General features: G+C 60.0%; 47 protein-coding genes. 24 read left to right on the top strand and 23 right to left on the bottom strand.

Annotated elements, in window-relative coordinates; translation table 11 throughout:
• Positions 1-243 precede the first annotated feature (243 nt).
• Complete coding sequence (locus ASE52_RS10890; RefSeq protein WP_057226077.1) at positions 244-1,122, bottom strand: MBL fold metallo-hydrolase; 879 nt, start codon at positions 1,120-1,122, stop codon at positions 244-246.
• A 111-nt stretch (positions 1,123-1,233) separates the two neighbouring features.
• Here ASE52_RS10890 and ASE52_RS10885 point away from each other — a divergent pair, with 111 nt between their 5' ends.
• The 7 genes from ASE52_RS10885 to ASE52_RS10855 all read left to right on the top strand — a co-directional run bounded on the left by ASE52_RS10885 (position 1,234) and on the right by ASE52_RS10855 (position 6,979).
• Positions 1,234-1,575 (top strand): metalloregulator ArsR/SmtB family transcription factor, encoded by a 342-nt coding sequence (locus ASE52_RS10885; RefSeq protein ID WP_010466601.1) that lies wholly within the window; start codon positions 1,234-1,236, stop codon positions 1,573-1,575.
• Complete coding sequence (locus ASE52_RS10880; protein ID WP_057226075.1) at positions 1,565-1,996, top strand: YeeE/YedE family protein; 432 nt, start codon at positions 1,565-1,567, stop codon at positions 1,994-1,996. Before ASE52_RS10885 ends, ASE52_RS10880 begins: the two co-directional genes overlap by 11 nt.
• 18 nt (positions 1,997-2,014) lie before the next feature.
• Entirely contained in the window at positions 2,015-2,461 is a 447-nt protein-coding gene (locus ASE52_RS10875) for a YeeE/YedE family protein (protein WP_057226073.1), read from the top strand.
• A 15-nt stretch (positions 2,462-2,476) separates the two neighbouring features.
• A complete protein-coding gene (locus tag ASE52_RS10870) occupies positions 2,477-3,130 on the top strand; it encodes a DUF599 domain-containing protein (RefSeq protein WP_057226070.1) in 654 nt (217 codons plus the stop codon).
• A gap of 494 nt (positions 3,131-3,624) precedes the next feature.
• On the top strand, positions 3,625-5,685 hold the full coding sequence (fusA, locus tag ASE52_RS10865) for an elongation factor G (RefSeq protein WP_057226068.1): 2,061 nt from the start codon (positions 3,625-3,627) through the stop codon (positions 5,683-5,685).
• Between the two features lie 203 nt (positions 5,686-5,888).
• Positions 5,889-6,467, top strand: a complete 579-nt coding sequence (locus ASE52_RS25645) for a hypothetical protein (protein ID WP_140426214.1) — start codon at positions 5,889-5,891, stop codon at positions 6,465-6,467.
• Positions 6,468-6,616: 149 nt separating this feature from the next.
• Positions 6,617-6,979, top strand: coding sequence for a hypothetical protein (locus ASE52_RS10855; RefSeq protein WP_140426213.1), 363 nt, complete (start codon positions 6,617-6,619; stop codon positions 6,977-6,979).
• A gap of 116 nt (positions 6,980-7,095) precedes the next feature.
• Here the strand turns inward: ASE52_RS10855 and ASE52_RS10850 are convergent, their stop codons facing one another.
• Positions 7,096-7,602, bottom strand: coding sequence for a hypothetical protein (locus tag ASE52_RS10850; protein WP_241776978.1), 507 nt, complete (start codon positions 7,600-7,602; stop codon positions 7,096-7,098).
• Between the two features lie 420 nt (positions 7,603-8,022).
• Here ASE52_RS10850 and ASE52_RS10845 point away from each other — a divergent pair, with 420 nt between their 5' ends.
• From ASE52_RS10845 to ASE52_RS10835, 3 genes are read left to right on the top strand one after another with little or no spacing between them, the layout of a single operon-like run.
• The gene (locus ASE52_RS10845) at positions 8,023-9,120 is read left to right on the top strand and encodes an alkene reductase (protein WP_057226060.1); all 1,098 of its coding nucleotides are present in this window, start codon (positions 8,023-8,025) and stop codon (positions 9,118-9,120) included.
• A complete protein-coding gene (locus tag ASE52_RS10840; RefSeq protein ID WP_057226058.1) occupies positions 9,117-9,713 on the top strand; it encodes a TetR/AcrR family transcriptional regulator in 597 nt (198 codons plus the stop codon). The genes ASE52_RS10845 and ASE52_RS10840 overlap by 4 nt, the downstream gene beginning before the upstream one ends.
• Before the next feature lie 46 nt (positions 9,714-9,759).
• Entirely contained in the window at positions 9,760-10,047 is a 288-nt protein-coding gene (locus tag ASE52_RS10835; protein WP_057226057.1) for a hypothetical protein, read from the top strand.
• Between the two features lie 281 nt (positions 10,048-10,328).
• On the opposite strand, the gene ASE52_RS10830 is transcribed toward ASE52_RS10835, so the two are convergent.
• Positions 10,329-10,961: a TetR/AcrR family transcriptional regulator gene (locus ASE52_RS10830; protein WP_057226056.1), complete on the bottom strand. Its 633-nt coding sequence runs from the start codon at positions 10,959-10,961 to the stop codon at positions 10,329-10,331.
• Positions 10,962-11,107: 146 nt separating this feature from the next.
• Here ASE52_RS10830 and ASE52_RS10825 point away from each other — a divergent pair, with 146 nt between their 5' ends.
• Together ASE52_RS10825 and ASE52_RS10820 are read left to right on the top strand one after the other, a co-directional pair.
• The gene (locus ASE52_RS10825; RefSeq protein WP_057226054.1) at positions 11,108-12,157 is read left to right on the top strand and encodes an SDR family oxidoreductase; all 1,050 of its coding nucleotides are present in this window, start codon (positions 11,108-11,110) and stop codon (positions 12,155-12,157) included.
• Between the two features lie 67 nt (positions 12,158-12,224).
• Positions 12,225-13,493, top strand: a complete 1,269-nt coding sequence (locus ASE52_RS10820; protein ID WP_029413333.1) for an alpha/beta hydrolase — start codon at positions 12,225-12,227, stop codon at positions 13,491-13,493.
• A 268-nt stretch (positions 13,494-13,761) separates the two neighbouring features.
• Here the strand turns inward: ASE52_RS10820 and ASE52_RS10815 are convergent, their stop codons facing one another.
• Together ASE52_RS10815 and ASE52_RS10810 are read right to left on the bottom strand one after the other, a co-directional pair.
• Entirely contained in the window at positions 13,762-15,324 is a 1,563-nt protein-coding gene (locus tag ASE52_RS10815; RefSeq protein ID WP_241776977.1) for a serine hydrolase, read from the bottom strand.
• A gap of 446 nt (positions 15,325-15,770) precedes the next feature.
• Positions 15,771-16,691 (bottom strand): LysR family transcriptional regulator, encoded by a 921-nt coding sequence (locus ASE52_RS10810; protein ID WP_057226052.1) that lies wholly within the window; start codon positions 16,689-16,691, stop codon positions 15,771-15,773.
• 101 nt (positions 16,692-16,792) lie between these two features.
• Between ASE52_RS10810 and ASE52_RS10805 the strand changes: the two genes are divergently transcribed.
• The 4 genes from ASE52_RS10805 to ASE52_RS10790 all read left to right on the top strand — a co-directional run bounded on the left by ASE52_RS10805 (position 16,793) and on the right by ASE52_RS10790 (position 20,040).
• Positions 16,793-17,119, top strand: a complete 327-nt coding sequence (locus ASE52_RS10805; RefSeq protein WP_057226050.1) for a nuclear transport factor 2 family protein — start codon at positions 16,793-16,795, stop codon at positions 17,117-17,119.
• Positions 17,116-17,898 (top strand): SDR family oxidoreductase, encoded by a 783-nt coding sequence (locus ASE52_RS10800; RefSeq protein WP_057226048.1) that lies wholly within the window; start codon positions 17,116-17,118, stop codon positions 17,896-17,898. The genes ASE52_RS10805 and ASE52_RS10800 overlap by 4 nt, the downstream gene beginning before the upstream one ends.
• Before the next feature lie 321 nt (positions 17,899-18,219).
• Complete coding sequence (locus tag ASE52_RS10795) at positions 18,220-18,969, top strand: SDR family oxidoreductase (protein ID WP_057226046.1); 750 nt, start codon at positions 18,220-18,222, stop codon at positions 18,967-18,969.
• A 162-nt stretch (positions 18,970-19,131) separates the two neighbouring features.
• A complete protein-coding gene (locus ASE52_RS10790) occupies positions 19,132-20,040 on the top strand; it encodes an AraC family transcriptional regulator (RefSeq protein ID WP_057226044.1) in 909 nt (302 codons plus the stop codon).
• Between the two features lie 478 nt (positions 20,041-20,518).
• On the opposite strand, the gene ASE52_RS25060 is transcribed toward ASE52_RS10790, so the two are convergent.
• From ASE52_RS25060 to ASE52_RS10770, 4 genes are all read right to left on the bottom strand, one after another.
• A complete protein-coding gene (locus tag ASE52_RS25060) occupies positions 20,519-20,917 on the bottom strand; it encodes a hypothetical protein (protein WP_140426212.1) in 399 nt (132 codons plus the stop codon).
• A 266-nt stretch (positions 20,918-21,183) separates the two neighbouring features.
• Entirely contained in the window at positions 21,184-22,527 is a 1,344-nt protein-coding gene (locus ASE52_RS10780) for an amidohydrolase family protein (protein ID WP_057226039.1), read from the bottom strand.
• Positions 22,528-22,592: 65 nt separating this feature from the next.
• Positions 22,593-23,375, bottom strand: coding sequence for an alpha/beta fold hydrolase (locus ASE52_RS10775; protein ID WP_057226037.1), 783 nt, complete (start codon positions 23,373-23,375; stop codon positions 22,593-22,595).
• Between the two features lie 10 nt (positions 23,376-23,385).
• Positions 23,386-24,255, bottom strand: coding sequence for a fumarylacetoacetate hydrolase family protein (locus ASE52_RS10770; RefSeq protein WP_057226035.1), 870 nt, complete (start codon positions 24,253-24,255; stop codon positions 23,386-23,388).
• Between the two features lie 221 nt (positions 24,256-24,476).
• Here ASE52_RS10770 and ASE52_RS10765 point away from each other — a divergent pair, with 221 nt between their 5' ends.
• Positions 24,477-25,334 carry an AraC family transcriptional regulator gene (locus tag ASE52_RS10765; RefSeq protein ID WP_057226033.1) on the top strand — a complete coding sequence of 286 codons (858 nt, stop codon included), beginning with the start codon at positions 24,477-24,479 and terminating at the stop codon, positions 25,332-25,334.
• A gap of 734 nt (positions 25,335-26,068) precedes the next feature.
• Here ASE52_RS10765 and ASE52_RS10760 read toward each other — a convergent pair.
• The 3 genes from ASE52_RS10760 to ASE52_RS10750 are packed head-to-tail and all read right to left on the bottom strand — an operon-like array spanning position 26,069 to position 28,711.
• The gene (locus tag ASE52_RS10760; protein WP_057226031.1) at positions 26,069-27,265 is read right to left on the bottom strand and encodes a M20 aminoacylase family protein; all 1,197 of its coding nucleotides are present in this window, start codon (positions 27,263-27,265) and stop codon (positions 26,069-26,071) included.
• A 7-nt stretch (positions 27,266-27,272) separates the two neighbouring features.
• Positions 27,273-28,250: a tripartite tricarboxylate transporter substrate binding protein gene (locus ASE52_RS10755; protein ID WP_140426211.1), complete on the bottom strand. Its 978-nt coding sequence runs from the start codon at positions 28,248-28,250 to the stop codon at positions 27,273-27,275.
• A gap of 29 nt (positions 28,251-28,279) precedes the next feature.
• Positions 28,280-28,711 carry a DUF3237 domain-containing protein gene (locus ASE52_RS10750; RefSeq protein ID WP_198928098.1) on the bottom strand — a complete coding sequence of 144 codons (432 nt, stop codon included), beginning with the start codon at positions 28,709-28,711 and terminating at the stop codon, positions 28,280-28,282.
• A 188-nt stretch (positions 28,712-28,899) separates the two neighbouring features.
• On the opposite strand from ASE52_RS10750, the gene ASE52_RS10745 reads away from it, so the two are divergent.
• Positions 28,900-29,847: a LysR family transcriptional regulator gene (locus ASE52_RS10745; RefSeq protein ID WP_057226025.1), complete on the top strand. Its 948-nt coding sequence runs from the start codon at positions 28,900-28,902 to the stop codon at positions 29,845-29,847.
• A 142-nt stretch (positions 29,848-29,989) separates the two neighbouring features.
• On the opposite strand, the gene ASE52_RS10740 is transcribed toward ASE52_RS10745, so the two are convergent.
• A complete protein-coding gene (locus tag ASE52_RS10740; RefSeq protein WP_057227163.1) occupies positions 29,990-30,913 on the bottom strand; it encodes a LysR family transcriptional regulator in 924 nt (307 codons plus the stop codon).
• A 118-nt stretch (positions 30,914-31,031) separates the two neighbouring features.
• On the opposite strand from ASE52_RS10740, the gene ASE52_RS10735 reads away from it, so the two are divergent.
• Positions 31,032-31,901, top strand: a complete 870-nt coding sequence (locus ASE52_RS10735; protein ID WP_057226024.1) for a DMT family transporter — start codon at positions 31,032-31,034, stop codon at positions 31,899-31,901.
• Positions 31,902-32,052: 151 nt separating this feature from the next.
• Here the strand turns inward: ASE52_RS10735 and ASE52_RS10730 are convergent, their stop codons facing one another.
• Complete coding sequence (locus ASE52_RS10730; protein ID WP_057226022.1) at positions 32,053-32,946, bottom strand: LysR family transcriptional regulator; 894 nt, start codon at positions 32,944-32,946, stop codon at positions 32,053-32,055.
• 173 nt (positions 32,947-33,119) lie between these two features.
• Here ASE52_RS10730 and ASE52_RS10725 point away from each other — a divergent pair, with 173 nt between their 5' ends.
• Genes ASE52_RS10725 through ggt form a run of 4 tightly spaced genes read left to right on the top strand, consistent with a single transcriptional unit; the run spans position 33,120 to position 37,564 of the window.
• The gene (locus ASE52_RS10725; RefSeq protein ID WP_347230960.1) at positions 33,120-34,247 is read left to right on the top strand and encodes a pyridoxal phosphate-dependent aminotransferase; all 1,128 of its coding nucleotides are present in this window, start codon (positions 33,120-33,122) and stop codon (positions 34,245-34,247) included.
• A 17-nt stretch (positions 34,248-34,264) separates the two neighbouring features.
• Positions 34,265-35,050: an SDR family oxidoreductase gene (locus ASE52_RS10720; RefSeq protein ID WP_057226018.1), complete on the top strand. Its 786-nt coding sequence runs from the start codon at positions 34,265-34,267 to the stop codon at positions 35,048-35,050.
• Positions 35,051-35,096: 46 nt separating this feature from the next.
• Complete coding sequence (locus tag ASE52_RS10715) at positions 35,097-35,810, top strand: ribonuclease activity regulator RraA (protein WP_057226016.1); 714 nt, start codon at positions 35,097-35,099, stop codon at positions 35,808-35,810.
• A 29-nt stretch (positions 35,811-35,839) separates the two neighbouring features.
• Positions 35,840-37,564, top strand: coding sequence for a gamma-glutamyltransferase (gene ggt, locus ASE52_RS10710; protein ID WP_057226014.1), 1,725 nt, complete (start codon positions 35,840-35,842; stop codon positions 37,562-37,564).
• Between the two features lie 115 nt (positions 37,565-37,679).
• Here the strand turns inward: ggt and ASE52_RS10705 are convergent, their stop codons facing one another.
• From ASE52_RS10705 to ASE52_RS10675, 7 genes are all read right to left on the bottom strand, one after another.
• The gene (locus tag ASE52_RS10705) at positions 37,680-38,267 is read right to left on the bottom strand and encodes a flavin reductase family protein (RefSeq protein ID WP_057226012.1); all 588 of its coding nucleotides are present in this window, start codon (positions 38,265-38,267) and stop codon (positions 37,680-37,682) included.
• Between the two features lie 27 nt (positions 38,268-38,294).
• Positions 38,295-38,936 carry an NAD(P)H-binding protein gene (locus ASE52_RS10700; RefSeq protein WP_057226010.1) on the bottom strand — a complete coding sequence of 214 codons (642 nt, stop codon included), beginning with the start codon at positions 38,934-38,936 and terminating at the stop codon, positions 38,295-38,297.
• A gap of 12 nt (positions 38,937-38,948) precedes the next feature.
• Positions 38,949-39,608, bottom strand: a complete 660-nt coding sequence (locus tag ASE52_RS10695) for an NAD(P)-binding oxidoreductase (protein ID WP_057227161.1) — start codon at positions 39,606-39,608, stop codon at positions 38,949-38,951.
• A gap of 192 nt (positions 39,609-39,800) precedes the next feature.
• Complete coding sequence (locus tag ASE52_RS10690; RefSeq protein WP_057226008.1) at positions 39,801-40,478, bottom strand: TVP38/TMEM64 family protein; 678 nt, start codon at positions 40,476-40,478, stop codon at positions 39,801-39,803.
• A 113-nt stretch (positions 40,479-40,591) separates the two neighbouring features.
• Complete coding sequence (locus tag ASE52_RS10685; protein WP_057226007.1) at positions 40,592-41,611, bottom strand: alpha/beta hydrolase; 1,020 nt, start codon at positions 41,609-41,611, stop codon at positions 40,592-40,594.
• A gap of 477 nt (positions 41,612-42,088) precedes the next feature.
• Complete coding sequence (locus ASE52_RS10680) at positions 42,089-42,472, bottom strand: nuclear transport factor 2 family protein (RefSeq protein ID WP_057227158.1); 384 nt, start codon at positions 42,470-42,472, stop codon at positions 42,089-42,091.
• A gap of 195 nt (positions 42,473-42,667) precedes the next feature.
• Positions 42,668-43,771, bottom strand: coding sequence for an alkene reductase (locus ASE52_RS10675; protein ID WP_057227156.1), 1,104 nt, complete (start codon positions 43,769-43,771; stop codon positions 42,668-42,670).
• Positions 43,772-43,874: 103 nt separating this feature from the next.
• Here ASE52_RS10675 and ASE52_RS10670 point away from each other — a divergent pair, with 103 nt between their 5' ends.
• The gene (locus tag ASE52_RS10670) at positions 43,875-44,837 is read left to right on the top strand and encodes a LysR family transcriptional regulator (RefSeq protein ID WP_082606835.1); all 963 of its coding nucleotides are present in this window, start codon (positions 43,875-43,877) and stop codon (positions 44,835-44,837) included.
• A gap of 453 nt (positions 44,838-45,290) precedes the next feature.
• On the opposite strand, the gene ASE52_RS10665 is transcribed toward ASE52_RS10670, so the two are convergent.
• Positions 45,291-46,202 (bottom strand): amino acid ABC transporter substrate-binding protein, encoded by a 912-nt coding sequence (locus ASE52_RS10665; RefSeq protein WP_057226005.1) that lies wholly within the window; start codon positions 46,200-46,202, stop codon positions 45,291-45,293.
• 10 nt (positions 46,203-46,212) lie between these two features.
• Positions 46,213-46,641: a VOC family protein gene (locus tag ASE52_RS10660; RefSeq protein WP_057226003.1), complete on the bottom strand. Its 429-nt coding sequence runs from the start codon at positions 46,639-46,641 to the stop codon at positions 46,213-46,215.
• Positions 46,642-47,071 lie beyond the last annotated feature (430 nt).

Below are 47,071 nucleotides of genomic sequence, written 5' to 3'. Positions count from 1 at the left end.
TCCCATGGTGGCGGCACTTCGCGGGTGCTGCTGCCATGGGGAGTGTTTTTATCCCGCGCTGAAACCAAGCAAACTGGGCTCCCGTTGGGAGCCTTTTTTGTTGCTGCGTCCATGTCTCTGCAAGCAGCTGTCTATCCCTGCGGGTTTTGCGCATTCGACGCAGGGCTCGAGGTCGTGCGCGGTTTTCATGGTCAGAACTCTCCGTGTGGGCGTGCAATATGCAGAGCTTGGGGGGACGGACGGTCACAGCGCATTGAGCGGTATGCGCAGGTAGGCCACGCCGTTGTCATCCTTGGGCGGCAGGTCACCAGCGCGAATGTTGACCTGCACGGAAGGCAGGATCAGCGCCGGCATCTCCAGCGTGGCGTCGCGGCGGGTGCGCATGGCGACGAAGTCGTCTTCGCCCACGCCGTCATGCACGTGAATGTTGCTTGCGCGCTGCGCGGCCACCGTGGTTTGCCAGGCGGGCTCGCGGCCGCCGGGCGGGTAGTCGTGGCACATGAACAGTCGAGTGGCAGGCGGCAGGGCCAACAGCCCGCGGATGGACTGGTACAGCGTGTGCGCGTTACCGCCCGGGAAGTCGCAGCGCGCCGTGCCCACGTCGGGCATGAACAGAGTGTCGCCCACGAACACGGCGTCGCCCACCTGGTAGGCCATGCAAGCCGGTGTATGGCCCGGCACCGCCAGGGCCTGAGCCTGCAGGCTGCCAATGCGAAACGCCTCACCATCGGCGAACAGGTGGTCGAACTGTGCGCCGTCGGCATGAAAACCCGACTCCAGATGGAAAATGCCCTTGAACACCTTTTGCACCTGGGTGATGGCCGCGCCTATGGCAATCTGCCCGCCCAGCACTTCTCGCAGGTGGTGCGCGGCCGTGAGGTGGTCGGCATGGGCATGGGTTTCCAGAATCCACTGCACGCTGAGCTGCTGCGTGCGTACAAAGTCGACCACCTTGTCGGCCGATACCGTGCGTATGCGACCGGCCTTGGGGTCGTAGTCCAGCACCGGGTCCACGATGGCGCAGTGCCCACCCGGGTGGTCGAAGACCACATAGGTCACCGTCCAGGTGGCGGGGTCGAAGAAGGCTTGAACCTCAGGTTGCGGTTTGTCTGGCTGTTGCATGGGAATGTGTGTCCTCGCAATTCAATTAAGATATTTATAGTTTATTGACATATAGTTTGTTAGTCAATAAACTATCGACCAACACCCCACCCCGCAACCTATGGAGTCCTCATGCAGGCCCAAATCACTACCACCATGGACCTGGAAAGCCTGCGCCTCTCGGCAGATAGCGCTTGCCGGCTGATGAAGGCGCTGTCCAACCCTGACCGACTCTTGCTGCTGTGCCAGCTCACGGAGGGAGAAAAGCGCGTAGGAGAGTTGGAGGCGCTGGTGGGCATCGCCCAGCCAACGCTGTCGCAGCAACTGGGCGTACTGCGCGACGAGGGGCTCGTGACCACCCGCCGCGAAGGCAAGAACATCCATTACCAGATCGCCAGCCCCCAGGCACTGGCCGTCATGCAGACCCTTTTTGAACAATTCTGTGCCCCCAAAGAGGCTTTCCATGCAGATTGACTGGAACCACTTCACCCCCTGGACGGCCCTGGTGGGAGGCCTGATTCTGGGCTTGGCCACTGCCGCCTTCGTGCTGCTGCATGGCCGTATCCTGGGCATCAGCGGCATCCTGGGCGGCCTGCTGCCCCCGCGCGGCAATGACACTGCGTGGCGGATGGCCTTCGCGCTGGGCTTGCTGGCTGCGCCTTTGCTCTACCGGCTGACGGTGGGTATGACGGAGGTGCGCATCGACGCCAGCTGGGGCATGGTGGTGCTGGCCGGGCTGCTGGTGGGCGTGGGCACGCGCTATGGCTCGGGCTGCACCAGCGGCCACGGGGTGTGCGGCCTATCGCGCCTGTCGCCGCGCTCTCTGGTGGCAACGCTGGCCTTCATGGGCGCGGGCTTTGCCACGGTGTATGCCATTCGCCACCTGCTGGCCTGATCGCAAGAGGACTGACCCATGAAGCTCCAACGCATTTCTGAATTCGGCATCGGCCTGGTCTTTGGCCTGGGTCTCATCATCTCGGGCATGACCGACCCGGGCAAGGTGCTCGGCTTTCTAGATCTGGCCGGCCAGTGGGACCCCTCGCTCGCCTTTGTGATGGGTGGCGCCATTCTGGTGGGCGTGGTCGCCTTCGCCGTGGCCCGCAAGCGCAGCACCAGCGTGTTCGGCGGCCCCATGCAACTGCCCACCGCGCGCCACATCGACCGGCGCCTGGTGCTGGGCAGCCTGCTGTTCGGTGCCGGCTGGGGCATCGCGGGCTTTTGTCCCGGGCCAGCCGTCGTGTCGTTGGGCACAGGCGAGCCCAAGGCCGTGGTGTTCGTGCTGGCCATGCTGGCGGGCATGGGCGCCTTTGAATGGCTGGAGATGCGCAAGGCGGCCCGCAACACATCCCACACGGCTTGAGCGAGCGTCAACGCCATGACCACCAACCCCTGGCTTGCCGCCATCTTCACCCTGGGCATGGTTGCGGCGTATGAAGGCTGGCTGGCCGCGGTACAGCGGCGGGCCCCCGGGCGGCTGGCGCACACCACCCACGCCTCGCTGCGCGAGGACTGGTTTGCGGCCATTTCGGCACAGCCCGGCTCCGAAATCCTGGCCGTGCAGACGCTGCGCAACTCGCTGATGTCGGCCACCATGACGGCATCCACCGCTGTGTTGGGACTCATGGGCGCACTGTCGCTCACTGCCCCCGCGCTGCACGCCACGCTCGGCGAGGGCGCCACTGGCACTGCCGCGTGGCCGCATTTCACGCCCCGGCTGGCGATGGAGCTGATGCTGCTGTGCCTGCTGTTCGCGTCGCTCGTTGCCTCGGTGATGGCCGTGCGCTACTACCACCACGCTGGCTTCATCGGTGGCATGCCTGTGGGCGCCCCCCAGCGCCAGCGCTGGGCCGCCGCCGGCAGCGCCTATGTGCGCAAGGCCGGGCTGCTCTACAGCTGGGGCCTTCGGCAGCTGATACTGCTGGTGCCCGTGGTGACCTTTGTGCTGCACCCCCTGGCCGGCGTGGCGGGGGCACTGGCAGTGGTGATAGCGCTCACCCAGTTTGATCGATACAGGATCGAAAACGAGTAGCTCAATCCGGCGGCGGTTTCCCGCAACCGCTGGGGCTGTCCAACTTCTGGGGGTCAGTTCAAACCCGGCGGTTCAGCAATCAACCTTGAACGGGCGCCAGAATTCCAGGCGGCAACTTTGCAGCGATTACCACCGGTGGTGTGCGCTCCGTCAATTCACGGTGACGACCGCAATGCAGTCGTTAAAAGCCCTCGACAAATATCGAGCGCGATGACCGGTCGCTGGCAATGACATGCAGAGTAGACGGTGACAGTGGTCATGACGGGCTCAGAGCGTTGTTGTTGAGACATCTTGAGCGTGAGCCCAAGTCTCTGCACGCTGGCAACAAGGGGAGGTTAACGCGGCACGCATGCCGGTCAGGTACTGGAAATCGGCGGCGCAATCAACTTGCATCAGCGCGGTCAATCCCGTACGCTGCCCCGACGTCCACACGCAACGCCCGAGCCCATGCGGGCCGCCGGGTCGGCCTTCCGGACGTACAAAGGAGTCCAACCATGCCAAGCCGATCGAACGGCCTCGCGGCCGAAATGAAAGCCGTGCGAACGTTGGCGCTCGTGGGCGCCGCGGCCGCCGGCAAGACTTCGCTGGCCGAGGCCTTGCTGTACAAGGCGGGCGCCATCGGCGCGTGCGGCAGCATCGAGCGCGGCAGCACCGTCAGCGACCACGACCCGCTCGAGCGCCGCATGCTGCATTCGCTCAATGCCTCGGTGATGCATCTCACGCATGCCGCCACGCGCATCCACCTCATCGACACGCCCGGCGGCCTCGACTTCCTCGGCCAAAGCCTGCCTGCGCTGGAGGCGGTCGAAACGGTGGCGGTGGTCATCAATGCCGCCACCGGCATCGAGCCGATGGCGGTGCGCATGATGGAATACGCAGCCTCGCGCCGCCTCGCCCGCATGATCATCGTCAACAAGATCGACGCGCAGGGCGTCTCGCTGGCGGGCCTGCTGGCCGACATCCAGGCGACCTTCGGCCGCGAATGCCTGCCGCTGAACCTGCCCGACGGGGTCGGCAGACAGGTGATCGACTGCTTCTTCAACCGCTTCGGGCGCTCCGACTTCGGTCCTGTCGAAGCGGCGCACCGCGCGCTGGTGGAACAGGTGGTCGAGGTCGACGCGGCCTTCGTCGATCGCTACCTCGAGGAGGGCGATGTGGATCCGGCCGAGCTGCACGCGCCGCTCGAGCAGGCGCTGCGTGAAGGCCACTTGATCCCGGTCTGTTTCGCCTCGTCGCGCAGCGGCGCCGGCGTGGCCGAGTTGCTGGACGTGATCGTCAAGCTCCTGCCCGACCCGACCGAAGCCAACCCGCCGAGCTTCATCGTTGGCGAGGGCGCAGAGGCCATGCCCATGAAGGCCAAGCCTGACCCGACGCTGCACGTGCTGGCGCATGTGTTCAAGATCACGATAGACCCCTTTGTCGGCAAGATGGGCATCTTCCGCGTGCACCAGGGCACGGTCACGCGCGACAGCCAGCTCTACATCGGCGACGGCCGCAAGCCCTTCAAGGTGGGGCACCTGTTCATGCTCCAGGGCAAGGACCATGTCGAGGTGTCGCACGCGGCGCCGGGCGACATCGTGGCGGTGGCCAAGGTCGAGGAGATCCATTTCGATGCCGTGTTGCACGATGCAGCGCAAGACAGCCATCTGCATCTTGCACCGCTGCCGTTCCCGGTGCCGGTGTACGGCCTGGCCGTGGAGCCCAAGCGGCATGGCGACGAGCAGCGCGCCGGGGAGATTTTGGGCAAGCTCGTAGCCGAAGACCCATGCCTGCGCATCGAGCATGTGGCCGCGACCAACGAGACAGTGCTCTACGGGCTTGGCGAGCTGCACCTGCGAATCGTGCTCGAACGCCTGCGCGAGGTTTACCGCTTCGAGGTCCAGACGCGGCCACCGCGCATCGCCTACCGCGAGACTGTGACCGCGCCGGCCGAGGGCCACTACCGCCACAAGAAGCAGAGCGGCGGTGCCGGCCAGTTCGCCGAAGTCTTCCTGCGCATCGAGCCGCTCGCGCGCGGCGCGGGCTTCGAGTTCTCCGACGAAGTCAGGGGCGGCACGATCCCGGGCCAGTTCATCCCCGCCGTCGAAAAAGGCGTGCGCGAGGTGCTGGCGTGCGGCGCGATCGCCGGCTACCCAGTGGTCGATGTGCGCGTCGTGGTGTACGACGGCAAGCACCACAGCGTGGACAGCAAGGACATCGCCTTCGCGACCGCCGGCCGCAATGCCTTCATGGCGGCGATTCGCGAGGCCCGGCCGGCTGTGCTCGAGCCGATTGTCCAGATCGAGATCGCCGTGCCCGAGCATTCCGTGGGCGACGTCACGAGCGACCTATCGTTGCGGCGCGGCCTGGTCACCAGCACATCGGGCCTGGGGGCCGGCACTGTGGCCATCGGCGGTCGGGTGCCAGAGGCCGAGCTGGCCGACTACCAGTCGCGACTCAATGCGATGACCAGCGGCCAGGGCCGTTACACCATCGCGTTGTCGCACTACGAGGCCGTGCCGCCGGCCGTCCAACAGACGCTGATGGGGCAGTACCGGGTCCGCGAAGACGACTAGGAAAAGCGCAGCGCCAATGCTCAGCTTGCACGCGCGCGGCCGAGCAATCGACTTGGGCATACCGTGAGGTCAAAATGCTCCCTCGCCCGGCGATTGCGATCACCCTAATTCTTGTGGCAAATGTCCGATATGCAGCGATTTTCGTCATCCAGGCTTGGCCATCGAACGCGTACTATCGGCCAAGAGCGGACCTTCAAACCACGATGCCAATTCGCGACAACGACCACCTAAACGAACTGCGCGCGTCAATGGACATTGATGCGCTGCGACACGATTTAGCCGTTGCGGCCGAAGCGGCTCGTGCAGGGAGATCAAACGAAGAGGTCAGTGATGAAGAGTTGCGTGTAGCGTTTGAGCGTGTGAGCCCTGATATAGAGCGGCGCTATGGCGTCGATGTTTGGGACGCCATGGTGGTCGCACAACCAGTCCCCGAAACTAGTACTGATGCGGTAAATCAAAGCCAGCACGACCAGGAATGGCAAGCTTTGTATGACGCGCTTGGAGCCGTTCTCATTCAGTTTGGCAAGGAAGACGCTTACGGTAATGGTGACTATTGGATAGTCGACGACAGTTATGGGACCCCCTGCCACAATGTGTGCATCTCTCGGCTTGGGTTCGTTACCCCACATCTAATTTCTGCGATTCAGCGGGCACTGCAAGCCACACCGCACTGGAAAGTGCTTCTGCAGATTGATGAGACGCTGGATGGAGTCCCTGGCTCATCATCAGGTCTGACAGTTCACCACGATACCGTTGAGCCGCATCCTCGCTTGCGCGCCTGATCGTAGGCCAAGATCAGACCATCCTGACTAGCCCAAGACTCTCGATGACACGGCCACTCTCACCAGACCGCGAGCGCGAATTCCAAGAGTTGCTGGCGTTCGTATCTTTCTATATGACCCATGTCTCAGGCGTGACCCCAACCCCAACCTTGAGCATTGAAACCGTGTGTGCGGGCATCATCGAGCAGCACGGCAAGTCAAAGGCACTGGAGGGGCTTCGGCAAGCGGCGAACGACGTCATCGAGGAGCTGAGCGGCAAACGAGCGGCCGGCGTCGCAGCCCTTGACGAGGCTCTTCACGCTTCCGGATTGATAACTGCGTCAGAGGTCCGGCGTCGATACGCTTCATCGTACAAGCGCATCACTAAACGAGGGACCATCCGAAACGACACCGAGTACTACCTCATCAACGGTATCGTCGTTGACCTTGCGAGCGCCATTTCTGACGAGGAGCGCGCGACTCTCCAACGGCTCTTAGACAGATACGAGGTCGCAGCGAGGGGAAAACCGTAGTGGGTTCGCCCGGATGACGATTCTGCTTTGGCCCGCTGCTACGACGGCTTAGGGCCCAAAGCCGAAGTAGGCCTGATCGACCTGAATGCCGGAAAGCGGTCGAATGAAGAGACTGGTCAAGGTGAGACTGAGACGCCGTCCTCGTAGCGAAACCAGTAAGCTTGTTTATTGAAGTCAATGACTTCGATGAACTTGGAATGAAGGACGAAGCCTTCTGAAAAAATGTCGGATCCTGACTGGCGCCAGAGAATTTCTCCGACCTCTGACAGCCGGGCAATTTCCAGTTCCCCATGCGAAATGAGGGCGGTGTTGTCCTCGTCAAAGTAGATGCCGAAGCAAGTCGCCAAGTCCACCTTAACCGACCAAATTAACTTGGCAGATTCGAGACTCAAGCACGCAACGCTGTCTCCCACAGCCAAATACAAGAGTCCGTCCTTGAAGACAGCCGAGTGCTGATGTACTCCGCTTGCGCCACCACCGTTGGAAATCACTGCGACTGGCTCATCATCCAGCAAGACGCCATGAACCGAACTGGGCTGCGACCCACCCGCGAGCTGCACCTCAAGCGGGTAACACCGGACGTTGTCAGTCGAGCCGAAGGAATAAGTCGGTTCGTTGACCACGTGAATGATGCCTGCTGGACTAGATAGATGCATCGTTGAAAGAGTCTAATTCTTGTGCGATCTAGGGTAGTTGTCGGATGCGTCGCATGACGTGCCTGAAAGCGGTCGTTCGTGACGGACCGCTCCTGGCCGATAGTACTCATTCGAGGCGGACACTGTATGTCCGCAACCAGCCTGAAGCTGCCACGCTGGAGGTCGGTTTTGCAGCGGTTGCGGACCATTGATGGCGGCGTGCATATTTCTGCTTTACCCCAGTAACCAGACGATCACACGAGCACCCAACTAGAGAGCCACAGCTCCCCAAGAAGATCTGGATGGCTACTAGCTTGAACTGATCGAGCATCCAAGATGCGTGTTGACATGATTAGGTCATTTGTCCTACGATATTAGGACAAACGACCTAAACCTTTGGAGTCTTGCATGCATGAGCTTTTTGCCCCCTTCATGCTGAGCGACATGTTGCTCGGCAACCGGATCGTCATGGCGCCGATGACGCGCAACCGCGCTGCACCAGAGGGCGTACCGTCCCCTCTCATGTCGATCCACTACGGACAGCGTGGAGATGCCGGGCTTGTGATCTCGGAATCTGCTCCCGTGTCGGCTCAGGGGGTTGGATATCCTGGAACGCCCGGGATCTACACGGAGGAACAGGCGCTGGGATGGCGGAAGGTCACTGACGCGGTCCATGCCAAAGGTGGGCACATCTTTGCCCAGCTACAGCACTGCGGTCGTATCTCACACCCCCGTCTTCAGGTGAACGAGGAACTGCCCGTGGCCCCTTCAGCGATCAAGCCCGAAGGTCTGGCAGTCACCTATGTTGGGATGCAGCCGTTCGTGACGCCAAGAAAGCTGACCACTGCGGATATCCTCCAGGTGGTGGACCAATTCAAGAAGGCCGCCGCAGTGGCAAAAGCTGCAGGCTTCGACGGAGTCGAGATCCACGCCGCGAATGGGTACCTGATTGATCAGTTTCTGCGAGACGGAAGCAATCAACGGGGCGACCGGTATGGAGGATCACCCGCAGGGCGGTTGACGTTTCTGCTGGAGATCGCGGCTGCCGTCAGCGAGATCTGGCCGAAGGGACGTATCGGTGTGCGATTCAGTCCAGAAAACTGCTTCAACGACATGCGCGACAGCGACCCGGCAGCGCATTTTGGGTACTACGCCCAAGAGCTTTCCAAACTGCACCTGGGATATCTTCATGTGCTGGAGGGGGATATGTCGGCCATGGCTACCGCCATGGACTATCGAGAACTGCGGCGCCGCTTTGGCGGTACCTACATCGCCAACAACGGTTACGACAGAGCCCGAGCCATGGCAGCTATCGAGCAAGGCACTGCCGACTTGATCGCCTTCGGCAAGCCCTTCATTGCCAATCCGGACTTGGTCACACGACTGCGTCGAGATCTTCCTCTCGCGCCTTCCCATCCGGCCACGTTCTATGGGGGAGACGAGCGCGGATACACGGACTATCCATCGGCCGCTGAGCAGTCGCTTTCAACAATGGCGGCAGCATGAAGTCCGCAGCGCCTAAACCCAGCACGCGGCAGGAGATCGTCGAGAAAGCCGATCTCCTGTTCTATCAACGCGGCTTTGAGAACACTTCGTTCGCGGACATTGCTGATGCAGTGGGTATCTCACGCGGCAACTTCTACTACCACTTCAAAACCAAGGACGACATCCTCAAGGAAGTCATCGCTCACAGAGCGGCCAAGACGCAGGGGATGCTGGAGGCCTGGGCGCTCAAGGGGCGCACGCCTATCGAGAGGCTGAAATGCTTTGCTCAGATGCTGATCGACAACCGCAAAGACATTCAGCGCTTCGGTTGCCCAGTAGGAACGCTGTGCGCCGAACTGGCAAAGCTCGAACATCCCTCACAAGGCGAGGCGGGAATGATCTTTGGCCAGTTCCGACGTTGGCTGGCGCAGCAGTTTGTAGAGCTGGGTCGCATCAAGGATGCCGATGTTCTGGCCATGCACCTGTTGGCGCGAAGCCAAGGCATTGCAGCTTTGGCAAATGCCTTCCATGACGAGGCTTTCATTCACCATGAGGTCAAGCAGATCGAAGCCTGGGTGCTGGATGCAGCGGGTCCAGGCGCACCGCAAAAGTAGACGCGGATTCCAACTCTGAAATCGCTATCAATAGGAGAGAGTTCTCATGCACATTGTCTTGCTCAAATTCGGACCCAATCGTTCGCAAGCCCCGCAGTGGATGGCCGGGCACAAGGAGTGGATTGAAAAGGGGATCAGCGATGGGGTGTTCCTGCTCGCAGGCTCTCTGGAGAATGCGCAAGGCGGTGCGCTCCTGGCAGTCAAGCTCAGCAAGGCCGAGGTGACCGCTCGGGTTGAAGAAGACCCTTTTGTGAAGCACCACGTTGTGGAGCCAGAGATCATCAGCATTGCGCCGTCGCGAATGACCATGGGTTTGGCTGAGCTCGTGGGGTGAGGGGCCATTGGCTCGCATCCCTGATAACCAGGCTGTAGAGGGCTACTCACTGCCCGGTGGCGCAAGATCGGAGAATGAGCAGAACATCGTGGTGGACGGCGAAGGCTGACTGCTATTGATGACAGCAGTCGTTCAGCGATGTACATGTGGACGACGGCTCTCGCCAGCTGGCCTCGCTTCGCGATCTGCTTAGCCGCTTCGATCTTGAATTCTTCGGGATACGGTTGCTTTGTCATGGAACCCCCTATTGGGCTAGGGCTTGAGGCTCGAAAGTGTCTAGCTCAGCCGGGCGATTCACTATTCGCACTTGCTATCAAGCCACGCAGGAACACCATGATCATGCGTCCGGACGGATGCAGGCGATCGGTGGTCCTTTGCAGTGCCAGCCCATGTGAAAGCGCCATGAAAGCAGCGGCCAGTTCATCCAGTGCTGCTGGAGGAGCACGCCCGATCTTTTCGAACAACAGGCCAATCACGCCGCCGATCTCGGACCGGTGTTTGTCCCACACCTTCTGGTACTCCGCAGCGAACGTCGGGCTGCGATTGGCATGCAACTGCAGTTCGATGGAAAGCATGCACCAGTCGGCATCTTGATTGAGCGTGGAAGCCCAGGCGTCCAATTCGGCCAACATCTGATCGGGCTGTTGCGAGTCCTTGCCCATGACCGTGGAAAGCTGCATTGCTTCCGCTTCCATGTGCCGTCGCAGCAACTCCAGCAGGACGTCTTCCTTGCTCGAGAAATTTGAATAAAAAGCGCCTTGGGAGTAGCCCGCCTTGTCCGCAATGTCGCGGATCGACGCGCCCCCATACCCGTTCGACACGAACAATTGCTGCGCAGTGTCGATCAGGCGCTCGCGCGTCTGCGCCCGACTTTCCTCGCGGGTCAGGCGCCTTCTTGCTGTCGTGGGGCTCATGCCATAAACATATCACATGAACTTTGGATATCGACTGCAGGGGCGTGCTTCTGGACACAAGTTGCGCTCCATTTCAGATATCACTTGATATTTCAAAGTGTCAAATGTACATTCAAAGCTCACTTGATCTTTGAATTTCAATCGATATGGAAAAAACCTACACTCCAAGGTCAGCGTTTGTTACTGGCGCCACCGGCCTTCTCGGCAACAACCTTGTGCGCGAGCTGGTTGCACGTGGTGTCTGCGTCAAAGCCCTCGTCCGCTCGAAGGCCAAAGGCCTGCAACAGTTTGCGGGGGTGAAAGGCGTTGAGCTGGTGCTGGGCGACATGGCGGATGTAACCGCGTTCTCCCGGGCACTGTACGGATGCGATGTGGTGTTTCACACCGCCGCTTTCTTTCGAGACAACTTCAAGGGAGGCAGTCACTGGGATGAACTCAAACGCATCAATGTGGACGGCACGCAGCAGCTCATCGCGCAGGCCTATGCCGCGGGTATACGGAGCTTCGTTCAGACCTCATCCATCGCGGTACTGAATGGCGAGCCGGGGATGCCCATCGACGAGACCTGTCTGCGTGACCTGGCAGATGCCGAGGACGACTACTACCGCAGCAAGATACTGGCCGATCAAGTCGTGTCTGCCTTTCTTTCTGCGCACCCGGACATGCACGCGAGCTTTGTCTTGCCAGGGTGGATGTGGGGGCCCGCCGATATCGGCCCCACCTCGTCAGGGCAATTTGTCAACGATGTGGTGCTTGGAAAATTGCCTGGATTGCTGCCGGGGAGTTTTTCCGTTGTCGATGCCCGCGATGTAGCGGGGGCTCAGATTGCGGCTGCGGAGCGAGGGCAACGTGGCGAGCGCTATTTGGCTGCTGGGCGCCACATGACGATGCAGGAGTTGGTGCCTTTGATGGGGAAGATCGCAGGCATCAAGACGCCGACACGCAACTTGCCCTTCCCGCTCCTGTATCTCCTTGCGACCGTGCAGGAGTTCTACGCGAGGATCAGCGGCAAACCCATCTTGCTCAGCCTGGCGACGGTGAGGCTGATGCGCAAGGAGGCTGGGCGCAGTCATTTCAACCACACGAAGAGCGAGCAGAACCTTCAACTGAAATTTCGCCCGATCGAGCAAACCGTTGCCGATACGGTCGCTTGGTATCGCAGCAATGGCTGGCTGCCCAGTGTGTCGCCCCAATAGCGCCCCGTAGATCACTTCATTGCCCGAGTGACGGACGTGAGCCGCCAAACCCATCAAAGGAAAAACCGTGACTAACAAATTGATCTTGAAACTTTTGACGGCCCTTGGCGCCGTCCTTCTTGCTGTGGCAGCGCCGAGCGAATCCGCAGCGCAGGGCATCTCCCCGGTCAGGACAGCGGACAGCATGGCCGATTTCTGCAGGAAAGGACAGGCCGAGTACCCAGGAGGAATCGCTCGCATGCATCCCTCGTTCAAGTTCAACATCTGTTGGTGGCTTGAGGATGCCGGCATCAAAGCAAGCACATTCGATGAAGTCGTCGGAGCGCTGCCGGAGCATGCGGGACCGTTGCAGTCGGCCTGGCAAGCCACTTTCAGCAAGCCCGCCCAGGTGCACCTGGAGCAAGCGCACGTGGCCGAGGTGCGGGGCGACCGTGAGACCGCATCGGCCGAATACAAGAAGGCCGCTTTCTATCTGCGGATGAACCGACTGCCCAAGCAGGTCCCCATTGCGGACATACAGGCGACCGAAAAAGCCCATGCGGTTCTGGGAAAACCACTCCAACGGATCAAATTCAGGGCTGGTGAAAAAGAATTCGTTGGCTATTTTCGAGCACCGCCCGCACGGAACAGCAGCAATGAGAAGCCACCGGTACTGGTCATTCTCGGTGGTCTCGACAACCTGAAGACGGAGATGATCCGGCACAGCGACTACTTCGTGGGTCGTGGGTTCGCAACCCTCGTTGTGGAAAATCCAGACACCGGGGAAAACCAGTTGGGATTCCGTCCAGAGTCCTCTGCGATGCTCGACACCGTTGCGGACTACATCCAGACCCGCAGCGACCTGGACGCGAGCCGGGTGGCGATTTACGGTTGGAGCATGGGGGGTTATTTGGGAACGCTTGGTGGATTGAGGAACGACTTTTACAAAGCGATTGTCAACATAGGCGGCCCCAGCGATTCGAGCTTCGGACAAGCGCATTGCAAGACAGCGCCTGCATGGATCGTCGCGCCCTACACCGTATTTGCCAATATGAATCCGCAGACGACGCCTCGCCAGGCAATGTGCGAGTACTACGAAGCATTCCAACTCTCACGCCAACTGAAGATGCCAACCGCAGTTCAGTTGCGCAAACCGATTCTCATGGTGAACGGTGCCCGCGAAGATCTCGTCTCCAAAGACGAACCTGCATCGCTGACCGCTCTTGGCTTCAATGTGACGCAACTGGTCTTTGGGGAAGATGGCCATACGGCGGAGTCGAACATGCAGGAGCACTTCGAGTTCACCGCGAACTGGCTCATGCGGCAGTTGAAAATCGCCAACGGACCTGACCTCTGACAACGAATCGGCTCACCTTACCCCCTTGTAACAAATTTTCCACATGCGTAACGTTGATCGTGCGGCAGGGGGCGTCTAACGACCGGTGTTGGCGGTTGCTGCCGTTCAGACGCTGGACCGTGAATGACTTAGATCAGTCTGAAGCCCGCCACGCTGGAAGTCTGTCCTGCAGCGATAGCGGTCATCCAGGTAAAAGTGTGCGAATGACTCCAACTGACCGCCGATTCGGGGCGGAGCATCTCGCTAAAGCGCACGCCAAGTTAACCCGCTACCGCGTGCGTGGCAGCCCCTCCATGAGCAGCGTCAATGCGCGCTGCAGCCCCGCGGCCGCCATGGGCGAGCCCTTGTCGAAGCCCATCCGCACCACGACAAGGTCGTGCGAAGGGACGATGATCACGAATTGCCCGCCCGCGCCAAGCATGTAGTACGCGGAGGTGGGCAAGGCAGGGAAGGCGCCGGTGCCGTTGATCCAGAAGAAGCCGCCGTAGATGGGGCGCTTGTCGGCGGCCCAGGCGGGGGCCACGGTGCTCACGAAGCTGACAAACCCCGCGGGCAGGATGCGCTCGCCGTTCCACACACCATCCTGCAGATATAGGTTGCCCAGGCGTGCCCAATCGCGTGCGGCCATGAACTCGTAGCCCTGGGTGAGGAAATTACCGTACGGATCGGTCTCCATCACCATGGAGCGGATACCGATCTTGTCGAACAGATTGCGCTGAGGGAAAGAGAAATAGTCCTCGCCGCGCTTTTCTACTGCCAGGCGCACCAGGTAGCTCGCCAACACGGGGTCTGTGTTGCGGTAGCGGCCGACCGTGTTTGGAGGCCACTGCTGCGGTCGCGTGGCGGCGTAGTTGAATGAGTTGACGCGCCCGGTGTATAGGTAAGTGTGGTCGGGGTAGGTGCCGGCGGGGTCAAAGTCCGGGTCGTCCGGCGCCTTGATGCGCAGCCCGCTGGACATGTTCAGGATGTCGGCAATGCGGATCTGCTGGCGCGGGTCACCTGCGGTCTGCCACTCTGGAATGGGGGCGGGCTGCTCGAGCTTGTATTCGCCCTGCTGCATGAGCACGCCCATGAGTGTTCCCACCACGCTCTTGCCCATGGACCACGACTCAAGCGGGGTCGTGCGCGTGATACCGGGCATGTAGCGCTCGCCGATGATCCGGCCCTTGTAGGTGGCCACAAAGGCCGTGGTGTATGCATCTGGCACAGAAAAGGCGGCATCCACCGCCAGGGCCGCCCGGCCGGTGTCGTAGCCCGAGGGCGGCGTACTGGGCAGAACATCGCCCATGGGCCAAGCCTGGCTGGCCGCATCGGGCAACGCGCTGCCCACAACCTTGGGGGTGAAAAACACGCCACTTTGCCCCGTCGGCAGCGCCACACAGCCTTGCGATCCGACATGGCGCGCAACCATGGTCGCCCCGCCCGGGATGGTGACTCGCACCTCTTTGAGTTCACGGTCCACCACCGGCTTGCCCAGGCGCTTTCGCTGTTCGTAAGGACCGGTGAAGTAACCCACGCTTTCGGCTGCCACATCCAGGTCCAGCCCGGTGATGAACACGGCCGAGCACATGGTCTTGGCATAGCCAGCCGCATGGTGTTCAAGCACATCCCCCGGGGGTGGCACATAGGGGGTGTTTAGCTCCAGCGCCCTGGCACGGGCAATGAGCGCCTCGCGCGACGGGAGCTGCGCGCCCGTGCCGCCACCGTTGTTGCCATTGCCTGTGTCGCTACCACCACCCCCGCCACACGAGGACAAAACACATAGTGCCAGCACGGCTACCGCTGTTTTCAACGAGAGGGGAGCCGGGGGCACAAAAGGCATGCTTTTCATGAGCGATGGTTCCTTATGTCGCGAGCGCGAAGTGACGGTTCACATGGAAAGGCACGGTGAATGACTCTACCAGTTGGACAAACTGATCACAAAAGCCAGCTGTTCTGAGCGAACCGATTTTGCGGAACTGCGGCTTGCGGTGCGGTCGGGCGGGCAATGCAAGGCGGGTCGGAAGCGCCGGTAATAGTTGCCATTCACTTGCTGGTATCGCAGGTCCGCTGCCAGCCTTGAGCCGAGATGCGCACACGGAGGATGGATGTGCAGCGATTGCTGTCGGTCGCGAGCCTGTCGCGGAGCGCCGAGGTATGACAGGATACTGGGCGGTCATCATGCCCCACATGAGGACCCGAACTCAACCGATGACTTGCATCGATATCGCTGGCCGACGTCGATGCGCAATCAACATTGGCCTACCGTAAGTGCGCCTCCCCAGGCTGCGTCGAAAACTACCCGGCGTTGCGGCCTGTTTTCACATCCTTGTCCAGCAGACAGTTGATAAATGCGCCCAGGAGTGCTGGTCGATGCCGTCTGTTGGGGTAGTAGAGAAACAGCCCCGGGCGTGAAATTGACCAATCTGCCAGGATCTGGACCAACCTGCCCTGGGCCAAGTGCTCAGCCACACCATCTCGTTCGAAGTGATAAGCAATGCCGAGCCCGTTCAGCGCAGCAGCAATGCCAACGTCAGCGTGATTGGTGACGACCGGCCCATCCACCGCGACCTCAAGTTTTTGGCCCTTCTTCTCGAACTCCCAGCGGTACTGCCTGCCGTCCATCTGGAGCCGCCAGTTGATGCATGCGTGGCTGTGCAAATCGGCGGGTGTCTTGGGGACCCCTCGCTCAGCAAGATAGCCTGGAGAAGCCACTGCAACCATATTCAGGTCTGGGCTGAGACGCACGGCAATCATGTCCTTCTCAAGCCGTCCACCCACGCGGATGCCCGCGTCGAAGCGGCCCACAACGATATCGGCCAGAGCATCGTCGACCACGATGTCGAGCAGCACGTCAGGGTAGGCTTGGTGGAAGCGTGAAAGCCTGGGCGCAATGATGGTTCTCGCTGCGATCCCCAGCGTGTTGATGCGAAGCGTGCCTGTGGTCTGTCCTGCGGCTTCACTGGCTTCAGCGACTGCAGCATCCATTTCCCGAAACAGCGGGGCTATGCGCCCATAAAGCAGTTCGCCACTTGCAGAGGGCGCCACGCTTCGTGTCGTTCGATTCAGAAGGCGTGTGCCGATCCGGCCCTCGAGCTGTCGAATGGTCTGGCTGAGCGCAGACGGCGAAAGACCCAGATGTTCTGCCGCGCGGGCAAAGCTCTTGCGTTCGACCACGGCAGCAAAAGCTTTTAGCTCAGCAAATTCGAACCCGCGCATTATGTATTCCTTTCTACATAGCTCATTTGAATTCTAGGTGATTCACTTATCTCACTGCGACGCACATCCTTAGGCTTCATTCAACACATGGAGCCACCAGCATGCATCCCTCGACTCTTCCTGAACCCATTGCCGCGTACTTCGCGGCCGAACACAACCCTGAGTCCTTGGCGCGATGCTTCACACCGCAAGCGGTCATGAAGGACGACGGCCACACCTACACAGGCGTCGAAGCCATCAAGGCCTTTATGGCCAAGGCATCCGCCAAGTACAGCGCTACGACCGTGCCGTTTGCGCTGGAGCGTGAGGACGGCCTCCAGAGCGTCCGCGCCAAGGTCACAGGCAACTTCCCTGGCAGCCCGATCAATCTGTCCTACCGCTTTCGCCTTGAACGCGGCCTGATCGCATTGCTGGAGGTCACAGCATGAACTTCGACCTTCAATTGAAAGGGCAGCGTGCCCTGGTTACCGGTGGCACCAAGGGTTTGGGCGCCGCTGTCGTGAAGAGCCTCCAGGAAGTCGGAGTGCAGGTCATGACAACTGCGCGCTCTGCACCAGACAGGCCGCTGGAAGGTGTGACGTACGTCCAGACTGACCTGACGACCGCGGAAGGCGTGAGCGAACTAGCGCGCGTGGTGAAGGAGCAGTGGGGCGGTGTCGATATCTTGATCAACTCCGTCGGAGGCTCAACCGCGCCGGCAGGTGGTTTTGCGGCACTGGATGACGCTGTGTGGCTCAGTGAGCTGAACCTGAACCTGATGTCAGCAGTGCGTCTTGACCGTGCGCTATTGCCCGCCATGTTGGCCAAGGGTGCAGGGGTTGTCCTGCATGTGACGTCGATACAGCGTGTGCTTCCACTTCCGGAATCGACCACCGCGTACGCAGCCGCCAAGGGTGCGCTCTCGACCTATAGCAAATCCTTGTCAAAGGAGATCACACCGAAAGGAGTGCGCGTTCTGCGCGTCTCTCCTGGTTGGATTGAAACCGAGGCTTCGGTAACGTTCGCCAAGCGGATGGGCGCAGAAGCAGGCACGGACTATGAGGGGGGGAAGAAGATGGTCATGGACTGGCTTGGCGGAATTCCGGTCGGGCGGCCTGCTACGCCAAAGGAAGTTGCCGACCTCATCACCTTCTTGGTGTCTCCTCGCGCAGCATCGGTGTCGGGCTCAGAGCACGTGATCGATGGTGGGACGGTTCCCACAGTTTGAAACCCTGGATATACGTGCCGATAGGCCCACAAGTTACGAGACTCGTGGGCCTTTTTTTCAAGGGCTGAGTCCGGAGCCAGGTATTCAGGCGCAGACGGCATCAAAGTTAGCTGGTCAAGGCAACGCATTGGCTGAACAGCGCAACCAGGGCCGTTCCCGCCATGTGCCTACGACTGCGCGAACCACCTTCTTGGGTCGCGTGCACAAAACCCAATCAGTGCGAATTGGACTATTGCAAAACAAAGTCGGACTCTTCTATGCAGATGATCCTGTTGTTGCGGTCTATCGTTACGTCACCTCAACTTACGACCTGGGCTCATCATGAAGACCGTACTCATCACAGGCTGTTCCTCCGGCTATGGCCTGGCCACCGCTGGTCACTTCCATGCCATGGGCTGGAACGTCATCGCCACCATGCGCAGACCGAACGTGAATCTGCTGCCCCAATCGGAGCGCATGCGCGTGATTCCATTGGATGTGACCAACCAGGACAGCATCGTCTCGGCCCTCCGGACTGCCGGCCCCATCGACGTACTCGTCAACAACGCCGGTATCGGAGTGGTCGGTGCCTTCGAGGCCACTTCGCTCTCTGTCGCCCGTGAGGTGTTCGAGACCAATACCTTCGGCGTCATGTCCATGATGCAAGCCGTCATACCGCAGTTTCGCGAACGTAGGGCTGGCGTGATCGTCAACGTGACTTCAAGCACCACCCTCGCATCGTTCCCACTGGCGGGCATCTACACCGCCAGCAAAACGGCCATCGAAGGCCTCTCCGGTTCAGTGGCTCATGAGCTGGGTGCCTTCGACATCCGCATCAAGCTGGTTGAGCCCGGCTACGGTCCCGGCACCCGCTTTACCGAGAATGGAGGGCAACGCATGCAAGGCCTGATCCCGGACGCCTACAAACCGTTCGCTGAACCCATCTTTGCGGCATTTGCCAATCCCGGGCCGGTGACCTACGAGACCGACGTTGCTGAAGTCGTATGGCAAGCCGCCAACGATACGACGGACCGCCTGCATTTCGCCGCTGGTGCTGATGCGGTGGCGCTTGCCAACGCAAAGCTGCATTGACCCACGAGTCCTTCGCCACTTGCATGCCCTGGCCGGCCCTGCGCCGATGCAGGCCGCCTTGCCTGGCGTCGAGTTCCAGTCACGCTACCGAATCGTGACTTGATGTGCCGGACTCCCCATGCATCAGAATTGCCACGTGTTTGGCAAGCATCCATTTCGCCGATGAGTGATCCGCTGACCGAAGTCGTGAAGCTGTTGCAGCCACGCGCGGCATTTGCCAACCCCATCAGTGGCAGGGGGGACTGGGCCGTGCGCTTTTCTGCTTACGGTCAGCCCAGCTTCTGCATCATGCTGGCGGGCAGTTGCCTGCTCGCCGTGGATGGACACGAAGCGGTCACCCTCAGCGCTGGGGACTTCGTCCTTCTGCCGACGACCCCCGCATTCACGATTTCCAGCCTAAGCCCAGCGGCCCCTGTTCACCTCGACCCGAATGCAGTCGGGAAACAGGGCGAGCTTCGGTATGGCGACAGGACCGGGGAAGCGGACATGCGTTCACTGGGTGGGGCATTCCTGTTCGACGCTGCTGACCCCAAACTCTTGGTGTCTCTGCTGCCGGAGCTTGTCCATGTCCAGGGTTCCATGCGTCTGGCCCAACTGGTTCGGATGGTTGGCGAAGAGTACACCGAGCAGAGTCCCGGGCATGAGTTCATGCTGTCGCGGCTGGTCGAGATGATGCTGATCGAAGCCATGCGTTCGACTACTTCGGGCAATGCGCCGTCAGGGCTGCTGCGGGGCTTGAGTGACGAGCGGCTGGCGCCTGCCCTGAAGCAGATGCATGCCCGGATCGATCACACTTGGACCGTGGCTCAGCTCGCAGCCTTGGCCGCGCTGTCCCGCTCAGCGTTCTTTGATCGGTTCACCCGAATCGTCGGCGTGGCTCCCATGGAGTACTTGCTTGCCTGGCGCATGGAGATTGCACGGGACCTCTTGCGTCGCAAGGGTCTGGGCATCGCCCAGGTTGCCGAGCGGGTCGGTTATGCATCCACCAGTACGTTCAGCACGGCGTTCAGTCGGCATGTGGGCCAGTCGCCCAGGCAGTACGCGCGGTCAGGGCTGCCAGCAAGCCGTTGAGCTGAAGTGAACAACGCGTTCCACGCGCTTGCACGGAGTTGACAGCCCCTCGCGCGATCACGGGGCACATACCGGCTCCTGTGTTTCAACTGTGAGCACCGCGAGTTGACGGTGAGCCGTCAAAACTGCAATTACCCGATGAAAGACCGGTCACGATCAGATCGGCCGTTCAAAACTTCGGCTAAGACTGACTCCAATCAGCCTGAAGCCGCCACGCCGAGGTCGGTTCTGCAGCGATTGCTGTCGCTCAATTCGGCCAACCAAACTCTCGCTAGCTAGCACTAAGCGGTCATTGGGCTCGGGCGTTCGGCGCCTATTCTGGCCGCCGCTCCCCGAGGTCTGGCGGCCATACCCCCTCCTGGGGGTTAGTGGGTCACTTCTGCGTGGAAATCAACACATTGGTAGTAGAACGTGCTGCGTGGCAGGCCTGCGACATGCTCCAGGTATGCCAATTTATGGTGATACCTCAACCCGGCAATCAGATGCGCTTTGTCGGCGCAGCTGATCTCTTCGACCGAATCAAGGCCTGCAATTTTTTTAGGTACGCGGCCTCAGCGCGCAGTCGTTCGTTCTCTTCTCTTCGGGTTTGCGCTGCGTCGGCGGCAACCTTGTTCGACGGCGCTGCGCAGCGACCTTCCTGTTTCATCTTGGGACGCTCTTCTTTCTCATTCTCAACAGCCTGCAGGCGGTGTTGATCGAGATTGCGTCGCCAGACCACGACTTGGTTGGGATTGCGGATGTCATAGATCGCCGCGACCTGGCGGCTGGAGAGCTGTTCGCGATCCTGATGGGACAGTACCTGCAGTTTGGACTGCGCACTGTACGTGCTGCGCTTGGGGCGCAATCCGTCTATGCCGTGCAGGCGGTAGTGGCTCACCCAAGTGCGGATCTTCTCCTCAGGCACCGACCATTGACGCGCCAGCAGCTTCGCCCCACCATCCCGAGCCAAAAGCTCATAACCACTTTGAGCTTGAACCCTGTTTGGTACTTTTCATGAACCCCTTAAAGTTTGTCCAACTTCTGGGGGTCAGTTCAACACTGGGGCGATTCAAACGTCTGCCAGTGAAGCGACGCGCGTCCACAGCGCGCCGCTAACTCACTTAATGGTGCTGCGGACTCGTCGCAGCCCCCCTACCAGCAGTATCAGCTCGCGAGGTCAGCCAGTGCCTCTTTGACACCTTCCTCTTGCAATGGACGGTCCGCACCGGGAAGGTGCAAAGCTGCTTCAAAGGGCACTGGGGTGGCACAGTCCTTATGGATGGCGCCATCCTTCATCACCAATTGCACCTTGGCAGGGTCCAGCAGCAAGGCCAGGTTTTTCAGCGGATTGCCATCCACCAGCACGATGTCAGCGAGATAGCCTGGCTTCAACATGCCCAGCTCGTTAGGCCGTTGCATGATCTCGCCGCCCAGTTGGGTGGCCGAGCGCAGGGCCTCGGCTGGCGTCATGCCGATGTAGTCGACAAAGTATTGCAAATCGTTGGCGTTGGTGCCGTGCGGCATCCAGGCAAAGCCGTAGTCGCCTCCGGGCAGGATGCGGATGCCACGCTTGTGCATCTTGCGCAGGGTTTCCGCGGCAATCTCCAGCTCGCGCTTGTAGCCCATGGCCTCGGCCACTGCCGGGCTGATACCGTACTCCGACGCATTGAAGTTGGTGCGGACCAGCCAGGCTATACCGGGTGCGACGAAGTGCTTGTCCTTGTTGGCTTCCAGCAAATCCAGTGCTTCTTCGTCCGCAAAGCTGGCGTGGTAGATCAGCTCGATGCCGTGACGCACACACTGCTTCACCGATTCGGCCGAGCGGGCATGCGCTGCGATGCGCTTGCCGTACCGGTGGGCCTCAGCAGCCAGCATCGCCACCTCGTCTTCCGCAAACGGGGATTGCTCGGCGGCAATGCCGGCGATGTACTCGCCCGAAAGGTTGATCTTCAGGTGGTCAACGCCGTACTTGATGAAGGTGCGGGCGGACTTTCGGATTTCCTCAGGGCCTGTGCAAACGCTGCCGAAGCTCAATTCGTCGAACTTCATGTGCGGCAGGCTGTTGTCGCCCAAGGCCCCGATGGTGGTGATCTCCTGGCTGCCCGCCAAATAACGTGGGCCAGGGAACTCGCCGGCGTTGACGGCATTGCGCAGCACGACATCCAGTCGCGGCTTGGCGGCAGCAGCGCCGATCGCGGAGGTCCAGCCCATGTCCAGATAGCGTTTGGCCACTCGCACGCACCACAGGATGTGTTCTTCTGGCGGCATGAACTGGATCGCAGCCAGCGAGGGTTGATCATTCCACGAGAAGTGCGTGTGGGCCTCTGTCATGCCCGGCATCAGGAATCGCCCCTTGCCATCGATGACGCGGGCGCCATCGGTGTTGACGTGCTGCGGTGCGCGTACCACGTTGACGATGCGCTGGCCTTCGACCAGCACCTCGCCCAGGAAGGTGTCTTCGCCGCTGCCGTCGAAGATGTTGACGTTGGTGAATGCAATTTTGGACATGACAGTCTCCTACGGCTCCTCAAAGGGGGTCGTTTTTTGTGGTTGAAAAAGGAAATCGAAAAGGACTAGCAAACTTCGGCGTAAAACGCCTGCAGGGCCTGTACGCAGGCCTGAGACTGCTCGAACGGTGTCCAATGGCCGCAAGCACCGAACACGGTCATTCGGCTGCCGGGGATGCGCTGGTGCATCACCGTCACGTTGGCCATCGGCGCCACGCCATCTTGGTCACCGGTGAGCAGCAGCGTGGGCACGTTGAGGCTTTCGATGGCAGCGGACTGGGCCTCGGCCAGCGCCTGGCAGCTCTGTGCGTAGCCTTCAGGAGGCTGGCGCATCAAGCTTTCGCGTACCAAGGCCAGCACAGCGGGCTGCTGAGCCTTCGTCTCAGCGCTGGTCGCACCTTTGACGATGGCATCTGCGATCTCCTGCATCGCAGCCATGCCGGTACGCGCCAAGGCGGCACGCGCAAGGATGTTCGGGCGCGCCGCCTCAGGAGGCGCCACCAAAGGGCCCAACAGCGCCAAGGACTTCACCCGACCAGGGTGTTGCACCGCGAGGTGTTGTGCAACGATGGTGCCCAGCGAATGGGCGACCAGGTGCACGGCGCCGATCCTCAGCTCGTCCAGTATCTGCGTCAGCGCTGCAACATACAGATCGATCGACAACGGTTGAACCGTCAGAGCTGAACGGGCACTGCCCGGCAGATCGGGTCGAATCACCTTGCAGCCTTTGAAGGCTTCTAAAAGAGGCGTCCAGGTGTTTGACGATCCGCCCAGGCCGTGGATGCACAGCACGGGGGTGCCGTCACCATCGACCTCGACCGCCAGGCCGTGAATGAACTGAGTGCTCATGGTGTCAGCCTCAAACGAACTTGTTTTCGATGGCGCCGATGCCATCGATCTCGACCCGCACCACATCACCCGCCTGGAGGTAACGCGGTGGCTTCAGACCCATGCCCACACCGGCAGGCGTGCCGGTGGCGATCATGTCGCCCGGAAACAGCGTGATGCCACGCGAGACGGTTTCGATTAACGCGGGGATGTCGAAGATCATGTTTTCTGTGGGACCGTCCTGGCGCAACTCGCCATTGACCCAGCAGCGCACCCGGGTCCGGGTACCGTCAAGCTCATCGGCTGTCACAGCCCAGGGGCCAGTTGGGCAAAAGGTGTCGAACGACTTGCCCATGTCCCACTGTTGGTGGCGCATCTGAACATCCCGAGCGGTCACGTCGTTGACGATGGTGTAGCCCCAGACATGGCCCATGGCGTCTGCTCGGCTGATGTTCTTGCCCCCCTTGCCAATGATCACCATCAACTCGGCCTCGTAGTCAATCTGGTCGGACACACCCACCGGCAATTGAATATCATCGAACGGGCCCACCACACAGTCGGGCACCTTGGTGAAAACGATGGGCCAGGACTCAGGGTTGGCGTCGTTGTCCTTGAACACCGAGGCCTGCAGCTCTTTGGCATGGGCGTGGTAGTTGCGTCCCACACACCAGACGTTGCGGCGCGGCGTGGGGATGGGGGCGTCCAGGGTCACGTCGTTGACTGGAATCGGGGCACCGCCGGCCTCTGGCAGCGCGTGCCCTTCGTTCAGCAACTCAATGATGGCCAAAACACCCTGCTCAGCCTGTTGTGGTGTCAGCGCCAAAGGCGTGATGGATTGACCATCGGCTGATACGGTGCCCACTTGCCGTAGCCCACCAGAAAAATAGGTTGCGATGCGCACGGAGTTCTCCTTCGTTTGAACCTTGAGGAACGACCTGCTGAAGTAGCGAGTCACGATGGCTTGACTGTAGGAACTCAAGCTCCTGCGCGCTTATCGTCCAATCCGTTGATTTATCGCAAAGTCTGATCCGGTCCTTGGTGCTTTCCCTAAATTGAATATTTCGGGCCTTTCATGCGAAGCATCGCTCTGCGATAGTCCACTCCCAGGAGACCCAACAAGATATGAGTGAAGCCTATGCCCTGCGCGAAGGCGCCTTTGGGCGTGCAGTCGTGCTCGACCTGCGCGGCGATCTCGTGGCCCATGCACACGCAGAAACCCAGTTCGCCTTTTGGCTGGGCGGCGGCCGCGTGCAAGCCCATTTGGGGGCAGAACTTGTGTCCTACAGCGAGAACGTCGCATTGGGAACCAACGCCTACGAATCGCACGATGCACGCCTGCTGGACAAGAACCAACCCGCCATCTTCCTGGTGCTCTACATCAGCAAGCCGTGGCTGGACGAGCGTCGCGCTGCCAGCGGCCGACCGTTCTTCTTCCCATCGCCTCGGGTTCCTATCAGTCCGGCGCTGCGCCAAGCCTGCTGGCGTTTGCTGGACCTGATCATCTCGGTGAACGCCAACGCCCTGGACAGGCTGGAACAAGAGGTCGAAGCGCTGATCATCACCGCGATCGATGCCACGCTGGCCCCCGTGATCGAGCCACCACGCAGTCGCTCGCCCATGTTGGATCACCGCTTGCGCGCCGCCATCGCCTACATGCGGGAGCACGTGGCCAACCCCATCGCGGTGGAAGACGTCGCGGACAAGGTCGGTCTGTCACGCGCGCACTATTTCTCGCTGTTTCGGGATCAGTTGCACACCACACCCCAAGTGTTCTGGAGTGCGGTGCGCGTGGAGGAGGCCGTCAAGCGTCTGGTGCTGCAGGACGAGCCGCTGACCTCAGTCGCCATGGAACTGGGGTTTTCATCGCCGGGTAATTTTTCACGCTTTTTCCGGGAACACATGGGAGTGACGCCTTCCAAGTTCAGGCGGGTGGCCTCTGGGCCGGATCAGCATCCACTGACCGGCATCGCAGAGAGCTAGCGCCACGAGGCTGCCGAACCCGCGAGCAAGCCTGGGCAGCTCGCATCCAGCGCCAGGCGCCTGGCGCCTGGCGCAACACCGCACCCTGGCTCAGCTCAGACGACCGCCACCATCCACGTGCAGCACTTCACCCGTCAGATAGGCGTTGCCCAACACGAAGAGAGCAGCCTGGGCCAGGTCGGCCGGAGCACCGAGCCAAGCGCTATCGGAATGTATTGGTTGACTTGACTAGCATCGGACCTCGAAGTGCCGTCTTGAGCCGTAAGCACTTTTCCAAACTCTTAGCAGAGCACTTTGGGTCGATTGCGCCAATTTGCGGTCGGTGTGGACAGCCATTGACCCATGCCGAACTTCGGGGCACAGCGACCGCTCGTCCGCACACTTTGAACGACCGATCCTGAGTCCGCACCAATCAGGTGGGCACGAACAGTTCAATGACCAGTCTTGGAATGAACTGTCATACAGGTGCCAATACTGAACGACTGCATCCAGCCTGGAGCGGCCCGCAGATGAAGCGCGAAGAAACTCCAGCCTTTACCGAGAACAGCAATTGCGGATTGCCCCATTTGGGGTGGGAGTAGGACTGCGTCCCTCTAGGCTTTTCACCAGGAGTGGGACGCACGAACTCTGCAGATTCCCACGAAGAACTGAGATTCAGTTTTCACGTTCCAGAGTTGGTTTACACGATCAACCCAGATCTGTAGACATCGAACCAAAAAGCGCGGCGGAAGGAATCAGGACGCTATCTCCACATGAGCTAACCAGCGCTCAACGAGCTTGACCCAGTAGGTTGCACCCGTAGACAGCACTCGGTCATTAAAATCATAGTTGCCGTTGTGAACCATGCACCCGCCATCGCCCCCCACACCGTTGCCGATGTTGATGTAGCAACCTGGCACTTTCTCTAAAAAGAAGGCGAAGTCTTCGCTGGCAGTGACGGGCTCAGGCTTAGCCACCAGACCATCCTTCCCCAACCAGTCGAGAACAACCTGCGTACAAAAATCAGTGTGATCGGCAGAGTTGTTAAGAACGGGATAACGGCGAACATAGTTAACCTCCACCGTCGCACCAAAAGTCTCCGCCTGAGCTTTCGCAATTTCCTTGATGCGTCGCTCAAGCAAGTCCCTCACATCGGGGTGCATGGCGCTTATTCTTAGCCGCAACTCGGCTGTCCCAGGTATGACATTAGGTGCATCGCCCGCCAAGAACGCGCCAACTGTCACCACACCTGTTTGCAGCGGGGCAACGTTGCGCGACACAATGGTCTGGATTGCCAGCACGATAGCGGAACCAGCAACGACTGGGTCCACCGCATATTGGGGAATGGCACCATGACCTCCAACTCCTTTCACAACGATGGTGCACAAGTCGCCACTGGCCATCGCATAGCCGGGCATCGCCATGAACTGGCCCTCTGGGATTCCTGGGGCGTTGTGCATCCCGAACATTGCGTCGCAGGGAAACAAATCCAAGAAGCCTTCGTCGAGCATTCTTTTCGCGCCGGCCAAGCCCTCCTCAGCCGGTTGAAACACGGCGTGCACTACGCCGTCGAAGTTCCGGGTTGCCGCCAGATGGCGGGCTGCAGACAGCAGCATGGCCGTGTGCCCATCATGGCCGCATGCATGCATCTTCCCGAACACTTTGCTGGCCCAAGGTCTCCCTGAGGTTTCCGCCATGGGTAGAGCATCCATATCGGCGCGCAATCCAATCCGCCGGTTGCTGTCGCCGACTCGCAGAGTACCCACCACACCCGTGCCGGCAAGACCACGGTGCACCGTCCATCCCCACCGACCTAAGCGCTCAGCCACAAGGTCGCTGGTCGCATGCTCTTCATAGCCGAGTTCGGGGTTGGAATGGATCTGGCGTCGGATAGACACCATTTCTTCGTCATGAGCGCGAATCGCATCGAGCGCCGGGAGTGGGGCGTTCATTTGGGACTCAGTTCGGTTCAAGATTGGCCCGCTTCGCGGCTTCCTGGTACCTGGCCGTTTCAGTGCGGTAGAACGCAGCAAGTTGGTCGAGGGACATCGCGGGCATCAGCGGCACTCCGGCTGCCAGCTCAAGTGCCTTGCGTGTTTCTGGCTCCACCATGGCCGCCTGTGCGGCTCGATGCAATGTTTGAACAGCACTTTCGGAGGTCGTTTTAGACACAAAGATGCCCCCCCATACATCGACCGTGGTGAATTTCTGCAGCGAGGTGCTTTCTGCAAATGTGCCCGCGTTCGGAAACAGTGGCGAGCGGGCCGGCCCGGCAATGCCAATGACCCGCATCTTCCCGCCCGAGGTCATCTTCGCCAGGTTTCCATCGACGGGGAAGAACGCCAGATCGAGTTGCCCTCCCATCAGATCCTGCAGCAACGGGGTGGCGCCGCGATATGGGACATGCGTCATGTTCACGCCCATCCCCTTGACGAGTGCATCCCCCGCCAGATGGTAGACAGAGCCGATGCCTACGCTGCCGTAGTTCAAAGGCCTCTCCTTGTTCGATTTCGCGTAGGCCACGAGCTCGTCAATGCTGTTGGCAGGCAAATCGCCCCTGACATACACCCCCAGTGGCGGCTTGCTGATCAAAGTGACGAGGCGAAAATCACTCGGTTTGTACTTCACAGCCTTCAGCGTGGCGGGCGCCATCACGAGTTCGGTGGGTGAGCCAAACAGCACGGAGTCGCCAGAAGTTCCCCGCGTGAGCAGCTTGCTCGCAGCGATACTTCCACTGGCACCGGCTAGGTTTTCCACGACCACCGTGCGGTGCAATTGCCGGGACAGGCCAGGCGTGAGCGTTCGAGCAAAGACATCCGAGGGCCCGCCCGGAGGATATGGAACATACAAAGTCAGAATGTCAGAAGGCGTCTGCGCCAAGCCTGTCAAAGACAGCGATAGCAAAGGCAACGCGAGCAGAAGAGAGCGGCGATTCATGGTGGGCTCCAAAAATTGAACTGAGAAAATCACGTCAACTCGAAAACGCGGATACGGACCGCTGGCCGATCTGGCGATGGCGGCTCAGCCGTCCCGACAAGGACTGCGTCGTTCAGCCATTCATGAACTCCGCTAGGAGCGCTGATGTCGATGTGCGAGAAAGCGCTGCGCTCGGTTCCGGGGCGGTGGATGACCTTCACCCGGTTGTGCACGGTCAGAACCGTACCGTCATTCGCCTGTATTTCGTACAGCGCATCCAAGAGCAGAACGCCATCGACTCTCACTAGCTGGCGGTCTGCACCACCTGGCAGCACCTTTCCACTGATGCGTGGACCGTTGAATTCGCCGCCTGTGATGTTGACTATCCGCCGCTCACCACAGGTCCCGCCACCCAGGGACACAGTGGGGCCCACGTCCACCAGGGCCTCGTAGACCAGCACCGCGACAGGAGCACGGCTCATAGCAGCGCCTCTTTTCTCATGCCCCCCGTGGCACTCGGGTGCCATACGCAGAGCAATGCTCAATCGGGGGAAAGCAATCAAATTGGGATGTCATGGAGAAGCTGTCATTCGTAAGAATCTGTAGCGCAGTCTAGGAAGCAAAGTGATAAATTTCTAATCGATTTATCATCTTGCGATAAGCTTTGCCTATGTCTCGACAAAAGAACGACGCTGAAACCAGAGCCCTCGTTTTGGGCGAACGCATGATGGCTAGGTTGCGCTTGCGGCATTTAAGGCTGCTCGCGTCGCTGGAGCGGAGCACTACGCTGCGCGAAGCGGCCCAAGAAGTCGGTATCACGCAGCCCGCGGCCAGCCAGGTGCTGCGCGAGCTGGAGGAAATGCTGGAGGTGCAATTGTTCGAGCGGCATGCGCGCGGCCTGCGAGCAACCGATGCAGGCCGCTTCCTGGCGCAGCAATCACGCCAGATGTTGGGTAGCGTGGCCTACACCGCAGAAGCCTTGGCATCTGTTGCGCTGGGCTACGAAAAGCCGTTGCAAATTGGAGCTCTGCCATCTGCTTTGACCGCATTGGTTAGGCCCCACATGACGCGCCTGCGCCAGCAACTGGCCGGCTGGAAAATCTCGTTTCATGAAGGCCAGCCGATGGAGGTATTGGCGTCTTTGCAAGGCGGTCTGACGCAGCTCGCTTTGCTGCGGCGCCCCCACTTGGTGCCCGAACATCGGCTGACATTCATCGAGCTGCTGGCTGATGAACTTGTGGTTATCGCGTCGCCTGAGCATCCTGCCGCACGGCGCAAGGTCGTGGACTTGGCCGATCTGGCCGCCTACCCCTGGTCGCTGCCGACAGGGCCGTTAGCGACCACGCAGGCCTTTGAAGAGGCCTGCCGATCCGCAGGCTTGGTCCCCAAACGCGCTGCCTTGCAAAGCATGGCAGCCAGCCTGATCCTGCCAATCACTTCAGATGCTGAAACTTTAGCTGCCATCCCTCATTCGATCGTGGGCGCTTGGTTAGAAAGTGGTGCTCTCTCTAAGGTAAACCTGCGGTGCAAGATACCCTTGCCACCGCTGGGCGCGCTGTATCACGCCGATGACACCTCGGTCGCAGTTCACAAAGTGATTGAGGTCCTCAAGGGATAGCAAAGAGATCCGCGTTTTATCCGATACGATTTCGTCGCTTAGCATGGCCCAGTTTGACCACTTTGAATCGCCTCAGAAGGCTCAAAAATGCTTTGCAGTACTGTTGTGAGCTGTGTGAGGCAGGTCATCCATCAGGACGATGCTAGCCCATCGCGGCTTGGATCGCTGCAGTGATATCGTCTACGAAAACGCGCGTTTTAGCGGGTATCAATCGTCCTGGCGGCATCACCGCGTAGATCCCTCCTGCGCCCCATCCTTGCCACTCCGTCAGTATCTGAACCAGTGCACCTTCTCGCACTGCAGTACTGGCCAGCCAGTCAGGTGTGAGGATGATGCCCGCACCGGCAATCGCTGCCTGCAAAAGTGACTCGGAGTTGTCGGCCGACAGCGAACCTGCAGGCCTGACGGTTCGCTGTTGCCCCTCTCTTTTTAGTATCCAATCTGGCCAACTAGCGTAGTTGATGAAACTCAGGCAAGCGTGCTGCTCCAGATCGCTAGGGTCCTTGGGCTCTCCACGGGCAGCGAGGTAGGAGGGCGCCGCGTACAGCAATGTGCGAAAAGCAGCAATATGACGTGCGATGAGTGAACTGTCGGGCAGGACACCGACGCGGATGGCCACGTCGAATCCCTCCGCTACGACATCAACATAGCGATCTGAAAAGCGGGCATCAATCCGGATTTGAGGGTGCTCTCGCAGGAAGGCGGGGAGCAGTGGCGCAATCCATCGCCTGCCAAAAGTGACAGGTAGAGATACGCGCAGCAACCCCTGTGGGCTCGACGCGAAGTTGCTCGCCTCCTCACTCGCGCTTTCCAGCTCGTCAAGCAGCGCACGAACCCTGCGGTAGTAAAGCGCCCCGACCTCAGTCAGTGAGACTTTGCGGGTTGTGCGCGACAAGAGGCGAACGCCCAGCCGTTCTTCCAGTTGACCCATCCGGCGCGAAACAATCGTGGCGTCACGGCCAATGACTTTTGCTGCCCCAGTGAAGCTGTGCGCTTCCACTACGGCGACGAAAGTGGAGAGCTCATCGAGACTCATCCCCGGCACCGATTCCTGCATTTTTTGCATGACATTCATTCTCTGGCGGCCAATTGCCACGCGCTGATGCAGTGATAGTCTAACTCCCTGCAAGCCCACGCCCAGGAACGGGCCACTTCCATGCACTCCAACCAAAGGCCTCGCCACCATGCTGCTCGAACGAATTGCTCCAGGCCTATTTGCCTTCCTTTGGTCAACAGGCTGGATTGCCGCGAAATTCGGCGCGGGAGTCGCTGGCCCCATGGCGTTCCTGAGCGTGCGGTTTGGTGCCGCAGCAGTGCTGATGCTTTTGCTCTGCCGGCTTCAGCGCGTCCCGTTTCCACGGGATCCTCGGCTGATGGCTGTGTCAATGCTCTCTGGGGTATTGCTGCACGGACTCTATCTGGGCGCGGTGTGGTGGGCCATCGCTCAAGGCGTCCCTGCAGGACTTTCCGGCGTGATTGCCGCTCTGCAGCCGTTGCTCACAGCCATTCTTGCCGTGTATCTGATCGGAGAGCGGCTCAGTCGTAACCAGAAAGCGGGATTGCTTATAGGATTCGCGGGGGTCGCTGTGGCCATCGCCCCCAACGTTCTTGCAGCAAATGTTGCAAGCATCGCTGCATGGGCCATCCTCATCAACGTCCTGGGAATGATCTCCGTTAGCTACGGGACCATCTACCAAAAGAAAAAGCTCGGTGGCCACGACCTGCGTGTCGTCGTGACCTACCAGTACTTAGGTGCATTGTTGGTCACCTTGCCGCTCTCATTTCTATTGGACACTTGGACGATCGACTTCGGCTGGGTGTTCTGGTCAGTCATGGCGTGGTCAGTCTTGGCCAGCTCTATAGTCGGAATTCTTCTGCTCCTCTATCTGTTGCGCAAAGGGCAGGCATCCCGCGCGGCTGCGCTGGTTTATCTAGTCCCTGCGCTAACCGCCTTGCAAGCGCTGATTGCGTTTGGCGAAGTTCCCAGCCTTCCGATGGTGATTGGAGCTGCAATCACCATATTTGGTGTTTACCTAACCAATCGATCTGCCTGAACTGCCTTGTCCTATCTGACCACGCAGCAGATGCCTTGTGCATCCGAGCTACCCAAGCTATGGAGCGCATCTCTTGCTCGCTGCCTTCACTTGGTGCTAGGCCTTTACTTTCAAATGCAGGGGGACTCAATGCTGACCAGTCCTAGATATGTCACGCCACAACATTTTTGGTGGACGTGTTGCCGTACTCACTTTTGAACATATCCAGCATTGATCTGACAGGCTCGCTCAAAGTCCTGCTCGCACGATGCACAAGGCCTATATCCCGATGGAAGGTTTCACTTTCCAGGTTGATGGCACGAACGGCTGCAGGCCAACGCCGAAGGCTGGCCGTTTCTGGAACCAGCGCAATACCTACACCCTGCGCCACTAGCCTCACTATCGCTTCCAGTTCGTCCACCTCGCACACTTCATGCACATTGAAGTGCTTCTCGCGGAGGAAGCGGTCAACCTGCCTCCCGCCGAAAGACGTGCGGTCGTAACGCACAAAGCGTTGGCTGGACAACAGATCCGTCCAGTCGTTACTTTGAATTGCCCTCGGCACGATCAGACGAAACGGTTCACTGACCAATGTGGTCCAGCGCAGATCGCTCTGCAGCGAAAACGGGGGGCGAATGATCACTGCGAGATCGATTTTTCCTGCATCAACGAGATTCACCAGCTCCATGGAAAGGCCAGGAACCACACGCGTACGACAGTCTGGCCAGCGCTTATGAAAGCGTGCCAGTGCGTCAGGTAGCGCGGAGCGCTGTACAGACGCGATGGCTCCGATGTTGATGAGTTCTGTTGCCGGGCGCCCGAACCGCTGTGAACACAACTCGTTGTAGAGCCTGATCATCTCCTGCCCTTGGGCCAGCGTCAGGTGCCCTCTGGCGTTGAGACGTGCGGCCCTCCCATCACGGTCAAAGATCGCAAAGCCAAGCTCCGCCTCCAATCTCTGCATCTGGGCGCTGACGGCTGCTTGCGTCAGTCCGACCTTGTCGCCAGCCGCGGCAAATGTTCCCTCTCTCGCTACAGCTACGAGTGTCTTGAGTTCACGGATCATCAACAACTTTCATTGATTAATTATCCAAATATATATTGATTTTTCTTTTGTCACCACAGTTCTATATTCGCTTCGAATTCGACTTGGAGACATCAAGAATGCAATTGCTAGGCAACCTACTTCGAGCGGTCAAACCTTCACCAACGCTAGCCATCACCAAGCTGGCTGCCGACATGAGGCGTAGCGGCACGGACGTGATCAGCCTGTCGCAAGGCGAGCCGGACTTCCCGACCCCCGATCACATCAACGCGGCAGCCAAGGCAGCTATTGACCAAGGTCAGACCAAATACACCGACGTCGACGGCACGCCCGAACTCAAAGCCGCAATCGTTCGCAAGTTCGAGCGTGACAACGCGCTGAAGTACGAGAGCGCAGAGATCAGCGTGGGGACGGGAGGCAAGCAGGTCATCTTCAATGCACTGCTGGCCACACTCAATCCCGGCGATGAACTCATCATCCCCGCACCGTACTGGGTCTCCTATCCCGACATGGTGCGCCTGGCCGGGGGCACGCCCGTGGAGATTCCTTGCCCGGAAAACCAAGGCTTCAAGATCACGGCCCAACAGCTGCGCCAGGCCATCACGCCCCGCACCAAGTGGGTGATCCTCAACTCCCCGAGCAACCCGACGGGCGCCGGATATTCAGCCAAAGAGCTGCAGTCGCTGGGCCAGGAGTTGCTGGCACACCCCCACGTGCACGTACTCACGGACGACATGTACGAGCACCTGCGCTACGACGGCTGGCAGTTCAGCACCATCGCGGCCGAGGTCCCGGCGTTGCGCAACCGCACGCTGACCGTCAACGGTGTGTCCAAGGCGTACGCGATGACGGGCTGGCGCATCGGCTACGCCGCCGGCCCCAAGGATCTGATCGCGGCCATGGCCACCATCCAGTCGCAAAGCACCAGCAACCCCTGCTCCATCGCCCAAGCCGCGGCGCAGGCAGCCCTCGACGGTCCGATGGACTTCCTCGACTCGCGCAACGACACCTTCCGCAAGCGGCGCGACCTGTGTCTGGATGCTTTCAATGCCACGCCTGGCCTCTCGTGCCGGCGCCCGGAGGGTGCGTTCTATCTGTTCCCCTCCTGCGCCGAGCTTATCGGCCGCAAGACGCCCGACGGCGCAGTGCTGAACAACGACGCTGACGTCAGCCGCTACCTGCTGCTGCAGGGACGCGTCGCCGTCGTGCCGGGCAGCGCCTTTGGCTACGAAGGGTACTTCCGCATCTCGTTCGCCACCTCCACCGAACGGTTGGAACAAGCGTGCGAGCGAATCCGCCAAGCCTGCACTCAACTCAACTGAGCACGGAAGACACCACAATGGATCTCGGAATTAAAGGCAAAAGAGCCCTTGTACTGAGCGGCGGGGGCGGGCTAGGCAGCGCGATCGCTGTGGCACTTGCACGCGAGGGCGTAACGGTTTGTCTGGCAGACCGCGACGAACCGTCGCTGGCGGCCGCCGCGCAAAGGGTGAGCGACACAGGTGGAATCGCCCATACCTTTGTATTAGACCTGGGCCAGACGGCGCAATGGACTGCGGGCGTACAAGAAGTCGTTGAGCGAGTCGGCGGAATCGATATTCTGGTGAACAACACCGGTGGCCCGCCCCCTGGGCCTGCCCACGGACACGCCACGCAGGTCTGGAGGGACGCGTTCGAATCGATGGTGCTGTCGGCGGTCGGCATCACCGACCTCTTGCTGCCCGGCATGTGCGAGCGGGGGTGGGGCAGAGTGATCACCAGCACATCTTCAGGCGTGATCGCCCCGATCGCGAACCTGGGACTCTCGAACGCCACCCGCATATCGCTCGTGGGATGGTCCAAAACACTCGCGCGCGATGTGGCCGCCCAGGGCGTGACGGTCAATGTGGTGGTTCCGGGACGAATAGCGACCGCACGCACTCAGTTCCTGGATGCCGCTCGCGCCAAGCGCGAGGGCCGCGACATGACAGCCGTGGAGGCTGAAAGCGCCGCCACGATTCCCTTGGGCCGCTACGGCACACCAGAGGAATACGCCGATGCCATCGCATTCTTCGCGAGCGCCCGCGCCTCGTACATCACTGGCTCGACCATCCGCGTGGACGGCGGCCTGATCGCCAGCATCTGATCCCGAGCCATTCCAACACGCCCCTCCCTCCTCAAAGGAAATCCTCATGACTTCTTCCGACGACGCACTTGCATTCAAGGCCCTGCAAGGGGTTACGACCGCCACCCTGACCACCATTCTTCTGAAGAAGGGCTTGCGCAACGTTTGGATTCGCGGGGCCTTCCCCATTGCGCCAGATGCAAAACGTATCGTCGGCCGAGCATTCACGGTGCGCTTTGTTCCCGCCCGCGAGGACTTGGCGACACCGGAATCCTGGAGTTCGCCAAAGTCCACTCGCGCAGCGATTGAACAGATGCCGGAAGGTTGTATCGCGGTGGTCGACGCCAACGGCCTCACCGACGCCGGCTTCTGGGGCGACATCCTTTGCGCACGCATGGCCAAGAGAGGTGTCGCGGCCCTCGTGAGCGACGGAGTAGTGCGCGACCTAGCAGGCGTTCTGACCACGGGTCTTCCGATCTGGGCCGCTGGCACGGCTGCCCCTCCCTCCGTTGCAGGCCTGACCTTTGTGGACTGGCAGCAGCCGGTGGGTTGCGGCGGCGTGGCTGTATTTCCCGACGACGTCATCGTGGCTGATCGGGACGGTGCCGTACTCATTCCAGCAGCTCTGCTCGCCGAGGTCGTGGAACTCGCCATCGAACAGGAACGGCTGGAGGGCTGGATCATGGAAGAAGTGGAGTCCGGCGCAGCTCTTCCAGGCCTGTATCCGCCCAATGCGGAGAACAAGGCGCGCTACGAAGCAAGCAAGAAGGCTCAAGCCTGACATTCAAGAAAATCAACCAGGAGACAAACATGTCAAATTTCCAGCACATAACACGGCGGAACGTTCTCGCCCTCGCGGTCGCACTGCCCGGTGCAGCACTCGTGGGTTGCGGCGGTGGCAGTGACGGCAATGCCACACTGACTGCCGGCGCCGCAGCCACCGGGGACGAATACAGCGCGCAGGTTGCCCAGAAAGTCCTTAGCGAAGGAGGCAATGCCATCGATGCAGCCATCGCTACAGCCTTCGCCTTGGCGGTCACCTACCCGGAGGCTGGCAACATCGGTGGGGGTGGATTCATGACTATCCACATGGACGGTAAACCGTACTTCTTGGACTATCGCGAGACGGCCCCCGCAGCTGCGACGTCTGACATGTATTTGAATTTCAAGGATTCTGAGGGCAAGCAAGATCCCAACAGTAGCGTCTGGGGCGCGCAGGCCGTGGCTGTCCCCGGCACTGTTGCGGGTCTTTGGGCAGCTCACCAGAAGTTTGGCAAGCTGCCCTGGTCACGGCTGGTTTCGCCCGCGATTGCGCTTGCGCGAGACGGTCACTTTCCGGCGAAAGAGGCCATCGGATGGCGGGATTTCATGCTCGACGCGTTCGCCGCTTTGCCGTACCCCGCCAACCTGAAAGAGTATTTCGGTGGCATGACGGAAGGGAGGCTGTTCAAACAGACTGAACTCGCCGATACGCTCGAACGCATCGCCGCAGGCGGCGCGGATGGCTTCTACCAGGGCAAGACCGCCGATCTTCTTGTGGCGGCCATGACGCAGGACGGCGGTAAAGGGATCATCACCAAGGCCGATCTTGCTTCCTACAAACCCGTCTGGCGAGATCCACTGTCTTTCAATTGGAACGGCATGACGGTGCTGAGCTCTCCCCCTCCGAGCTCAGGAGGCATTGCACTGGCCCAGTTGCTTGGCATGAAAGCGTCGCTCTCAAAGACGGTGTTCTCGGGCGTCGGTGTCAACAGTGCGCAATACATTCACCTGAACGCCGAAATGATGAAGCGCGTGTTTGCTGACCGCGCCACTTATCTGGGCGACCCAGCCTTCACCGATGTTCCGTTGGCTGGCTTGTTGGATCCCGCCTACATTGCAGCGCGGGCCGCCGAGGTAAATCCTTCAGCTATCACGCCCACTGCCAATGTCAAACCTGGTGCGCCGAAGATGCACACCACCCACTTTTCGATCATTGACCAGTGGGGCAACGCGGTATCGAACACCTACACGCTGAATATGCCCTACGGCAGCGGCGTCGTCGTGCGCGGTGCTGGGTTCGCCCTTAACGACGAGATGGATGACTTCGCCACAGTGCCTGGTCAGCCAAACTCCCTGGGGGTAGTCGGCAGCGACGCCAATGCAGTTGTGCCTGGCAAACGTCCCTTGTCCTCGATGACACCCACTATCGTCCTGAAGGACGGCAAGCCAGTCACGGTGGTAGGTACGCCTGGCGGTTCCCGCATCTTCACTTCGGTCTATCAAGTTCTGTCGAACCTCTACGACTATGGAATGGATGTGGACCAAGCGGTGAGGAATCGCCGTTTCCACCACCAGTTGCCGCAAGGCACGGTGATCGAGGGCGAACCGTTCTCGCCCATTCCATCAGATCTGGCGGCAGAGCTGGTTGGACGCGGTTACTCGGTATCTACCTGGGCTTTCAGCACCGATGTGCAAGCGATCCACATCGTGAATGGCACACCAAAGCCCATGGCTGATCCGCGCGGCCGGGGCCGTGCAGTCATTGCTCGCTAGCAACCCACGGCACTGATCACCGCGGCATGCTTGGATCCCGCTGGCGCAGACCGTCGCGGCGCGGGCTGGCGGCAACGGCTGCCCTGTGCAAGGCTGCTTGCCGCCGACCTTCGGGTCAGCCGCGCGGACCTGTGTCGACGTCGAGGGCGTCGCCTGTGGCATAGAAGTGCCCGCCGGCGATGTAGTGCAGGCTCCGCCAGCATGGATCGGCACTCTCGAAGTGCCAATGGCCGTCCTTGAACACGCGCGTGTCTGCCCAGGCGCCGACGATCTCTCCGATGAAGAGGTCGTAAGCCTGCTGATTGTGCAGCTCCGACAACACCTTGCACACGAGCCAGGCCGAGCACCCGGCCACGAAGGGCATGTCGTGGCCATCCATCGCGAAAAGCTCGACGCCGCTGTCGGCGAGCTTCTCTGGCTCGCTCGACAGGCTGCGATGCCCCACCTGATAGGTAAGCTCCAGCTGCGCCGCTGTAGGCACCTGAATCACGAACATCCCGCTTTGCTCCACCAGCTCACGCGTCTTGGCAATCTTGTCGAGCACCACGGTCAATTTGGGTGGTGTGTAGTCAAGTGCGCAGGCCCAGGCCGCAGCCATGACGTTGTCGACGCCGTCATGGCGTGCCGACACCAAAACGGTCGGGCCATGGTTGAGCAGTCGAGTCGCTTTATCGAGCGGCACCGAAGCGATGTGGGGGTCCATGAAGGTTCCTATCAAAATGTTGGCCGGTTAGATCATGCGTTCCGAAAGCACCAGGTGGACGCCTGCGGCCGGACGTAGGGCCGCTTCGAGCAGTTCCCGGGCGATGCTAGGTGCGGGGTTGATCCGCCATGCACGGGGTAACAGAGGGCCGATCAGTCCAAATGTCATCGCCAGGGCCCGCTCACCCGGGCGAAACTCCTCACGGCGACCGCCAATGACGCCGGGGCGAACGAAGGTCAGCGATTCGAAGCCCACGCGCGTCAACGCCTGCTCCAGTTCGCCCTTGGTCCGGTTGTAGAAGAAGCGCGACGCTGCATCGGCACCTATGGCAGAGTTCAGCACGTAGACTGGCGTTCCGGCCGCACGAGTGAGTCGTGCTATCGCTAGTGGATAGTCATGGTCTACGCGCCGGAATGCAGCTTTGGACCCTGCGGCACGCAGCGTGGTGCCAAGGGTGCAGATCGCTGCATCAGCCTGCCACCAATCGGCCACGTCGGGCAGGCTGTCGAAATCTACGAGCGGAGACGACAGCTTCGGATGCGCCGGGAGTACGCGCCGCGCTGGCGCTGTCACTGCGGCGACCCGGGGATCGTTCAGAGCCTGCGCCAACAGGTGGCGACCCACCATACCAGTGGCGCCGACCAACAGCAGCCTTACGGGTGCATGCATGGCGTACTGTCCTCAGGCGGTTGCGAAACGCTGCACGGCGTCGCTCACAGGCGCAGTGCCCTGCGTCAACTCGATGATGACGCGGCGGACCTCCGGGCGTTCGATGAGTGCGCACAAGGTCGCCGCCACGTCATCGCGCGGCACGTCGCCGTAAGGAATGGCAAGACCGACGCGTACCTGCCCGGTTCCCGGCGTGTCAAGGAGCGTGCCAGGACGCAGGATCACCCATTCGAGGTCGGACCCGGCCAAATGGACGTCTGCCAGCTTCTTGACCGACATGTAGTTCTCGAACGTATCGGGCATAGGGCGGCCGCGGAAGGACTCGGGAAAAGCCGACACCAACAGGAACCGCGCGATGCCGGCCTGCCTGGCGGCAGCGACTGCCAATTGCAACCCGGAGCCATCGATGGCGCGCGTCATCTCAGGTCCGCCCTGGCCGCCGGCACCTGCCGCAAACACCACAACGTCACTGCCAGCCATCAGCAGGGCCAGACTGTGGGCATCGAGCGCGAGCAGGTTGCCGAGTACCGGCGTCGCGCCGAGTCGTCCAAGTTCCTCAGCCTGCTCGGGGTGGCGATGCAGGGAGCGCGGTGCATGCCCGCGTTCGACAAGCAGGCGCGCGAGGCGCCGTGCGACTTGGCCGGCACCGCCGACAATGAATACTTTATGCATGGTGAACTCCTTGAGCATCCAACGCTATGGCACCGGGGCAGACCGCGCGACTAGGCGGGGCTACCTGCTCAGCACATGGACGATGGCGTTGTAGTCTTGAATGACGGTGGGCTTTCTCATGGATGACTCCCGTTGCGCTTGAAAGAAACGGAAAGGTTCGCGCAGAAGTCCGGAACCCATGGTGCTTACCGCTCATGGCCGAGGCGCTTTCTTTGCTGCGAACGCGACGTCTCCGCTATCGACATCCTGTTCGAGGCAGTCGTCAATGGCGCTGCGTGCGACTCGGGCGATGAACCCCACGGCCAGCAGCGCCGCTGCAAGGCTGATCCAACCCAGCACTTGCGCGCCAGCGCCTTCTGCGAGCTGACCACCCAGTATCTGCCCCGCCTCGGAAACCAGCGAGCCCAGATAGGCATACACAAAATTCCCTGGCAACAGCCCCAGCGCAGTCGCAAGAACGAAACGCCGGGAAGGCATCCGGCTCGCACCGAGCACGTAGTTCAACGGCGCGAACGGAATGATCGAAGTCAGACGGAGCAGGAGCACGATGCGAGTGCCGTCGTGCGCGACGGCCCGATCAATGGCGGCCAACCTGGTGCGCCCCTGGAGCCACCGACGCACCCGGGGACGCGCCGCGGTGCGCCCCAGCGAAAAAGCTAGCGTTGCGGACACCGGGCCAATAAGAGAGACTAGGACACCGCCCCAAAGCGGCCCGTAGAGGAAGCCGGAGAGCGCGGTCAGCGGCGAGGCCGGCACGAATAGCAACGTCGCAAGCAGAAAGACAAGAGCGTAGGCACCCACGCCGATGGCTCCCCCGGAGCTGATCGCTTCAACACCGGCGTTCAAGGCTTGCTCCAACCCGTAGTTCATATGGCTGCTCCTAACAGGCTACCGAAAGACCGGTTCACGTCCCGAGATGGTCGAAAGCAGGTGTGCCTGCCTCTTGGCTCGCTTAGAACAAACGCAGTTCCCTGCATCTGAAGTTACTTGCCCAGGTTGGCCTTGAGCTCTTGTGATGCCTGCACAATTGCGCTGCGGGGCGCTGGCAGGTGGCTGAAAATATTCGATAGCCCAAAATCGTGAATCATGCCGTTGTAGCGCACCGACTTGACGTGCACACCCGCAGCTTCGAGCTTGCGGCCATAAGCTTCGGCTTCGTCGCGCAGGACATCGAATTCAGCAGTTTGAATCAACGTTGGCGGCAAGCCCTTGAGCTGCTCGGTCGTCGCCTGCAGCGGCGAGGCGTAGATATGCTTGCGTGCCTTGGCATCGGTCGTGTAGTGGTCCCAGAACCACACCATCAAGTCCTTAGTCAGGAAGTAGCCGTTGGCAAAATCCTTGTACGACTGCGTTTCGAAGTTTGCATCCGTCACCGGACACAGCAACACTTGCGAACGCAACGCGGGAGCTCCCTTCTCGTTCGCCATCAACGCAACAACGGCGGCCAGATTGCCGCCCGCGCTGTTGCCAGCGACCGCGAGGCGCTTGCCGTCGACATTAATCTCCCCACCATGCTCAGCCACCCATTTTGTTGCGGCATAGGCTTGCTCAATGGCAACGCCGTACCCCGCCTCAGGCGACAAGGTGTAGTTGACGAAGACCGCTACCGCGCCCGAGCCTGCCACCAGGTCACGCACCAACCGCTCGTGGGTGGAAAAGTCGCCCAGCACCCAGCCTCCGCCGTGGAAGTACATGAACGCGGGTAGGGTCTTGTGCTTGCTGCCTTCCGGGCGAACGATGGTCAGCTTCAGTTCGCTGCCATTTATGCGGATCGTCTTCTCGCTGACATCGGCCGCTTGCAAGGAAACATTGGGAGCGTCCTGCGCGTCCACAAGTGCTGCGCGGGCTTCGGCCGGCGTCATTGCATCGAGCGTCTTGCTGCCTTCGAGGGATTGCAAGAATTTTGCGGTGTTGTGTTCGACGCCGGGCCGGTCGGCCGCGCAAGCGCTACCAACCGCCAGGGGCAAACAGGAGGCGGCGACAGCAGAGTTGGGGGTATTCATGAGGTTTTCTTCTTGGTGAGTGAGAAGCTGAGCCAGGAGAACGTAGTCGGCGCCGATGCGCGGGTGCTTGCGGTGTTGCCGACGGTCTCACTGCGAGCACTGGGACTTCGGGCTTCACGCGTCAAACGAAAAACCCGTTCCTGTGCCGCAAGTAAGCGGTAGATGACTTGGGCCGAATGATTGCCGACCGCGTCGATGCGCAAGATGGTTGCGTTCTTACTGAAAGCGGCCTTGATGCGGATCGCCTTTCAGCCAAACCCTACGGTCGTAGGGATATGTTTAGGGGCAGACATACCCAGGCCGTCATCTCACCCGCCCTGTGGTGGCTGGCACCGTAAAGGTGTTCAACGAAAAGCCAGCTCAATTCCTGCGAAGTGTGCGAACCACGACCGCCGATGCCAAGGCATCAATCCACCGGAGCGGGAACCGGTAGGCCGACGCGATCATGAGTCTGGTACTTGCTGCGCAGATGGCTGGTTAAGGCGCTGCATGTGCCTGGAAAATCTTGCTGACCACCGTCCACTGGCCATCGACCTTCAAAAGATGGAAGAAGTCGGTGAACGAGATGCCTGACATGTCGTTGGCGTCTATGCGCGCGCTGGCCGCCGTACCAACGATCTCGATGCGGGTGATCGCTGCCGTCGCGTCAGGAGAGGGCCGGAAATCCTTGTCGATACCCTCAAACAGGATCGGAATCGCACCACCAGTCATCTTTCCATCGGGGCCGACGCTATACATCGTCGCCTGAGGACTGAAAGCGGACTTCATGATGCTGCTCTTGGCCTGTTTGCATCCCTCGATGTACTTGTTGAGCACTTCGGAGATAGCTTTGTAGTCGTGTACGTACGTGGGCTTGTTCATGGCTTTTCCTTGGTTGGTTTGGTTGGCTTGGGGGCGGATGGGTGCGTCTGCGGCATGGGCGGTTGCTCCCACGCCAACAGCGAACGCCACGGAAATCAAAGTCTTGATACAGCTCGCTTTCAATCGATTGCTCCTGATAAGAGTCCCAGTGACTCGTTGGTTCCACATCGGATGCAGGGTCGGCAACCAACCTGCTCAGTCCGCCAGCACAGGCCAGTCGGTATAACCCTTGGCGCCGTTGCCGTAATAGGTTTCCCGAGGAGCAATAGCCAGTTCAGCGCCCGCTTTCAAGCGGTGCACCAGATCGGGATTGGCAATGAACGGACGGCCAAAAGCGACCGCATCGACCTTGCCTTCTGCGCGGCGGCGCATCGCCAACGCGAGGTCGTAGTTGTTGTTGCCGACATAAGGACCTTTGAACAGTGCGCGCAATGCGTCGAGGTCTATACCTTCGGGCACGGTTCGCGAAGTGGCCGTAGCGCCTTCGACAAAGTGCATATACGCCAGTTGGAAGTGATTCAACTGCTCGATCAAATAGCCGTACGTCTGCATGACCTGGCTGTCGAGAGGCGTGTTGCCTGCATCCGGCGTCACAGGAGAGAGCCGAATTCCGACACGGTCATGGCCCCAGACCTCGACCACCGCCGCAGTGACTTCCAAGGTGAGCCGACTGCGGTTCTCGATGGAGCCTCCGTAGGCGTCACTGCGCTGGTTGGTCGAATCGCGCAAAAACTGATCCAGCAGATAGCTATTGGCGGAGTGCACTTCGACACCGTCGAAACCAGCCCGTTTTGCACACTCGGCGGCGTGCCGGTATTGCGCGATGACGCCAGGAATCTCCGACGTTTCCAGTGCCCGCGGCATCGAGACATCCAGCATGCCTTTTTCGGTATAGGTCTGGCCCTCTGCGCGAACCGCCGACGGTGCCACCGGCGCTGCTCCGTCCGGTTGCAGATCCACATGTGAGAAGCGGCCAACATGCCATAGCTGGCACACGATCAGGCCCCCAGCTGCGTGCACCGCATCCGTCACTTTCTTCCAGCCGATGACCTGCTCGCCCGTCCATATGCCAGGCGTCAATGCATAGCCCCGCCCTTGGGCCGAGATGTTTGTCGCCTCGCTAATGATCAGGCCTGCGCTGGCTCTCTGTGCGTAGTAGCGGGCATGCATTTCGTTGGGCACGCCGTCAGTGCCCATACGACTGCGTGTGAGCGGCGCCATGACAATGCGGTTCGCGAGCGCCAGCGCACCCATCGTCACGGGAGAGAAGAGATCGGAGGAGGAGTTGCGAAGCGCCATGCTTTGTTCCATTGAGCAACTTGGTTGCATGTTGAATTCGTGTGATGTGGGAAGTATGGAGGTCGAAGATAATGACGTAAATAGTCACAAGCATGCATAAAGTATGAACAAAAAGCTCACAATAAAAGATGCGATGCAGACGGACCGTGCGGGTGTGGCTGCAGTCTCGCCACCGGTGCATCTACCTGGGCTTTTGACGTTTGAAGCGGCGGCTCGGCACTTGAACTTTGCCCGGGCGGCAGCCGAATTGGGCGTTACGCCGACGGCGGTGTCTCGGACCATCAAGACTGTGGAAGCGCAATTGAATGTGCGGCTCTTCAACCGAACCACGCGCAGTGTCAGCTTGACTGAAGCGGGTGCGTCACTGCATTCAACAGTGGCGCCCGCGCTTGCGCTGATCAGAAACTCCTTGTCGGAAGCTTTGCTGGCAACCGACCAGCCATCCGGAACTGTACGAGTCAACTCCTCATACGTTGCCTACCGTATGTTGATCGAACCGCATCTGGAGGCCTTCCTGGAAAGTTTTCCGTTGATCCATGTCGAGATCTCGCTGGACAACCTGCTCGGCGATATCGTTAGCGCTGGCTTTGACATTGGCATACGCATGGGCAAGAAAGTGCAGAACGACATGGTGGCCGTGCAGCTGGGAAAGGTGCAAAAAAGAATTTTGGTTGCCGCCCCGAACTACTTTCAGCATCGAAGGGAGCCCAGGTCCATCGATGATCTGTTGAAGCACGACTGCATTCGGCAACGTTATTCCGTGGGAGGCCGGTGGTTCGAATGGAGGTTCGATGCAAATGGCCAAATGGTGCAAATCGACGTGCAAGGGCGTCTTCTATTCGACGAGATGCGGTCTGTCGTGGATGCTGCAGTCCAGGGTCTCGGCATCGGCTTCGTGTTCGAAGAGTTTGCGAAACACGAGCTGGCCAGCGGCCAGCTGCGGCAGATTCTGAAACAGCACAGCGGAATGGACGACGCATTTCATCTGTATTACCCCCATCGCAAGCACATGCCGGGAAAGCTGCGTGCATTCGTCGATTTCATGCGAGCGGCCAACAAAGCGTAGTCATTCCGATCCATGGCACGCCTCCATGCTTCAGCTGACGCATCCACAGCATCCGGCTCTGTAAAAAGTCTGCAGCCACGGTTCAAGCAGGAGGTTGCTTCTGCCGCTACCCAGGGCATCACCTTGCTGCGCAGACAGAGAGGGTGCCTCCGTGTCCGCTGGATTTTTTCTGTGGGGTGGACACTCACTTCGATAGCGGATCTTCGCAAGGAGACGGACGACAGGCCGCAGAGCTTCAGAGCGGTGCCCAACGAGAAGACAACCCTGTTTCTGACGGCCCTGCACTTCCACGATTCGGAACCCTAGGATTCCGATAGGACGGCCCGCCGAGAGAGCGCCTGACGCACTCGGATCGGCACTCCTCAAGCTTTTATCTCTCTCAACCTCTCTCCGGAGCGCCAACGCGTCTTGCGCACCAAGAAAGCCTCCCTCGAGCGCCCGATCAAAACGTCCTTACTTAACGTCGTACGCTTCTAGGGGCTTGTCCGATGGGTTCTTCCAAGCCGCTTGAGTCAAAGCGTTTGCAGGCAAGCCCACTTTCAAATTGCTGGGTGGGATTGGTTTCATGAACCACTTGTCATACAGTCGCGCTGCCTCGCCGCTCTGCGCAATTGCAATAACACTCTGGTCCACCAACTTCTTGAAAGCTGGATCTCCTTTGGGGAGCATGATCGCAATGGGCTCTACGCTGAGAACCTGGTCGAGCAACTCGTACTGCGAAGGATCTTTACTCTTGGAGATCAGAGTGGCCAGGATTTGTCCATCGGCGATGAATCCTTGCGCCCGACCGGATTCAAGCAGTAGGAAGCCCTCGCCATTGTCTTTCGCGAGCAATTCATCAATCTCCCCCGTCCCCTCTTTCTTGAGTTTGCGCAGCTGCTGGACAGCAGTACTCCCTGTCGTTGCCGCCACAGTTTTGCCGACGAGTTGAGAAGTGGAGGCAATGCCCGAGGCTTTCCTGACTGCAACACGCACGCCCTCTACATAGAGCGTGGGTGCGAATGCGACGTCCTTTTGACGAACAGTGTTGTTGGTTGTGGTGCCGCACTCAATGTCCACCGTGCCGTTTTGTACTAAGGGAATACGGTTCTGCGGCGTGACAAGTTGATACTTGACGTCCAGCTTCTGAATCCCCAGCGCCTTCTTCACATCTGCAATGACGCGTTCGCACACTTCGACGTGAAAGCCAGTGTAGACACCTGGCCCCAGCGTAAACGACATGGCTCCAGAGCCATCCCGAACGCCCATAGTGATGGCTCCGGAGTCCTTGATTTTCTTCAGGGTGTCCGTTTGGGCGACCGCATTCCCTAGGAAGCACAAGAGAGCAGTCGCGGTTGCGATTGGAAGAAGGATAGGGCTTTTCATGTCGTCACCTTTACTTTGCGAACAGCGAACCTAGATCCGCGAAGGACTTCATTTCGACAGCATTCCCAGAGGGATCGAGGAAGAACATCGTGGCCTGCTCCCCGGGCTCTCCCTTGAACCGGATGTAGGGCTCGATGACGAACTTGGTCTTGTTCGCAACAAGCTTGTCGGCCATCTTCTGCCATTGATCCATCGGGAGGATGGCGCCGAAATGGCGCACAGGCACATCATGGCCATCTACCGCGCTGCTTGACTTGTGACCGCATTCGTCAGGGGCCAAGTGAGCAACGATCTGGTGACCGTAGAAGTCAAAGTCAACCCATTCGGGAGCGCTGCGTCCTTCGGGACATCCCAGCAGTTCGCCGTAGAAGGAGCGAGCCTCGGCGATGTCACGCACAGGAAAAGCCAAATGAAAAGGGATTCGTTGTGGGGTGGTCATATGAAGTAGTTCGGGTGTTGATGTCCCGAAACTTTATCCATGATCCAAGTCAATGAAAATCAATAAATTTCTTTGTAATTCATCAGAAATATTTGTTTAAAGCGTCACTATGTACGCAAAATTTGCTGGAATGTTTGATGCGTCTCCATCGCAGCCACAACCTCGACAAAGAAATTTTTCAGGCGCTCGTGACGCCAGCAGAGCACCATGCCAGGGCCATTTGTTGACTGTCAACGACAAGGAAATCGCAGGCAATGGAGCAACAGTGGCTGTTGGCTTTGCCCCCAGAGCTAGCCATGAACGCAGCCAGTTCGTAAGGGACGGTAGTCATTCCAGGAGGCAGTGACTGTCCATAGTGGGTCAACATGAGTACGCTGTCGCGCTCACAAGCGGTCGCTCAAGCCGGCAGGCGCCGCGCATGTAAGCTGCC

The organism is Acidovorax sp. Root275 (genome assembly GCF_001428965.1).
In the GTDB taxonomy this organism is placed as follows: Bacteria; Pseudomonadota; Gammaproteobacteria; order Burkholderiales; family Burkholderiaceae_C; genus Acidovorax; species Acidovorax radicis.
This window is presented reverse-complemented; position numbering and strand designations above follow the sequence as displayed.

Bases quoted from the DNA above. Each gene is read 5' to 3' on its own strand.
- ASE52_RS10670 (WP_082606835.1), top strand. From the start codon at position 43,875: ATGAACAAAAAGCTCACAATAAAAGATGCGATGCAGACGGACCGTGCG.
- ASE52_RS10665 (WP_057226005.1), bottom strand. From the start codon at position 46,202: ATGAAAAGCCCTATCCTTCTTCCAATCGCAACCGCGACTGCTCTCTTG.
- ASE52_RS10845 (WP_057226060.1), top strand. From the start codon at position 8,023: ATGCATGAGCTTTTTGCCCCCTTCATGCTGAGCGACATGTTGCTCGGC.
- ASE52_RS10800 (WP_057226048.1), top strand. From the start codon at position 17,116: ATGAACTTCGACCTTCAATTGAAAGGGCAGCGTGCCCTGGTTACCGGT.
- ASE52_RS10730 (WP_057226022.1), bottom strand. From the start codon at position 32,946: ATGATCCGTGAACTCAAGACACTCGTAGCTGTAGCGAGAGAGGGAACA.
- ASE52_RS10725 (WP_347230960.1), top strand. From the start codon at position 33,120: ATGAGGCGTAGCGGCACGGACGTGATCAGCCTGTCGCAAGGCGAGCCG.
- ASE52_RS10685 (WP_057226007.1), bottom strand. From the start codon at position 41,611: ATGAATACCCCCAACTCTGCTGTCGCCGCCTCCTGTTTGCCCCTGGCG.
- ASE52_RS10735 (WP_057226024.1), top strand. From the start codon at position 31,032: ATGCTGCTCGAACGAATTGCTCCAGGCCTATTTGCCTTCCTTTGGTCA.
- ASE52_RS10805 (WP_057226050.1), top strand. From the start codon at position 16,793: ATGCATCCCTCGACTCTTCCTGAACCCATTGCCGCGTACTTCGCGGCC.
- ASE52_RS10750 (WP_198928098.1), bottom strand. From the start codon at position 28,711: ATGAGCCGTGCTCCTGTCGCGGTGCTGGTCTACGAGGCCCTGGTGGAC.
- ASE52_RS10755 (WP_140426211.1), bottom strand. From the start codon at position 28,250: ATGAATCGCCGCTCTCTTCTGCTCGCGTTGCCTTTGCTATCGCTGTCT.
- ASE52_RS10835 (WP_057226057.1), top strand. From the start codon at position 9,760: ATGCACATTGTCTTGCTCAAATTCGGACCCAATCGTTCGCAAGCCCCG.
- ASE52_RS10795 (WP_057226046.1), top strand. From the start codon at position 18,220: ATGAAGACCGTACTCATCACAGGCTGTTCCTCCGGCTATGGCCTGGCC.
- ASE52_RS10890 (WP_057226077.1), bottom strand. From the start codon at position 1,122: ATGCAACAGCCAGACAAACCGCAACCTGAGGTTCAAGCCTTCTTCGAC.
- ASE52_RS10675 (WP_057227156.1), bottom strand. From the start codon at position 43,771: ATGGCGCTTCGCAACTCCTCCTCCGATCTCTTCTCTCCCGTGACGATG.
- ASE52_RS10775 (WP_057226037.1), bottom strand. From the start codon at position 23,375: ATGAGCACTCAGTTCATTCACGGCCTGGCGGTCGAGGTCGATGGTGAC.
- ASE52_RS10720 (WP_057226018.1), top strand. From the start codon at position 34,265: ATGGATCTCGGAATTAAAGGCAAAAGAGCCCTTGTACTGAGCGGCGGG.
- ASE52_RS10715 (WP_057226016.1), top strand. From the start codon at position 35,097: ATGACTTCTTCCGACGACGCACTTGCATTCAAGGCCCTGCAAGGGGTT.
- ASE52_RS10870 (WP_057226070.1), top strand. From the start codon at position 2,477: ATGACCACCAACCCCTGGCTTGCCGCCATCTTCACCCTGGGCATGGTT.
- ASE52_RS10780 (WP_057226039.1), bottom strand. From the start codon at position 22,527: ATGTCCAAAATTGCATTCACCAACGTCAACATCTTCGACGGCAGCGGC.
- ASE52_RS10690 (WP_057226008.1), bottom strand. From the start codon at position 40,478: ATGAACTACGGGTTGGAGCAAGCCTTGAACGCCGGTGTTGAAGCGATC.
- ASE52_RS10880 (WP_057226075.1), top strand. From the start codon at position 1,565: ATGCAGATTGACTGGAACCACTTCACCCCCTGGACGGCCCTGGTGGGA.
- ASE52_RS10705 (WP_057226012.1), bottom strand. From the start codon at position 38,267: ATGGACCCCCACATCGCTTCGGTGCCGCTCGATAAAGCGACTCGACTG.
- ASE52_RS10825 (WP_057226054.1), top strand. From the start codon at position 11,108: ATGGAAAAAACCTACACTCCAAGGTCAGCGTTTGTTACTGGCGCCACC.
- ASE52_RS10815 (WP_241776977.1), bottom strand. From the start codon at position 15,324: ATGAAAAGCATGCCTTTTGTGCCCCCGGCTCCCCTCTCGTTGAAAACA.
- ASE52_RS10660 (WP_057226003.1), bottom strand. From the start codon at position 46,641: ATGACCACCCCACAACGAATCCCTTTTCATTTGGCTTTTCCTGTGCGT.
- ASE52_RS10745 (WP_057226025.1), top strand. From the start codon at position 28,900: ATGTCTCGACAAAAGAACGACGCTGAAACCAGAGCCCTCGTTTTGGGC.
- ASE52_RS10840 (WP_057226058.1), top strand. From the start codon at position 9,117: ATGAAGTCCGCAGCGCCTAAACCCAGCACGCGGCAGGAGATCGTCGAG.
- ASE52_RS10760 (WP_057226031.1), bottom strand. From the start codon at position 27,265: ATGAACGCCCCACTCCCGGCGCTCGATGCGATTCGCGCTCATGACGAA.
- ASE52_RS10810 (WP_057226052.1), bottom strand. From the start codon at position 16,691: ATGCGCGGGTTCGAATTTGCTGAGCTAAAAGCTTTTGCTGCCGTGGTC.
- ASE52_RS10885 (WP_010466601.1), top strand. From the start codon at position 1,234: ATGCAGGCCCAAATCACTACCACCATGGACCTGGAAAGCCTGCGCCTC.
- ASE52_RS10830 (WP_057226056.1), bottom strand. From the start codon at position 10,961: ATGAGCCCCACGACAGCAAGAAGGCGCCTGACCCGCGAGGAAAGTCGG.
- ASE52_RS25645 (WP_140426214.1), top strand. From the start codon at position 5,889: ATGCCAATTCGCGACAACGACCACCTAAACGAACTGCGCGCGTCAATG.
- ggt (WP_057226014.1), top strand. From the start codon at position 35,840: ATGTCAAATTTCCAGCACATAACACGGCGGAACGTTCTCGCCCTCGCG.
- ASE52_RS10695 (WP_057227161.1), bottom strand. From the start codon at position 39,608: ATGCATAAAGTATTCATTGTCGGCGGTGCCGGCCAAGTCGCACGGCGC.
- ASE52_RS10790 (WP_057226044.1), top strand. From the start codon at position 19,132: ATGAGTGATCCGCTGACCGAAGTCGTGAAGCTGTTGCAGCCACGCGCG.
- ASE52_RS10740 (WP_057227163.1), bottom strand. From the start codon at position 30,913: ATGCAAAAAATGCAGGAATCGGTGCCGGGGATGAGTCTCGATGAGCTC.
- fusA (WP_057226068.1), top strand. From the start codon at position 3,625: ATGCCAAGCCGATCGAACGGCCTCGCGGCCGAAATGAAAGCCGTGCGA.
- ASE52_RS10765 (WP_057226033.1), top strand. From the start codon at position 24,477: ATGAGTGAAGCCTATGCCCTGCGCGAAGGCGCCTTTGGGCGTGCAGTC.
- ASE52_RS10700 (WP_057226010.1), bottom strand. From the start codon at position 38,936: ATGCATGCACCCGTAAGGCTGCTGTTGGTCGGCGCCACTGGTATGGTG.
- ASE52_RS10875 (WP_057226073.1), top strand. From the start codon at position 2,015: ATGAAGCTCCAACGCATTTCTGAATTCGGCATCGGCCTGGTCTTTGGC.
- ASE52_RS10680 (WP_057227158.1), bottom strand. From the start codon at position 42,472: ATGAACAAGCCCACGTACGTACACGACTACAAAGCTATCTCCGAAGTG.